General features: G+C 68.7%; 42 protein-coding genes, 3 pseudogenes and 1 riboswitch (1 of these 46 running past the window's edge). Of the genes and pseudogenes, 25 read left to right on the top strand and 20 right to left on the bottom strand.

The annotated features are described in order from the left end of the window. On the top strand, positions 1 to 273 hold the final stretch of the coding sequence (locus D456_RS0118660) for an HNH endonuclease (protein WP_026116010.1). 687 nt of this gene lie to the left of the window's left edge; only the last 273 of its 960 coding nucleotides appear in the window; its start codon lies beyond the left edge, outside the window; it ends in the stop codon at positions 271 to 273. Positions 274 to 471: 198 nt separating this feature from the next. On the opposite strand, the gene D456_RS0118655 is transcribed toward D456_RS0118660, so the two are convergent. From D456_RS0118655 to D456_RS24500, 8 genes are all read right to left on the bottom strand, one after another. Beyond that, entirely contained in the window at positions 472 to 660 is a 189-nt protein-coding gene (locus D456_RS0118655) for a helix-turn-helix domain-containing protein (protein WP_017577703.1), read from the bottom strand. Positions 661 to 1,111: 451 nt separating this feature from the next. After that, entirely contained in the window at positions 1,112 to 1,645 is a 534-nt protein-coding gene (locus tag D456_RS0118650) for a hypothetical protein (RefSeq protein WP_040699651.1), read from the bottom strand. Positions 1,646 to 1,818: 173 nt separating this feature from the next. Then, positions 1,819 to 2,505, bottom strand: a complete 687-nt coding sequence (locus D456_RS0118645; RefSeq protein WP_017577701.1) for a hypothetical protein — start codon at positions 2,503 to 2,505, stop codon at positions 1,819 to 1,821. Positions 2,506 to 3,094: 589 nt separating this feature from the next. Next, positions 3,095 to 5,557, bottom strand: a complete 2,463-nt coding sequence (locus D456_RS0118640) for a UvrD-helicase domain-containing protein (RefSeq protein WP_017577700.1) — start codon at positions 5,555 to 5,557, stop codon at positions 3,095 to 3,097. Next, positions 5,554 to 12,177, bottom strand: a complete 6,624-nt coding sequence (locus tag D456_RS0118635; RefSeq protein WP_017577699.1) for a DEAD/DEAH box helicase — start codon at positions 12,175 to 12,177, stop codon at positions 5,554 to 5,556. Before D456_RS0118635 ends, D456_RS0118640 begins: the two co-directional genes overlap by 4 nt. Further along, a complete protein-coding gene (locus D456_RS0118630; protein WP_017577698.1) occupies positions 12,174 to 17,186 on the bottom strand; it encodes an Eco57I restriction-modification methylase domain-containing protein in 5,013 nt (1,670 codons plus the stop codon). The genes D456_RS0118635 and D456_RS0118630 overlap by 4 nt, the downstream gene beginning before the upstream one ends. Next, a complete protein-coding gene (locus D456_RS0118625; RefSeq protein ID WP_017577697.1) occupies positions 17,183 to 20,041 on the bottom strand; it encodes a helicase-related protein in 2,859 nt (952 codons plus the stop codon). The genes D456_RS0118630 and D456_RS0118625 overlap by 4 nt, the downstream gene beginning before the upstream one ends. Positions 20,042 to 20,177: 136 nt before the next feature. Beyond that, a complete protein-coding gene (locus D456_RS24500; RefSeq protein WP_051049498.1) occupies positions 20,178 to 21,212 on the bottom strand; it encodes a serine/threonine-protein kinase in 1,035 nt (344 codons plus the stop codon). A gap of 434 nt (positions 21,213 to 21,646) precedes the next feature. Between D456_RS24500 and D456_RS0118615 the strand changes: the two genes are divergently transcribed. Next, positions 21,647 to 23,065 carry a hypothetical protein gene (locus tag D456_RS0118615; RefSeq protein WP_152442614.1) on the top strand — a complete coding sequence of 473 codons (1,419 nt, stop codon included), beginning with the start codon at positions 21,647 to 21,649 and terminating at the stop codon, positions 23,063 to 23,065. 89 nt (positions 23,066 to 23,154) lie between these two features. On the opposite strand, the gene D456_RS0118610 is transcribed toward D456_RS0118615, so the two are convergent. Both D456_RS0118610 and D456_RS0118605 read right to left on the bottom strand, forming a co-directional pair. Further along, positions 23,155 to 23,502 carry a hypothetical protein gene (locus tag D456_RS0118610; protein WP_026116009.1) on the bottom strand — a complete coding sequence of 116 codons (348 nt, stop codon included), beginning with the start codon at positions 23,500 to 23,502 and terminating at the stop codon, positions 23,155 to 23,157. 116 nt (positions 23,503 to 23,618) lie between these two features. Continuing rightward, on the bottom strand, positions 23,619 to 24,182 hold the full coding sequence (locus D456_RS0118605; protein WP_026116008.1) for an ATP-binding protein: 564 nt from the start codon (positions 24,180 to 24,182) through the stop codon (positions 23,619 to 23,621). 227 nt (positions 24,183 to 24,409) lie between these two features. Here D456_RS0118605 and D456_RS27940 point away from each other — a divergent pair, with 227 nt between their 5' ends. The 11 genes from D456_RS27940 (at position 24,410) to D456_RS0118550 (ending at position 35,183) form a co-directional block, all read left to right on the top strand. After that, positions 24,410 to 24,625, top strand: a complete 216-nt coding sequence (locus D456_RS27940) for a helix-turn-helix domain-containing protein (RefSeq protein WP_338036329.1) — start codon at positions 24,410 to 24,412, stop codon at positions 24,623 to 24,625. A 78-nt stretch (positions 24,626 to 24,703) separates the two neighbouring features. After that, positions 24,704 to 25,261, top strand: a complete 558-nt coding sequence (locus tag D456_RS24495; RefSeq protein ID WP_017577693.1) for a Scr1 family TA system antitoxin-like transcriptional regulator — start codon at positions 24,704 to 24,706, stop codon at positions 25,259 to 25,261. Between the two features lie 17 nt (positions 25,262 to 25,278). Continuing rightward, positions 25,279 to 25,518: a DUF397 domain-containing protein gene (locus D456_RS0118595; protein WP_373295699.1), complete on the top strand. Its 240-nt coding sequence runs from the start codon at positions 25,279 to 25,281 to the stop codon at positions 25,516 to 25,518. An 81-nt stretch (positions 25,519 to 25,599) separates the two neighbouring features. Next, entirely contained in the window at positions 25,600 to 25,899 is a 300-nt protein-coding gene (locus D456_RS0118590) for an NIPSNAP family protein (RefSeq protein WP_017577691.1), read from the top strand. 541 nt (positions 25,900 to 26,440) lie between these two features. Further along, positions 26,441 to 26,710, top strand: a complete 270-nt coding sequence (locus D456_RS0118585) for a hypothetical protein (protein ID WP_026116007.1) — start codon at positions 26,441 to 26,443, stop codon at positions 26,708 to 26,710. Further along, complete coding sequence (locus D456_RS0118580; protein WP_017577689.1) at positions 26,703 to 27,311, top strand: DUF6879 family protein; 609 nt, start codon at positions 26,703 to 26,705, stop codon at positions 27,309 to 27,311. The genes D456_RS0118585 and D456_RS0118580 overlap by 8 nt, the downstream gene beginning before the upstream one ends. Positions 27,312 to 27,372: 61 nt before the next feature. Continuing rightward, positions 27,373 to 29,760: an ATP-binding protein gene (locus D456_RS0118575; protein WP_026116006.1), complete on the top strand. Its 2,388-nt coding sequence runs from the start codon at positions 27,373 to 27,375 to the stop codon at positions 29,758 to 29,760. Positions 29,761 to 30,540: 780 nt separating this feature from the next. Further along, positions 30,541 to 31,956: a GntP family permease gene (locus D456_RS0118565; RefSeq protein ID WP_017577686.1), complete on the top strand. Its 1,416-nt coding sequence runs from the start codon at positions 30,541 to 30,543 to the stop codon at positions 31,954 to 31,956. Positions 31,957 to 32,012: 56 nt separating this feature from the next. Further along, a riboswitch (cobalamin riboswitch) is annotated at positions 32,013 to 32,194 on the top strand. Positions 32,195 to 32,299: 105 nt separating this feature from the next. Further along, the gene (locus D456_RS0118560) at positions 32,300 to 33,289 is read left to right on the top strand and encodes an ABC transporter substrate-binding protein (protein WP_230479907.1); all 990 of its coding nucleotides are present in this window, start codon (positions 32,300 to 32,302) and stop codon (positions 33,287 to 33,289) included. Further along, a complete protein-coding gene (locus D456_RS0118555; RefSeq protein ID WP_017577684.1) occupies positions 33,286 to 34,386 on the top strand; it encodes a FecCD family ABC transporter permease in 1,101 nt (366 codons plus the stop codon). The genes D456_RS0118560 and D456_RS0118555 overlap by 4 nt, the downstream gene beginning before the upstream one ends. Further along, positions 34,386 to 35,183 carry an ABC transporter ATP-binding protein gene (locus D456_RS0118550; RefSeq protein WP_017577683.1) on the top strand — a complete coding sequence of 266 codons (798 nt, stop codon included), beginning with the start codon at positions 34,386 to 34,388 and terminating at the stop codon, positions 35,181 to 35,183. The genes D456_RS0118555 and D456_RS0118550 overlap by 1 nt, the downstream gene beginning before the upstream one ends. A 164-nt stretch (positions 35,184 to 35,347) precedes the next feature. Here the strand turns inward: D456_RS0118550 and D456_RS0118545 are convergent, their stop codons facing one another. Together D456_RS0118545 and D456_RS0118540 are read right to left on the bottom strand one after the other, a co-directional pair. Next, entirely contained in the window at positions 35,348 to 36,058 is a 711-nt protein-coding gene (locus D456_RS0118545; protein ID WP_017577682.1) for a DUF5710 domain-containing protein, read from the bottom strand. 404 nt (positions 36,059 to 36,462) lie between these two features. Further along, entirely contained in the window at positions 36,463 to 36,693 is a 231-nt protein-coding gene (locus D456_RS0118540) for a hypothetical protein (protein ID WP_017577681.1), read from the bottom strand. A gap of 292 nt (positions 36,694 to 36,985) precedes the next feature. Between D456_RS0118540 and D456_RS0118535 the strand changes: the two genes are divergently transcribed. Continuing rightward, positions 36,986 to 38,632: an SWIM zinc finger family protein gene (locus D456_RS0118535; RefSeq protein WP_152442613.1), complete on the top strand. Its 1,647-nt coding sequence runs from the start codon at positions 36,986 to 36,988 to the stop codon at positions 38,630 to 38,632. A gap of 174 nt (positions 38,633 to 38,806) precedes the next feature. Here D456_RS0118535 and D456_RS0118530 read toward each other — a convergent pair whose 3' ends face one another. Then, the gene (locus tag D456_RS0118530; RefSeq protein WP_017577679.1) at positions 38,807 to 39,190 is read right to left on the bottom strand and encodes a VOC family protein; all 384 of its coding nucleotides are present in this window, start codon (positions 39,188 to 39,190) and stop codon (positions 38,807 to 38,809) included. A 287-nt stretch (positions 39,191 to 39,477) separates the two neighbouring features. On the opposite strand from D456_RS0118530, the gene D456_RS0118525 reads away from it, so the two are divergent. Then, positions 39,478 to 40,713 (top strand): AI-2E family transporter, encoded by a 1,236-nt coding sequence (locus D456_RS0118525; RefSeq protein WP_017577678.1) that lies wholly within the window; start codon positions 39,478 to 39,480, stop codon positions 40,711 to 40,713. A gap of 135 nt (positions 40,714 to 40,848) precedes the next feature. Next, positions 40,849 to 41,745: an NmrA family NAD(P)-binding protein gene (locus D456_RS0118520; protein WP_017577677.1), complete on the top strand. Its 897-nt coding sequence runs from the start codon at positions 40,849 to 40,851 to the stop codon at positions 41,743 to 41,745. Between the two features lie 187 nt (positions 41,746 to 41,932). On the opposite strand, the gene D456_RS0118515 is transcribed toward D456_RS0118520, so the two are convergent. Then, positions 41,933 to 43,027 (bottom strand): SEC-C domain-containing protein, encoded by a 1,095-nt coding sequence (locus tag D456_RS0118515; protein ID WP_017577676.1) that lies wholly within the window; start codon positions 43,025 to 43,027, stop codon positions 41,933 to 41,935. 368 nt (positions 43,028 to 43,395) lie between these two features. Next, a pseudogene (locus D456_RS27585) lies at positions 43,396 to 43,476 on the bottom strand (SWIM zinc finger family protein); the annotation flags it as partial. 47 nt (positions 43,477 to 43,523) lie between these two features. On the opposite strand from D456_RS27585, the pseudogene D456_RS28065 reads away from it, so the two are divergent. The 5 genes and pseudogenes from D456_RS28065 to D456_RS0118490 all read left to right on the top strand — a co-directional run. Continuing rightward, a pseudogene (locus D456_RS28065) lies at positions 43,524 to 43,775 on the top strand (TIGR02679 domain-containing protein); the annotation flags it as partial. 178 nt (positions 43,776 to 43,953) lie between these two features. Next, positions 43,954 to 44,368 (top strand): annotated as a pseudogene (locus D456_RS26920) (DUF2399 domain-containing protein). Positions 44,369 to 44,600: 232 nt separating this feature from the next. Next, positions 44,601 to 45,419 (top strand): metallophosphoesterase family protein, encoded by an 819-nt coding sequence (locus tag D456_RS0118500; RefSeq protein ID WP_017577674.1) that lies wholly within the window; start codon positions 44,601 to 44,603, stop codon positions 45,417 to 45,419. A gap of 283 nt (positions 45,420 to 45,702) precedes the next feature. Next, positions 45,703 to 47,163 carry an MFS transporter gene (locus D456_RS0118495; RefSeq protein ID WP_239643885.1) on the top strand — a complete coding sequence of 487 codons (1,461 nt, stop codon included), beginning with the start codon at positions 45,703 to 45,705 and terminating at the stop codon, positions 47,161 to 47,163. Beyond that, positions 47,160 to 47,732 (top strand): TetR/AcrR family transcriptional regulator, encoded by a 573-nt coding sequence (locus tag D456_RS0118490; protein WP_017577672.1) that lies wholly within the window; start codon positions 47,160 to 47,162, stop codon positions 47,730 to 47,732. Before D456_RS0118495 ends, D456_RS0118490 begins: the two co-directional genes overlap by 4 nt. A gap of 140 nt (positions 47,733 to 47,872) precedes the next feature. Here the strand turns inward: D456_RS0118490 and D456_RS0118485 are convergent, their stop codons facing one another. Beyond that, positions 47,873 to 48,883, bottom strand: a complete 1,011-nt coding sequence (locus D456_RS0118485) for an alpha/beta hydrolase (RefSeq protein ID WP_017577671.1) — start codon at positions 48,881 to 48,883, stop codon at positions 47,873 to 47,875. A gap of 410 nt (positions 48,884 to 49,293) precedes the next feature. On the opposite strand from D456_RS0118485, the gene D456_RS0118480 reads away from it, so the two are divergent. Next, positions 49,294 to 49,794, top strand: a complete 501-nt coding sequence (locus tag D456_RS0118480; protein WP_017577670.1) for a metallophosphoesterase family protein — start codon at positions 49,294 to 49,296, stop codon at positions 49,792 to 49,794. Between the two features lie 50 nt (positions 49,795 to 49,844). On the opposite strand, the gene D456_RS0118475 is transcribed toward D456_RS0118480, so the two are convergent. Then, a complete protein-coding gene (locus D456_RS0118475) occupies positions 49,845 to 50,558 on the bottom strand; it encodes a DUF2267 domain-containing protein (RefSeq protein WP_017577669.1) in 714 nt (237 codons plus the stop codon). A gap of 816 nt (positions 50,559 to 51,374) precedes the next feature. Continuing rightward, entirely contained in the window at positions 51,375 to 52,586 is a 1,212-nt protein-coding gene (locus tag D456_RS0118470) for a DUF5685 family protein (protein WP_017577668.1), read from the bottom strand. Positions 52,587 to 52,771: 185 nt separating this feature from the next. On the opposite strand from D456_RS0118470, the gene D456_RS26335 reads away from it, so the two are divergent. Then, positions 52,772 to 53,335, top strand: a complete 564-nt coding sequence (locus D456_RS26335; RefSeq protein WP_017577667.1) for a hypothetical protein — start codon at positions 52,772 to 52,774, stop codon at positions 53,333 to 53,335. A 67-nt stretch (positions 53,336 to 53,402) separates the two neighbouring features. On the opposite strand, the gene D456_RS0118460 is transcribed toward D456_RS26335, so the two are convergent. Next, complete coding sequence (locus D456_RS0118460) at positions 53,403 to 54,368, bottom strand: SEC-C domain-containing protein (protein ID WP_017577666.1); 966 nt, start codon at positions 54,366 to 54,368, stop codon at positions 53,403 to 53,405. Between the two features lie 157 nt (positions 54,369 to 54,525). On the opposite strand from D456_RS0118460, the gene D456_RS0118455 reads away from it, so the two are divergent. Then, positions 54,526 to 54,945, top strand: coding sequence for a Fur family transcriptional regulator (locus D456_RS0118455; protein WP_017577665.1), 420 nt, complete (start codon positions 54,526 to 54,528; stop codon positions 54,943 to 54,945). 57 nt (positions 54,946 to 55,002) lie between these two features. Beyond that, positions 55,003 to 56,472: a catalase gene (locus tag D456_RS0118450; protein ID WP_017577664.1), complete on the top strand. Its 1,470-nt coding sequence runs from the start codon at positions 55,003 to 55,005 to the stop codon at positions 56,470 to 56,472. Between the two features lie 150 nt (positions 56,473 to 56,622). Here D456_RS0118450 and D456_RS0118445 read toward each other — a convergent pair whose 3' ends face one another. Continuing rightward, positions 56,623 to 57,009, bottom strand: a complete 387-nt coding sequence (locus D456_RS0118445) for an ankyrin repeat domain-containing protein (RefSeq protein ID WP_017577663.1) — start codon at positions 57,007 to 57,009, stop codon at positions 56,623 to 56,625. Positions 57,010 to 57,671: the final 662 nt, after the last annotated feature.

Genomic DNA, 57,671 nt, shown 5'->3' with positions numbered 1-57,671 from the left:
CACATCCACCCGGTCTCCGAAGGCGGGCTGCACCGGCTCGACAACGGCCTCCTGCTGCGTTCGGACGTGCACAAGCTCTTCGACACGGGTTACCTGTCGAGCGCCCCGGACCTGGGGGTCCGGGTCAGTCCCCGCCTGCACAAGGACTTTCCCGACGCGCAGGAGTACGCCGCCCTGGAGAGCAGACCGGTGGCCCTCCCTCGGGAGAAGGCGAACCATCCTTCCCCGGAAGCTCTGGAGTGGCACATGAGCACGGTCTTCAAGACCGGGTGACGTGGGGCCCGCATGCACGGCAGCAGCCTTTCGTGCAGCGCCCATGGGCGGCACGGGCAGCCCTGTTCGGGGGTGAGGCCTGACCGCGACCACGTGCCTCACGGTGTCCCGGGTCCGCACCCGTAGAAGCCCACGGGCGCGCCGAGCGCAGTGCGGGCCTCTCGGTACCGCGACGCGCCACTGCACACGCTTGTGTCGCTACAGATGTTCTCGGGTTTCTCGGTAATCGGCCACCGCGCTGCGCCGGAGGACGTACTGGCGTCCGACCTGACGGGCGGGGAGACGGTCCGCGTGGATCAACTTCATCACACCCTGTTTGCTCATACCGACGAGTTCGCCGGCCTGTTCCGGTGTGAGCAGGTCGGGGATTTCGGGATCGTCGAGCATCGGTCCTTCTCAGGCTGGTCGTTACCGGTCCCGAACATCCTTCGGGGTCGGTAATGGTCGATCAAATCCGACTACGCTTGCGAGCGATCAGGTAGACACATGCGCCACCGATCGCGGCAATACCCCACAACGCCCACAGGGTCCACACGAGCGGAGTCGTCGGCCCACTCACCACAGCTACGATCAGTGCCGTGGCTGTCAGTGGCAAACCGGCCAAGAGCACCATCAAAGGGACACGGACCATATCGCCTCCGTTCTTCTCGGTCGATCGTCCTGCATGCTATGCCTCGTGGCGATCCCTGGAAAGTCCGGACCGAGGACACGTGATTCGTTCCCGCCCCTTTCCCCTGATCCCGCCAACCGCTTTCGCGGAACCCTCCGGATCGGCTTTCGCAGCGTAAGCTGCTTCGGATTCTCCTGGCGACAGTTCTCCCCCGGTTCCGCCCTCGACTCAGCGGGAAACCGCCGCTCGCACCTTCTCCACGTACTCCGGGACCAGCTCCGCCGGGTCGCCTGCCACCCGAGCGAGCTCGCCGGTCAGCAGCCACGCATCGGCCCGTCCCAGCTCCAGCAGCGGCCTGCGGATCCGGACCGCCCACGCGCCCGGGCGGGCGTCGGGGAAGGCCTCCAGCTCCGGTACGAGCGGGGACAGCTCCACCCCGGTGCGGTACGGGGTGACGTTGTCCAGGTGCAGGTCGCACCCGCGCGGGAAGTCCCTTCCTGCGATGGTCACCGGCTCCTCGTAGGTCCGCACCGGGGAGGACACCTCGGCCGTCCCGATGATGCGGGTGCGGTCCCGGGTCGGGTTGTGCCAGCACCCGCGCGTGGTGAGCAGGAGCAACCGGTCACCCACGGCGAGCCGTTCCACCTCCGCCCGCCGGGTCGAGGGGAAGGCCATTTGCTGGTGCCGGAGCACCCACGCCACGGCCTCGCGTTCGCTGAGGATCAGCAGGTACGTGCGAGTGGGATCGGGTTCTGCGCTCATCACGGGGTCAGGATCCCACAGCAGCGCCCCCTCGGGCCTCGTGGTGGCCGAGACCGACCGATCGGGGCGATGGCCGGCCGCACATGCTCAAGGCGGGTCGCTGCCTGCGGGCTGTTCCTGCTTCGTTGGCCGGGGCCGGCGTTCACTGGTTGCAGCAAGCCCCTGGTACTGCCTCAGCCACCGAGTAGTTGGGTGAACTCCAGGCGTCCCTCGGTCTCTTCGGAGAACACTTCACGTGCCAGGGGTCCCATGGAAGCCTCCGTCACCCGCTCGTGCGCGCCCGGGTCGGGGCAGATGAGGAGCGCGAGCAGCCGCAGTCCTCTGGCCAGGGTTCTCGGGTTCGAGGCGAGAGTCTCCTGCGCGATCTTCCAGAGTCCGTCCAATGCGGTATCTGCCAATGCGGTCCGCACCGGTCCCCATTCGGGTGCGTTCTCGCTCTCGAGCAGTACCGCTTTGACCTCCCCCGGTACTTGGTCGGAGACGTTACCGATCCTGTGCAGTGTGAGCGCGAGTTCGGAGAGCAGTTCACACCAGAAATGCCCAGCGGTGTGGCTTCCGTATTCTGCGAAGGCCGGGTCTTTCCTTTTTCGTTCCTGCGCTTCGGTGGCCATCTCACCACCGAAGACATCGCTGTGGATCCGATACCCGAACCCTTTGAGATCTTCACGTTCTCCGGGGTGCCGTACGAGCCAATCCACGGTGTCGGCAGCCGCCAGACCAGCTCCGGCACGGCGGAGGTACAGGGTCGGGGTACGCCACTTGTTGGCCACGAAGCGGCTTCGGCTACGCAGCCATTCCTGTTCGGCTGCGTCCCGGAAGCGCTCACGATCCTCTTCGTGTCCGGGTTCTGCCCGGCGCACATGCCCGGTCCACCTGTGGAGGCTTCCTCCGCAACCGGAACATGCGCACTTGAGTTGGGTCGCCTTTTCACACGGCACGCTGTGTTTCACATACTCTCCGGAGTGAAAGTGGGTGTCACCAGGAAACTCACCTCCACCACCGTGCCGGTACCGATTCGTTTTCGGTACTGCAGCAGAAGGGACTGTCACATCACCGGAGAGACAGGGCCCTCTGGCGGACAGCGCCACCGACAGCAACATGCCCTTCGCATCGCTCGCCCGCCTGCGGAGCTGCGACAGGGGTGAACCGCACAGCGGTACCGAGCGTCTCCAACAGGCCACATACGCAACGGAATGTCCCTACACTCGAACCGGGCAGCGCTGAACTCCCCCATGAATCGCGACCATAACAAGGCGCGGAAGAACACGGACATTCTTTCTCTTCGCGCACCATGGGTGGACACCGTTCCCCGGGGCAGGCCGACCGGTCCGGGCACAGGGAATCCACGCAGAGCTGTGCACCGGAGACCGGTCGGCTTCATTTTCGACAGTGCTCCGGGACCGGGCCGACGGTCGGTGGCCGCCCGGCCCGGTCACCACGGAAGCGGTCTCAGAACAACGTGCCGGCGGGTTGGAACAGGCCGCCGTCATCGACCCTGGCTTCTTCCTCGCCCGCTGCCGCCCGCACGGCCTTCTTCGGCAACAGTGGGCTGGGGTCTCCGTGCCAGGAAACCGTCAGCGAGTCGCGGGCACGGGTGGCCGCCACGAACACCAGCGACCGCGCCTTCTGGAGCTCGTGCCGGTAGCGCGTGGGGGCGGACTCGCGCAGGCGGTCCAGCCCGGCACGGGGTATCAGCCCTTCGCTCACCCCGGCGATGGCCATGTGCTGGTACTCCAACCCCTTGAACCGGTGCAGGGTGCCCACGTGCACGGCCTGCTCGAACCCGGCGGGCGGCCCTTCCTTACCCAGGGAGGCAGCACGTACCCCGGCCTTGCTGAGCGCGTACTGGACCGCGTCGACCTCCCTCTTGGTGGGGGCGGCCACCGCGATCGACGGCACGGTGTCGCGGGGAGCGTTCTGCAGCAGGTCCTGGGCCCAGGCCACGACGGCCTCGCACTCGGCCGCCCAGGTGGGTGAGCCGCGGAACGTGGGCCGGGGACCGCGCAGCACCGACCGGTACCCGGACAGGGTGTCGGCGCCGTCGTCCAGGTCGTCCCAGTCCTCCTCACCCAGCAGCCCCAGCGCCGAGCCCAGGATCTCCCGGGTGGTGCGGTAGCTGAGGGTGAGCCGGGAGGAACGGCCGCGGATCCGGATGCCGAGCGCGCCCAGGGAGACCCGGTTGTCGTAGATGCGCTGGTGGGTGTCGCCGACCAGGAAGATGTCGTTCTCGCGCTGGTCGACCATGGCACGCAGCAGACTCCAGTGTGCGGAGCTGAGGTCCTGGGCCTCGTCGACCACCACGTGTTCGTAGCGGAACCGCAGGTTGGTCATGGACTCGTCGGGCCGGTGCAGGAACTGTCCGCCCTCCTGGGCCTCGCGTTCACGGTTGGCCAGGATCTTGGCGGCCCGTTCCCCCTCGGCCTGGGCGGCGGCCTGCGCGACCTGGCGGTAGGTCCACCTGCCCTTTTCCTCCAGGCGCATGGTGAACCGTTCCACGAGCTGCCAGATCTCGGCGCGTTGACCGCGGCTGAGGCGCTGTCCGCGCCCGGCGCGGCGGGCCCGGAAGTACTCCGAACGGGAACGTACGCCCTGGCCGAGGATGACCTGGTTCCACTCGTCCTCGAGGAACTCGGCCGGCCAGTGCTGTTCTCCGAGTTCGGTGAGCATGCTTCGCCACTCGAGGGCGACCTGGTCGTCGGAGATGGGCCTGCGTCCGTGGCTTCCCTGGCCGCTCTCGTTGACGATGCGGAAGCTGAGCTTGTCGATGTTGACGATGTCGACCCGGTCCAGGACGTCCTGGCCGGCCAGGTCCAACAGGCGGTGGCGCAGGTCGGCGGCGAGGTTGGTGTTGTAGGTGGTGAGCAGGACCGCCTTGTTGCGTCCGCGCGGGAGCTGCTGCACCAGGTGTTTGACCCGGTGCAGGGCCACGATGGTCTTGCCGGTACCGGGACCGCCGCTGATCCGGGCGGGGCCGCGGTAGGTACGTTCGACCAGCTTCTCCTGGGTGGGGTGCAGGAAGACCTTCCAGGCGGAGAAGTCGTCCTCCAGGACCTCGCGCAGATCGGTGTCGGAGGTGGTGACCCGGGTGGCGGGCCGGGCCAGGGCCGCACTGAAGTCGGAGGTGTCGACCGGGCCTTCGGCGGTGACCGGGCCTGTGATGTTCTGGAGCACCTGGTCGAAACCGTTGCCGTCGGCGAGGGCGAGCAGCACCTCCTCGGTGTGGCTCGGCGCCCCGTAGACCATCTCCAGCAGGCCGTTCTCGGTGGTGAGGGCCAGGGCCGGACTGATCAGCCCTTCGGCGACCCCGAGTTCGCGCAGCTGTTCGGCGGTGTAATCGGCGAAGAGCGGGGGCGAGGCGGGTGTGGAGGGCGTTTCGGGGGCGGCCTCGTCGGTCGCAGCCTCCTCGAGGGCGGGGTCCGCGTCCGCGGTGGGCGCGCTCCGGGTTTCCGGGGCGGTGCCCGGAGCGGCCTGCCCGGCCTCCTCCGCTTCCTCGGGCTCTCCGGTCTCCTGGGCCGCACCCGGTTCCGAGGGTTCCCCGATCCCGGGGCTCTCCTCGACCACGTCGCGGGAGGCGACGATCCCGAAGATCTCCAGCGCACCGGTGACCTTGTTGACCTCGTACCGGAACCGGTCGAGGTTGTCGTAGACGTGCTGGCGCTTACGGACATCGACCAGGATGTAGTCGCCCTCGCCCACGTGGAACAGCAACGCCCGGTAGTCGGCGTTGACACGGGCCGAGTGCAGCTTGTCGTGCCCCTTGAGCTGCTTGAACCGCAGTCCCGTGGCAGTGGGGTTCTCCCTGAACTTGTACTGGAAGTCGTACAGGGCGCCCTTGACGTTCTGGGGGAGTTTGCGGATCTGCTTGTCGGCCTTGTCGAGCAGTCGCAGTGTCGTCTTTCCCGGCACGCTCATCCCTTCGTGTTCTCCTCTTCCCGGCCGGGGCCGTCTCCGGTCCCTGAGCCGGCTCCGGCCAGCATGGCCGACAGCTCCGACACATCCCAGTCGGCGGCCTCGCGCACGTGCCAGCCGGCGGCGTGGTAGGCGTCCACGCAGCGGTCCCGGTCGTCGGTGCTGCCGTGGAACTGCGCGGGAAGCACCACGGCCACCCCTCGGTCGGGCCAGGCCAGTTCGGCGACCCACATGCCGGGTCCTTCCAGTTCGTGGCCGACCTCGGGTGCGGCGGCCCCGCGCCGGGACAGTTCCTCGGCCAGTTCGAGCAGCGCCGGGTCCTCGGTTTCCATCCACTTCCGGGCCTGGTCCCAAGCCGGGTCGACGGTGGCGACGAAGGTGTGGTCGGGCTCGGACGTCTCCACGGCGGTCTGCGCGGGTTCGGGGGCACTGGTGAGAACGAGGGTGTCGCCGAGCAGTTCCTCGATCTCCTCGGTGGTCGGCGGGTGTGTGGCCAGGCTCGTGTCGAGGCTGTGCCCGCCGAAAGCGGACAGGGCCGCGGCGTCGAAGGTTCCCGACGTGCTCAGCGCCAGTTGGGCACCGTCGCCGTTCTGGCCGGGCAGGAACTGCAGCAGGTTGCCCCAGTACAGCCAGGCCTTCCAGCGGTTCTTGTGGGCTTCCTCGTCGGCGGTGACGGTCTCGTCACGGTCGTCCAGGACCACGAATCCGCTGTAGACCTTCTCCGGGAGCTTCCGTACGACCACGGTGCGCAGACCCGTGTCGTCGTGGCCGCGCACCACCTGGCAGTCGCCGCGCCGGACGGGATCGGGCAGCGGTTCGCCCTCCAGGACCGAGGTGAACCGGGGAGCGAGGTCGAGGCCCGGCAGCTGGGTCTGGTCCTTGCCCCGGGTCCCGGCGATCCCGGCGACCAGTCCGGCCGCGCGGCTCGCCCAGGCCTTGTCGTCGGGGTCGGTGAGGTAGGCGAACAGGGTCACCGCCGGGCTGACCCAGGTGAGCCGTTCCAACTCCTTGGGGTCGGCCCCGGAGAACATCTGCTGGGCGGCCATGCGTCCACGGGTCCCGTAGGGTTCCCAGACCGGGGAGCCCTTCCGGACCACTGCGGCGTCCTTGCCCTTCTCCAGGAACTCCACATCGTCCCAGGTGAGTTGGAAGACGGTGATGTCCTGGGAGCGCAGCCAGGCCCGTTTGGCGGCATCGCCGGCGATGCGGTTCTTGTCCGGGGCGGCGTGGTAGCGGTATCCGTCCAGGTACACGGCGACCTGTTGGCGGGCCGAGTCCCGGCGCCGGAAGACCACGTCGGGGCGGGTGCGTTCGATGGTGTTCTGCAGGATCACGTCCCAGCTCACCACCTCCTTCCCGGTGTCCAGCTGCAGGACGGCCTTCTTGCGTCCGGCGTCCTCGCCCTCGCGGCGGAAGGTACGGGCGGCCCCGCCCTCCTGGGCCCAGCGTTCCAGAGCACCGAGGAAGCGGCCCTCCAGTTCACTCTCGACCTGGTCCCACAGGGAGATCAGCCCGGTGTGGGCGACCGTGTCGGTGCGCCAGTCGTCGAGCAGGTCGGCGAGCATGCGCCGGGCCACGTCGCGGTCGGCGAAGGGGAACTCGGCGTCGTTGACGTGGGCGAGCAGGCAGCGGTGGCAGGCCTGGCGTCCGGTGATTTCGTCCCCGCAGGAGCAGTGCTCCAGTACCTCGCGGGCAGCGGTGAGGACCTCGCGGATGCCGTCGGCGCCCGAACGCGGGTTCAGGTAACCGCTGCCGCCGGGCAGGGTGTCGTACACGACGAGGTAGCGGCGCTGGTGGCCGGTGGACTCGTCGGGCATGGTGGCCACCACGGCGTCGAGGTGGTCCAGTGCCCCACCGTAGACGCGCGCGAACCCGGCCATGAGCGCGGCCTTGAAACTGACCATGCGTTCTTGGGTGTGCACGGTCGCCACGGGCAGCAGGATGCGCAGCGCCTCGGTCCGCAGGGTGTGGGCCAACAGCAGTGGCACGTGTTCGACCTGGTCGCCGCGCCGCTGCGGGCACCAGGGCCGGTGGTAGCCGCGCTGGTTGTCGTACTGGCTGACCAGGCCGCCGGGTGCGGCCTCGGTGGGCTCGCCCGCGGTGGCTCCGCCGCAGGAACGGCACACCTGGAAGGGGTTGACGGCGACCTGCTCGCCCGCGAAGGACACCTCCACCGAGCGTTTGGCGCCCTGGCGGCCCAGGTTGAAGCGGCGCACCGTGGCCTCGCGGGTGAACTCCACACCGAATGCGTGCCTGGCGTGGCGCCAGGCGCCCTCCTCGATGCGGTCCTGGGGGATGTCCACGGCCACTGCGGTCTGGTAGTACTCGCGGCGCCGGTCGTCGTGGTCGTCGCGGATGAGGGCGTCCTCGCGGCGGTCGCGTGCGTGCACCCGGGTGGGTTCCAGGACCAGGTGCAGGCTGCTGCGGTCGCCGATGAAGGCGTTGTTGCAGCGCGGGCAGGGCGAGGTGTCGCTCTCGGCGTTGTGGGTGCGCACGTGTCCGCAGCCCGGGCAGACCCGCCAGGGATGGTAGGCCTGCCGGGCGCGGGAGCCGATGTCGAGACCGTCGACGGTGTGCTGGAAACCGCGCGCGTAGTAGTGGTTGCCGGGTGCGAACTCGGTCAGGGCCATGCGGGCCGCGCGTTTGTACTCGCGTACCTCCGAGCGGAAGACGCGGTCGCCGTCGGCCCCTTCCTCGTCCCAGGTGAGGGTGGCTTCCATCTCGACGGCGCCGTCGATGAGCGAGTAGTTGGGCAGTACCCCGTACTCGACCAGGGCACCGTGGGCGCTGGTGCGGTTGATCTCGCCGATGCGCCGCTGCACGGCGGAGCGTTCGGCGTTCAGTGCGCGTTTGCGGCGTTTCTGCTCGGGGTCGGAGTCCAGGAGGCGGCCGCTCTCCTCCCTGAGGGTGCCCACGCGCCGGAGCAGCTCGTCCAGTCGTTCGCCCCATGCGCGTTCGGCCTCGGCCGTCTTGTCCTTGAGCCCCGCGGCGGCGAAGTCGCGCAACTGCGCGGCGGCCCCCGGGTCGACGTCGTGGCCGGCGCCGGTGAAGAGGTCGAGGAAACCTTCCACCAAGCGTGGTCCGGCTTCCAGCGCGGAGGTGGTGAAGCCGCGCAGCCAGCCCAGCTCGCCGAACAGTTCGTCCGCCTTTCCGGGTAGGGCCGGGACGCCGGGCAGGTGGCCGCGGGCGGCCAGGTCGGTCAGGTGGGCCAGGTACTGGCGGCGCAGGATCTCCACCGCGGAGGGGAAACTGCCCGGGGGTGCGATGCGCCCGGCGATCATGTCGCGGGGCTCTTGCAGGTAGTACTGCTCGCGGGCGCGCCTGCCGACCATGGTGAGCAGGAAGGCGTTGCCGCTGCGGCGCCCGGCGCGGCCGGCCCGTTGGACGTAGTTGGCGGGCCCGTGCGGCAGGGATCCGAGGATGACGGCGGACAGGTCGCCGATGTCGATGCCCAGTTCCAGGGTGGGGGTGGCCGACAGGACGTTGGGGTCGGTGTGGCGTTGTCCGTCCTTGAAGGCCCGTTCCACACGTTCGCGCTGGGCACGGGTGAGCTGTCCGGTGTGTTCGGCCGTGGTGACCCGGAAGGGGTCGGCGTTCCGGTACAGCTGCCGGTAGTAGTCGCCCCGGAAGCGCAGGTCCTCGTCGGGTTGGAGGGCGCCTGCGCAGCGGTAGCGGGGGCAGCGGGTACTGCGCCAGTCCTGCTGGTGGTCCAGGGGCACGGTCTGGCGCCAGTTGCACACCGGGCAGATCAGTCCGGCCCGGGAGACCGTGTCCGGATGGATGCTGGTGACGCTGATGTGTCCTGGGGTGAGCCCGTAGGCGCGGGTGGTGTTGTCGTCGGTGGTGAAGCGGCTGATGATCCCCTCGTCGTGCAACACCTCCAACAGGCGCCCCAGGTAGCGGGTGGCGGTGTCGGCGGGCACCCCCAGGCAGCGGGTGGTCCAGTCCTGGTACCAGGTGCCCTTGCCGGCGATGGAGTCGAACTCGCTGCCCTGTTTGCTGCGGTCGAGCAGGAAACGTGGCGCGGGCAGGGTGATGCCGCGTTTGGGCTTGGGGAAGGCCGGCATGCCGTCGGGACGCTCGCCCCAGATGGTGCCGTAGCGTTTGGTTCCCGCGTTGCGGATCCATCGGTCCAGCCAATGGTGGGCGATGCCTCCGCGGGTGCGGAGGCGTTCGAGCAGGCCACGTACGTAACCGCGGAAGACCTCGGGTTCGGGAAGGCCGGTGAGGGCCTCACCGCTGTGTTGGAGCACGTCGCGTGCCAGGGCGGCGATCTTGTCGGGCTCGTCCAGGCGCACGTGGGCGGTGGCGGTGCGGGTGAGTTCGATGGTGCGGCCCTGGCGGGAGCGCAGGCCGAACTCCATGACGGCGGTGAAGGCCAGACGCTCGGCCACCATCTCCCACTGGGTGTCGCTGCCGCTGCTCTCACCCGCCAGGAGTTCGTCCATGCCGGTCCGGTCGTGCAGGGCCGGGGGCACCACGCACGCCAGGAAGCTGGGTTCGCGGGCCTTCAGGACGGTGTCGGCGATGAGGTCGTTGAGGTCCTTGGGGGTGCCGTCCTTCTGCATCTGGGAGGTGAGCAGGGAACGCGCGGAGAAGGTGTAGGAGCGGTTGGCGACGAACCCGGCCCGGTGTGCGGCGTCCTGGACCGAGTCGTTGAACAGCAGGGTCTTGGGCACGTCGCCGCCGTGGGTGAGCTGGCCGCCGGTGAACAGTTCGGTGACCGCCACCGAGGCCAGGGCGGCCAGCCCGGAGCCGAGGAAGCGGGTGCCCTGGTCGGCGTCGCAGACCGGGCAGCGGTCGTTCTCCGCCTCCCGGAAGGCCTGCTTGTCGTGGCGCAGGTCGGTGAGCACGAAGACCCCGTCCAGTTCCCCGGCGTCGTAGGCGTCCACGTCGGCGCGGGTGGCCGGGCGCGCATGGGTTCCGGAGGAGGACAGCACCCGCACTGCCCGGTTGGCGTCGCTGCTCAGGGCCTCCTCGCGGGTGGCGTGCATGAGTGGGCGCAGGCCGCGTTTGGCGGTGATCGAGGTCCGGTAGATCTTCTCGGGTGCGGTGACCAGGTCCTGGGGGGTCGATTCCGGGGAGACGGCCGCCCATCCGGACCGGCCGCAGTGACGGCAGTAGACCGCGGGCAGGTGGGTGTGGCCGAGGGTGCCGGTGACGGTCTCGGCGGCCCGGCCGACGGGCCTCTCCCCGTGCCAGGTGAAGGAGGCCCGGTCGGAGACCGCGCGCAGGAGCCGGGCCACCGAGCGCACCCACAGGTGGGTCTCCACGGTCACCAGCGGACGGTCGGGCTCACCGTCGGGCACGTCGGGGTCCCGGGCCAGGGAGAGCAGGGCGAGGTAGCGGGCCAGGGCCTCGGTGGTCAGTTCGGGGGTGCTGCGCATGGCCTGGCCCCACATGTAGGCGCCGTTCTCCGGCAGGTGCGCGAGCACCTCGTCCAGGGAGCGCACGGTGCCGTCCAGGATGGCCAGGACCGCCTTGGTGAGGATGTGTTTGCGCAGGGTCGCGCCGAGCTGCTTGGGGGTGAGGTCGTCCCGGTCGGTGAAGGCTTGCATGATCGGCCCCATGCGGGCCGGGTCCCCGTGCGGTTCGGGCAGGTTGCCCACCTGCACCGGGTTGGGCAGGGGGAGTTCGTAGTCCAGGGTGTCCATGAACTCGTTCAGGGACAGCCGGTCCTCGCCCACCACGGAGTCCGGCCCGAAGTGGGTGCCGAAGACGGTCGCGGCCACCTCGCGCACGCTGCGGGCGGGGGTGCGGGCGTCCAGGGCCGTCTCGGCCGTGGTGCTGGGTGCGGCCTCGTCCTGGCCGAGGGTGGCCGAGGTGGCCACGGGGCAGATGTTGCCCAGCGGCCGACCGGGGCGGGCGTTGCCGGTGGCGGCGGCCAGGCGGCGCAGCAGCATCGCCACGTCGGTGCCCTGGGCGCCGTCGTAGGTGTGGAACTCGTCGACGACGACGTAGGACAGCTCGGAGCCGCGCCACAGGGGCAGGTCGTCGCCGCGCTGCAGGAGCAGGTCCAGCATCTTGTAGTTGGTGATCAGGATGTCCGGGCGCAGGCGCCGGATCTCACCGCGTGAGGTGGCCACACGCTCGTACCCGTCGGCGGGGGTGTCACCGATGTAGAGCCCCGCGGTCACCTCGGACAGGGCCGGGTCGGCCAGGTACTCGTCGAGCCGTTCGGCCTGGTCGGTGGCCAGGGCGTTCATCGGGTAGAGCAGGATCGCCTTGACCCCGGACGTGCCGGCGGCGCGGGCGCGGCGGCAGTGGTCCAGGACCGGCACGAGGAAGGACTCGGTCTTGCCGGATCCGGTACCGGTGGTGATGAGCGTGGGCTCGGGGGCCTTGTCCAGGGAGGAGAGCCGGTGGAAGGACTTGGCCTGGTGCAGGAAGGGCGTGAAGCCGGGCGGGTGCCATTCCAGGGCCGAGAGCCAGGAGTCGTCGGATTTACGGAAAGGCGTGCGTACCCGCAGGTAGGGGCCGCGGAAGATGCCCTGGGCCGGGTCGTTGAGGAAGGACTCCAGGCTCTCGCGGACCGGTTCGTCGGCGAGCGCGAAGGTGGTGGACAGGTACTGGGTGATGTTCCGGCGGACTTCGGCCGCGGCGAGGGTGGGCTGCACGGTCATGCCTCCCCGGGGGCGAGGGGTGTGGGGGCGGGGTCATCGCCGACGGAAGTGGCGGCCGGACCGGTCGGGCGCTCGGGTGCGGTCCAGGTGCCCTCGCGCTTGGCGCGCTCGACGATCCCGGTGAAGTAGGCGTGCGCCTCGCGGTACTCGGCCTCGCGGTCGGCCTTGTAGAACGGCGCGGAGTAGCCCTCGGGGATGTCGGCGGGGTTGCCGGAGTCCAGGTACTTCTGGAGGGCGAGGTAGTCCTCCTTGGTCTGGCCGTAGCCGAAGGTGTTGTGGCTCTTGGCGATCTTGCGGCCGTTGGCGTCGAACCACATCTGGGCCTCGTAGTCGGACAGGACCGGGAAGCGGGAGCGGTAGACGACGGCGAGCTGTTCGGCGGTGATGCCCAGCCAGACGGAGACGAGGGCATCGAGCTCGACCAGGGCGGCCCGGCGTTCGCGTTCGGTACGTAGAGGTGAGGCCCACTCCCACTCCGGGCCGACCTCGTTGAGCGGGGCCAGGCCTTCCCAGTCGACGGCCCAGGTCTGCCCGCGCCAGGTGTCGTCGTAGAGCTCCGACCAGAGCGGGGCGTAGGCGTCGGTGAGGCAGTTCAGTCGCATGGTGCGTACGAGAAGCGCGGTTTCCAGGGGGTGGCCGGGGGTCGGGGCGGGCATCTTGTTGGCTTCAGACACTCTCAGGTGAGAACGCCCTGTGATCCGCAGCAAATAATCCAGCGGAAGCGAAGACCAGAAGCCAGCGTTCAATACGGTGGTTCGATTGTTTCGCACCCACATGGTATTAACTGCATCAACATGAGCAGGGCCAGGTGGGATCAACGCTGCAAACAAGCTTCGCTCAGTATCAAACGGGATCATCACCCGCCAAGCAAGACGGAAGTACTCCGTGTAACGCTTTTCGCCCCACTTCACCTGGGCATCCTGGTATTCATCCAGGTCGCAAGCACGAACATAGTTCGTCACCGGAACCGCTTGACCCCCGAGAGAGGAAAGGTCAAACGCATCCCAGTCCCTGTTCGTATTACACGGGATCCTCGACTGCTTCGCAAAGGGGGTCGCCTGAGAAAAATGAGGCCCCTGAATGATAACCTCATTAAGTGAAGAGACTCGAGATCCACGCCATTGAATAATTCCCCCATTTTTAGCTTGGGCCTCATGATAGCCAGAAGAAATAAAAGGGTCACTATAGCCAAGCCTGAAACTATACTCAGCCAAATTAGCCACAGCACCTACTTCATCCTTGGTAACCGGATAAAGAAGAGGGATTCGACTTACCGAACTTTCCCCCGAAGAGGAAAGCTTTCCCCACTGACGCAACAACTCTGAGTTCACGTGGATCAGCCTAGAGGGGTGCGGCCTAGCATCCCACTTTCCATCCTTCTTGACCCCCGGAATCCCGGAAAAGCCACAACCCCTCAAGGAGTCCATCAAAGATGCTGGAGAAAATATCCAACTGGCGTTTATAAAGTCGATATCACTAGCAGCGCCGTAGACATTGACACCAAACTGCCTGGTTCCCTCAATCTCAAAAAGCTCCAGACGGTTCGAGAAATGCGCATGGAACCTGAGGCGCAAATAAGCAGCTTCCCTCATGGCACCCTCCCGCGCACCTCCAAAGTGAGAGTCTGGATGAATCAACCCAGAAAACCCTGAAATAGACGAACTCGCCCAAGTTCGAACAATAAAAGATCGATATAGGTCTGACTGGGTCCCCGCTAGCAACGGATAGGTCGACACATCAGACAAAAAATCACGCAATCCCGCTACCGAAGCGAGCTCTCCGAGGAAATGAATAACTACTCGAGTCGAACTGAGAACTACGCCTTTCCGGAGCTTTTTTGCATCGACAGCTGCCCGCCCGCTGAGTTCAAACCAAGGATCTTGCTCAGCAAGAACGCTATCCTCTTCCCAGTTCGGCCGCACCCACGGCGGGTTCCCGACCTGGATATCGAATCCACCACGCCCTTGGAAAAGATGAGCGAACTGCAACTCCCAGTGGAAGAAACCGTACTGTCTGGCCAGTTTCTCCGACTCGGACAACCAGGGGAACTTCTCACCGAACTTGTGCGGCTCGACCATGCCCATGAAGCCGGGCAGGTGCTCCTCCGCTTCGTCCAGTTCCCCCAGGCTCTCGATCTTGCCCTCGTACAGCGAGTCGTCCGGGATGTCGTGCGAGCCGAGCACGGCCTCGGCGAAGTCGAGCCATCCGTCCAGGTCGGCCAGGCTCTTGCTGTCCCGTTGCACGGTCTCGAACAGTGAGTCTCCCCCGCCGGCGCTCAATTCCAGGGACCGCTCCAGGCGCCCGTAGATCTCGTCGCTGCCGTCCAACAGTCCGGCCTGCTGCACCGGCCAGAACCAGAGCGCGCACCATGCGTCCATGACGGTCTTCAGGCGCCAGTACGGGCTGCCCTTGCGCTCCAGGCGGGCCTTGACCTCGTCACGGTCGAGCGGGTTCTCGGGCTGTTCGATCCAGTCGGCCCCGTACACGTCGATCCGGCGGCTGATCTCCGATTCCGACAGCTCCAGCCTGCGGATGACGAAGCCCCACAGGTACTCGGCTCTCCTGGACAGCCCTTGCAGCCGTTTGATCTGTGAGTTCTTGCCCGTGGCCTTGGGCCGTTTGCGCATGGCCTTACGCCAGGCGTTCAGCTTGGCCGTCTCTTCCGGGGCGAGGTTCTTGGCCTCCTTCTCACCGGCCACGCTCGCCCACCCCTGGGCGGGCAGCAACCAGTGGTGGATGTGGCCCTCGGGGATGTCCCCTTCACGGAAGGGCACCTCGTCGGGGGCGCTCTTGAGCCACTCGCCCTTCTTCACCGCCTCCGGGGAGTACAGTCGCCGACCCGCGCCCACCAGCGAGTTGCCGCGCCGCAGATGCAGCCCGAACCAGGGCGCCTGCAAGCCCGGGTACATTACGTTCAGCCAGAGCGAGACCTCGGCGAGCTCCACCGCGGTCTCGTTCAGGTCCACCCCGTAGGAGCGGTGCAGGGCGATGTAGGCCTTGACCTTCTGCAGCTCCTCGGCGTACTTCTCCGGGTCGAGTTCCTCGCCGCGTTCCTTCTGCGCCCGCTTCAGGTACTCGGTGGCGACCTGGTTGATCGCCTCGTTGAGGAAGGCCCCCGAGCCCAGCGCGGGCTCACAGATGGTCCACTCCAGGAGCTCGCGCGCCGAGGTGGTCTGTCCGTCCTGGTCCAGCCGCTCGCGCAGGGTCAGCTGCACCGTCAAGCGGGTCAGCGACTCGGGGGTGTAGTAGGAGGCGCTGGTCTCCCGGTCGCGTCCGGCCAGGCGGTAGACGAACTGTCCGGTCCGGTACTGCTTGCGTTCCGCGGTGGGTTTGCCGTCCTCGTCGGTGACGTACACCCACACGTTCTCGGGGTAGTCGTCGACCTTGGAGTGCGGCACCAGCCACGACCCACCAGAAGGGTCACCGTTCTTGGCCACCTCGTACAGGGGTTCCTCGGCGATGCGCCCGGTGTAGGACATCAGCCCCTCGTAGACCGCGCCGAGCTGGTTGATGCCCAGCTGCGCGTAGGAGATGAACCCGCCGCGCCCCTTCTTGCTGCCCCGGGAGAGCATGAGCAGCCTCAAGACCTTGTGCAGGGCGGCGTTGCGCAGCCGGGTGTCGAGCGCGGGCATCTCCGGCTCGTCCGGATCGTCGTCCGGGTGGACCAGGCTCGTCCCGATCAGGTGGGTGCGCGCGGGGTCGAACAGGTCGGCCCTGAGCGGTTCGAAACGCAGACCCTCGCCCTCGGACAGGCCCGCGGCCTCCTCCTCACCGAGCTGGTACCCGCGCTGGTTGTGGCCCTCGTTGACCATGCCGAACAGCAGGTCCAGCGACTCGTACAGGTGGATGCTGGTACGCGCCTCCTCGCCCTGCAGATCGTGTACGACCAGGTCCCCGAGGCGGGCCATGCTGTAGCCGCGCAGGTAGGCCTCGTCCTTGGCGGGCACCACTCCCAGCTCGGGGCGGGCCTCGGCGTAGAGCAGGAACAGGATCCGGTACAGGTAGCGCAGCGACTGTCGGGCCAGCTCCTCGGCGAAACCGCGCCCGGTACCGGTGTCGATGTGGTGCGGGTTCACCCCCTCCTCGCGCAGCCGGTCCAGGACCTCGTTGGCGATGATCTCCACCGAGCTCTGCAGGCCCTGGCGCAGGCTCTTGGACACGCCCACCGAGTGCTGGTGGGAGGACTCCACCAGTTCGGACAGGGCGTCCCCGCTGCCGTCCTCGGAGGGCAGCAGGGATTCGGCGCCCAGCAGGGCGGCGATGGTGCCGAGTTCGTCGGTGTCGTTGTTGCTGAGCGCCGCGTCGAGGTTGACCGCCAGGTAGCGGCCCTCGCCCCACACGGTGCGGTCGGCGAGCACGACCACACCCCCGACCAGGACCAGGACGTAGCGCAGCCCCTCCTCGCGGGCGAAGAGCCAGGAGACCAGCTTGGTGCCCAGGTCGATCCGGTCGCGTTCACTGCCGCCGAGCCGGACCGGATCCAGGAGCCATCCGGGGCCGTCGGGGTCCATGGCGGCATCCACGTCGGGGGCCCAACCGCACTCGACGGCGGCGACGGTGGGCTCGTGCAGGGCCAAGCGCACCTCGACGGTGTCGTCGCCGTGCTCGAAGTGTGCGGTGTAGGGCTCTTCCTTGGGGCTGTAACCCAGAGCGGTCAGGATCGCCCCGTGCAGCCCGTGCAGGCGTTCGGTGTGGGCCGCCACCCGTGTTCCGGTGACCGAGTCCGGGCTCTCACGCAGGCGTTCGGTGTACTCGGCCAAGGCGGGCCGGTCGTCGAAGTAGCGCGAGCGCAGCCGGCGCAGCTTCTCCCTGGGGGTGACCGGCCGGCGGCGCCGCTCGTCCCCGGCGGCCTGTTCGTTCTCCTTGGTCTGGGCCACCCGCCGGGTCTCGGCGCTCTCCCTCTCGGACCAGTCCTTGAAGACGCTCTTCTTGAGGGTCTTGGGCAGGACTTCGGCAAGATAGTGGTCGGAGAAGTACTCGCCACGGTTGATCACGGAGTCGTAGCTCATGCTCGGTTCGCACCCTTCACCACGGCCAGGACACGCAGGAGGGGCTCCCCGGCGGTCCGCATCTTCTCCAGCAGGCGGCGCTGTTCCTCGGCGGTCTCGCGCACCCGCGCGCGCTGGTCCTGCTTGCTCTCCTGCAGTCCGTCCAGGGCCAGCTGTTCCCAATCGGCGACCCGGCGTTCGGGTTCGGCCAGGTCCGCCTCGATCCGGGAGGCGTACTCATCACGGCGCTGCTCCAGGTGGGCGGTGGCCGCGCGGACCGCGTCCGGCACCAGAGCCTGCAGAGCGGCCAGGTCGCCGCCCTGGCCGGTGTTGACCATGCCCGGTCCCACACCGGCACGTTCCAGCGCCTCGAACATGTCCTCCACCCTGGCCCGGCCGGGCAGGCCGGTGACGGCCATCCACTCCACGACGGTGGGTTGGCCCAGAGCGTTGGAGTAGGTGCCCTGCACCAGGAAGACCGGTTCGTCCACCTCACCGACCAGGACGTGGGCGCGACCGCGTGAAGTGCGCACCTGCACCTTGTCGACCAGCCACTCCACGAGGGGATGCAGGTCGGTGACGTAGCCGGTGTCGGGCCAGGTGGTCTTGGTGGAGCGGGCCTCGTTCAGGCGGTCCTCGGCGTGCTCGCGGTCGAAGGTCACCCGGAGGCGCTCCTCGACCTTGTGGTCCTTCAGGTAGCCGGCGGGCAGGGCCTTGAGGCGCTGCTGGAGGTCGGCGGGCGGGGCGAAGGCGAGGATCGTCTCGTCCTGTCCCAGGTCGAGTTCGGGGGCGACGGTGTCCAAGGCGGTCAGGACGAACTGTTCCGTGTCGGCGAACAGGCCCGGGGAGGGGGCCACCTCAGGCGGTGCAGTGTCCTCGTCCACGCCGAAGTCGCCGAAGAAGGCGTCCGGTTCCCAGGGGTCGGTGTCCTCCTCGGCGCGGGAGGCCTCGAGGGACTCCTCCACCGTGCGGCCCTCCAACAGGTCCAGGACCAGGCGGTCCTCCTCCTTCTTGGCGCTGTACAGACCGGTCTCGGCTTCGGCTGTGCCCAGGCTCCGGTGGGCGTCGGCCTCCTTGCCCAGGAGTTTCTCGGCGACGGTGGTGTCGTCCTTGGCCCCGTCGACGGTCGAGGTGAGGATGAGCGCGCGGAACTGGGGCTGGTACTCCTGGCCGTAGCGGTCGATACGGCCGTTGCGCTGCTCGATGCGGATGAGCGACCACGGCAGGTCGTAGTGGACGATGTGGTGGCACTGGCGGTGCAGGTTCACGCCTTCGGAGGCCACGTCGCCGGTGACCAGGACCCGCACCTTGCTGTCGGAGAGGGCGAAGTCGGCGATGACCCGCTGCTGTTCGGTGTCGGACATGCCGCCGTGCATGAGGGCGACCTGGTCCTTCTTCAGGCCCAGAGCTGCGGGCAGCTCCTCGCGCAGCCACTCCAGGGTGGGCACGGATTCGGAGAAGACCACCGCGCGGGTGGGGCTCTTCTTGCCGATCCCGATGTCTGCGAGCTGTGTGAGCAGGCCCTGGAACTTGGCGGAGGAAGAGGTGTCGATCTTGTCCGCGAGCCTGCCGAGTTCGGTCAGGGCGGCGTGTTCGCGGTCCAGAGCCGGATCGGCGGCCGGGGCGGTTGCGTGTTTGCGCTCCAGCACTTTGAGCCGGTTGCCGACGGTGGCGGCCAGCGCCCGGTGGGAGGACAGGAACGCCTTGAGCAGGGTGTAGGGGAAGAGCCGGTTGTTCTTGGCCACCACCGGACCGCCCTCGCGGGCCTCCCCTGCCAGCCACACCTGGGTGAGTTCGGCCGAGACCGCCTCCTCGGCGGGGGTGGCGGCCACCCGCACCGGGACGGAGGGGCCGCGTTCGGGCCACTGGTCGCCGATGTCGGCGCGTACCTCCGGATGCACCTTGGTCCGTCGGATGTAGAGGTGCTCGATCTGCTGTGCGGTGTAGTTGCCCGGGTCGGCGATGGCGGCCGGGTCGAGCAGGTTGATCAGTTGGGCGAAGGAGCGGGCGTCGCCGTTGTGCGGGGTGGCCGAGGCCAGCAGCAGGGCGTCGGTGTGCTGGGCCAGCACCCGGGCGAGCTTGTTGCGCAGGTTGCCTTCGTTGATGAGGTTGTGGGACTCGTCGATGACCACCGCGTCCCAGTGCATGTTGCGTAGGTGTTGGCCGTACTTGCCCTGGTTCTTGAGGGTGTCGATGGAGATGATCGCCCGTTTGAAGAACAGGAACGGGTTGCGGCCGGCCGGGATCTCGCGCTGGATGCGTTCCAGGCCCACCGAGTCCAGGCGCACCAGCGGGATGGCGAAGCGGGTCCACAGCTCCTGCTGGAACTGCTCCAGGACCTGCTGCGGTGTGACCACGAGGATGCGTTCGCCCCGTCCGCGGCGGATGAGTTCGGCCAGGGTCAGCCCGATCTCCAGGGTCTTGCCCAGACCCACCACGTCGGCCAGGAGCACGCGCGGGCGCAGGGCCTTCAGGGCGAGCTCGGCCGGACGCCGCTGGTACACCTTGTCGTCCAGGAGGAAGCCGCCGGCGGTGGCCAGGCGGCGCTCGGACTGGGGCAGCGGAGTACGGCGCAGTACCGACTCCAGGTACAGGCGGCTCTCGGCGTACCCGGAGGAGGCATCGTGTACGAGCGTGGTCTCCTCCGGGAGCAGGGGCTCGATGTGCTCGATCCCGGTGAAGAAGTGCGCCTCTTCACCGCGGACGAACTCCGAGACCCCCACCACGCGCAGCAGGTACCCGTCGTTGTCGGTGCGGGTGCAGGTGCGCACCATCCATTCGGCGTCGCGCACCACCACGCGGGCGCCGGGGGCGAACTGTCCTGAGCTCGCCCGGTCCTCGTCCTCTGCCACGGCACGGCCCTCGCTCTTTGCCATCGGTCCTCTCACCGCTAACACGCGTTGCGGGGATCACCAGTTGACCCCTCCGCCCCTGCGAAAGGTGTCAGTTGTGTCCCGAATTGATTGTGGGGGTGGGTGCTCGGCTGCCAGGTGCAGGCGGCCTTCCCCGGGGTCAGGCCGCCACGGCCGGGCGCGCGTAGGCCTTGCGCAGCCGCTCGGCGGCCAGAGCGGCCTTCTGGGGTGCCGTCTCGTGCCGGGTCGGGGCGGCCCGGGTCGTGCGCACCCGGACCCGGGGGGTGGCGGGGACCGTGTCGGGGACCTCGGTCCCGGGGACGTGGGTGCTCCCGGCCACCAGCTCACGAGCCGAACCCGGGGTCAGGTCCAGCGCGGACAAACGTTCCAGGAGCAGCGCCCGTACCTCGGTCAGGGGCGGCCTCTCGTCCGGTTCGGCGGACAGCAGTGACCGCAACAACGGGAGCAGGGTCTCGGGGACGCCCTCCAGGTCCGGAGCGGTACGCGGGTCGAGGATCCTCTGCTGGACCGCGTAGTCCGTCGGCCCGTAGTAGGGGTAGCGGCCGGTCAGCGCGAAGGAGGAGACCGCGCCCAGGGCGTACACGTCCGCGGCCCGGGTGACCTGGTCGGCGGCTCCGAACTGTTCCGGGGCCATGAACAGGGCGGTGCCCATGTGGCTGCCCACCGCGGTCAGGTCCCCGCCGGCCCTGCCGATCGCCGCCAGCCCGAAGTCGACCACCTTGGGGCCGGTGGGGCCGAGCATGACGTTGGCGGGTTTGAGGTCGCGGTGCAGCAGCCCTGCCCGGTGCACAGAGGCCAGGGCGTCGGTCAGCAGCAGGAGCAGCCCGGTACCGACGGCCTCCTCGAGCGCACCGTCGCGTTTGACGTACTCGGCCAGGTCCAGGCCGGTGATGTACTCCATCGCCAGCCACGGGCGGTCCGCGTCGGGCTGGCTCGCCCCCATGAAGGCGGCCGTTCCGGGCCCCTGCACCAGGCCGAGGGCGGTGGCCTCACGCTGGAAACGTTCGCGCATATCGCTCTGGGCGGCGTACTCGCCGAGCATCGTCTTGACCGCGGCGTGGTCACCATCGGGCGCCAGCCCGAGATAGACCACGCCCATCCCGCCTTTGCCGAGTCTGCCCAGGAGCGTGATCTCGCCCAGGGTCCGGGGGTCTTCGTCTCGGAGGGGTTGCACTTGTGGCCTGCCTTCTCACAGCGTGGGGCCGCAGTCTGGGGGAGCGGGAACGGCCCGTACACACAGTATCCCCGAGGGGCGGGGCCCGAGTACCGTTCTGCGGGATAAAAGCGCCGTGTGTGCGGGCTTTCCGGAGGTCGGTCGTCCGAGAGTCGGGCAAGTGCGGAGCGTGACCGGCAGGTTCCTGTCCGGTCCGTGGCCGACTCTAGAATCTCCGTGCCCGGAACTCCCCGAGATCGAGGCAGGAAACTATAGCCACCCGTAGGAACACCGAAGTCACCGAGCCGACACGACGAGAGCTGTGGCGCCTGTGCAACGGCATGTGCCACCTCTGCCGCTGTGAATTGGATCCCACCACCCGTGGAAATCTTCCGACCGGTGTCGTCTCCCACATCGCCGCGCTCTCCGACGGAGGCCCACGGTTCGACCCCTCGATGACGAACGAACAGCGCAACACGGTCGAGAACTTGATGTTCCTCTGTCCCTCATGCCACAGCATGATCGACAAGAACTCCGGTCGAGGGTTCCCCACCGATGAGCTCGTCGAAGCCAAGGGCCGCCATGAGAGCTGGACCCGGAGCCTGCGCCAGGCCGGGAGCACTTGGAACGTGCACTTCCGCCACGTCGATTTCGTCAATCTGCCCCGTATGGCGGCCCTTTCCGGAGGCGAAAAGGTCCACGAGGCCGCACGGCGCATCGGCCTCGACCCGAACAAGGCGTTCCGGGAACAGGGCATGCTGGCCGGCACCTTCGTACGTCAGGTCAAGATGGTGTTCGAGAACTGGAGGGAACTCGCCGTCGATCTCGACCCGGACTCCCCGGTAGAGGTGAAGCCGGGGATGGTGGTCTCCTTCGATTCCCCGATGCGGGCTCGCAACATCGAACACGCTCGCGCTCTCATGCCCATCAGCGGGCTTATCGAACGGGATCCCCACTTGGGGTTCACCTACGGCACTCAGGAGATCTCCATCAGGTTCGACCCCGTGTGGCTCACCACCATGACCTCACTCACCACCCTGGGGACGGCCGAGACGGAAGAAGTGACCTACGCCGGGATCGGCACAGTCGCTTCGGTAACCGACAGCCGGGTCCAGGTGTCGGCTCTCGCTTTCGGGCAACCGGACAACGGCAACAGCACGCTCTTCGAAATGTTGTTGGATCCGTCTTCCTCCCCACGAAGCATGGAAATACCCACGACAGACTCGAAGAGCAGACGGGAAATGCGTATGCCCCGGCAGAAGTCCGCGCGCGAAAAGGTCGACGTGGCGTTCTACTTCGATGAGTTGGCCGAAGAACTCCTCGGACCGGAGTCGTTGCAGGGAGCGATGTTCAGGGCTCTCCTCAAGGCGGTGCCGGAGCATCGTCGCGACCTGTGTGTCGGGGACGCGTTGTTGGACACGCGCCCGGCCCGGGGCGAAGGCATGGGCTTGGCCTCGAGGCTGGTCCCTTCGGGCGGAGGCCATTGGAGCTCCTTGGACGTCCCGCGCCTCGGTCGCCTCATCCAACGGACGGAGCTCGCTTATATGCGCGTGTGGGGGGTCGAGCCCCAGTACCTGGATGACATAGACGAAATTCTCCGCGAGGAGTTCGACCCGTACCTCGGCGGCTACCAGATCGTGGCCGACAACTCAGCGCACACCGGCCTACACGACTGTTCCCCGCAGTTCCGGCTGCGTGGCGCCGAGCTCAGCGTCCTCTACAGCGCGGTCGACTGCTACAACGACGGCATGGACGAATCCATCCTCCACTGGTGGCAGAACAGCGGTCTCTTCTCCGCCGTGAGCTGGGAAGAGGACGAGGCGCAAAGCCAAGAGGACGAGAAGCGAGCCCGGGAGATCCTGGAAGGTCTCTGAGCTCGGGCCTTCGTCCCCGAGGCAATCCGCTCGGTGGCGGCCGCCCCCTTTGCGGGTACCGGCCGCCACCGGCAGGGGCACGAGGTCGGTCAGCCGTGCACGGGTTCAGGGGCCAGGAGGCGATCCAAGGTCACCGTGTCGGGCACCTCGGCCAGGCCGGTGGAGGAGGCCACCCAGTACGACCCGGTCTGCTCCCCGAACCACAAGATCAGGTGCGGGTTACGGCGCTGGAGGGTGGCGGCGAGTGCGTGTTCGCGCTGGTACTCGGCACGGTGGCCGCCCAAGCGGGGCAACCCCTGGGCCCGGCGCCGACGGCAGGAGGTGTGCGTGCACACCGGGCAGTAGGGCCCCACGAGCGGGCCGCGCCGGGGCAGCGTCGGGAACGAACGGTGCAGCGGGTCGCTGGAGGGGCGGGGCTGCGGGATAGGATTTGTCATCGATCCTGCTTTCTGTTCATACGCAAGTGACGGGATTTCGGGATTGAGGGCCCGGGAGGCGTTGGCGCGCTCTCCTGGGCCCGTTTCACGTCCGAGGGGCGTGATGCAGCCGCGCTCTACGCGGCGGTGTTCCAGAGGTTGCCGGTCAGGTCGTAGGCCAGGAAGAACCACACCTGGCGGCGCTCGGGGATGCCGTTGTCGCCCCAGGTGGTGGCCAGGGCATCGATCAGCGCCAGGCCGCGGCCGGACTCGGCCGCCAGACCCAGCCCGTTCAGGTGGGAACGCAGGTACGAACGGTGGTCGAACTCGATCCGCGTGCGGTCGCGTGCGCCCTGGTCGCGGCAAGTCAGCTTCAGCCCGCCGTCCAGCCGTTCGCACTTGAAGGTGTAGGTGCCGTAGGACTCCCCCGAGCGGGTGTGCTCGACGGCGTTGTTGGCGAGCTCGGACCCGAGCAGGGTGAACAGGTAGCGGTAGTCCTCGGACCGGGTGGCGGCGCAGGTGTTCAGGAAGGCGCGCACCAGCGGCATGTACTGGACGGACCCGCCGAAGGAGTAGCAGCGCGCCTTGTAGTTGCGGATGTCGGCCTGGCCAGTGAAGTAGTGCCGGCATCGGGGCGGCACCAGCTCTCCGAGCGGAACGGTCACCTCCGGCAGCAGAGGCATCGGGGCAGTTGCGGGCATGACGAACGAGCTCCTTCGCACGTGGGAGTTGAACGGGGGTCGGCGTGCCCGCAGAGGTACATCCTTCGCGTTTCCCGGTCGACGGGAGGGGCACGGCGTAGCCTGAGCGACAGAGACTCTGCGTGAACACTTGATCACTGACTACACAACTCATCTTCACACCGGAATCCGGGGGAGTCAATCAATCTCACCGGATTCCGGTGAAACTTTTCCGCTAGGCTCCACCCATGGCAACTCCCTACAGCCCGAGCATTCGTCGACGACGACTGTCATCTGAGCTCAAGCGCCTGCGCGCCCAAGCTGGCTTGACCATCGTCGAAGCTGCCAAGAAGGCAGGCTTAGGCAAGTCCAGCCTCGGAGCGATCGAGCAGGCGGAGTCAAAAGCTGTGCCCGCTGGGACTCTGAACAAGCTCTTGGACCTGTACGAGGTCACCCCGGAGTAACGCGCAACCCTCCACGAACTGGCCAAACTTGCAGGCAAGAAGGGATGGTGGTCGCAGTACAAGGACCTCATCCCGCAGATGCTGGCGGACTTTGAGGCCGAGGCGAGCACATTTCGGACATATGAATCTCAAGTGATTCCGGGCTTGCTACAGACGCCCCAGTACGCGGATGCCATCTTTCGAGCGAACCTTGTCCGTGACGACGATGAAATCGATCGACGAGTAGAAGCGCGCGTCAAGCGGCAAGGGGTCCTCAACCGAGTCGATCCGCCTACGTTCATGGCGCTGATCGATGAGGCGGCGCTGCGGCGCATGGTCGGTACAAGCGATGTGATGCAAGAGCAGTTGCGTCATCTGACGCAGATGGCCTCGCGCCACAACATCAATATCTACGTACTGCCTTTCTCTGCGGGAGCACATCCGTCAACCGAGGGAAGCTACGTGATCATGGACTTCACGGATCTCCGGGATGCCAGCATCGCCTACCTGGAGACCCCCGCAACTAGCATGTATCTGGAAGAGGAACACCAGGTCAGGCTATTCAACGACATGTTCGGCAGCACGCAGAGCTGCGCCATGGCCCCGGTGCAGTCGCTAGCCTTCATCAACCGCCTCCTCCAAGAGCTAGAAGAGTGACAACAGTGAGCGACCAGATGATGTGGTGTAAGAGCAGCTACAGCGACCAGGGGCAGAACTGCATAGAGGTCGCCCACATCCCCGCCAGCTTCCGCAAGAGCAGCTACAGCGGTGTCAACGGCAACTGCGTCGAGGTCGCCGACTTCCCCTGCGGCGCGGCCGTCCGCGACTCCAAGAACCCGGCCAAGGGCCACCTGCCCTTCCCCGCCGCCGAGTGGGACGCCTTCCTCACCCTCGCCCGTACCGCACGCCCGTAGCCCGTGAACCACCCCCACACCCCGGCGCCCGTCCGGGCCTCCGGTCCGGGCGCCGGGCCTCTGTCCGTGAGAGGCAGCGTCGTGACCGTCACCACTCAGGTACGCACCTACACCGTCCGGGATGGCCTGCTCGACGAGTGGGTCCGGCGCTGGAAAGAGGAGATCGTCCCCCTGCGCCTGGAGTTCGGGTTCTCCCTCGGCGGCGCATGGATCGACCGGGAGCGCCACCACTTCATCTGGGAGATCTCCTACGAGGGCCCCGAGACCTGCGCCGAGCGCAACAGCCAGTACTGGGGCTCCCCCAAACGTGAGGCGATGGCACTGGACCCCAAGGACTACCTGGTCTCCACCGACGTTCGTGAGGTCATCCGGGTCTACTGACCCCGGCTGCCCTCCTCCCCCATCCGCGACCACTTTTCCCGGCCTCCGTGACCACGGACGGGGGGAGCAGCGTCGCTCATCCCCGTCCTCTCCCCTGCCACCGCACCGCATCGAACGGGGCCCTGCCGGTCGCGCGGGCATCGCACGCCCGGGACCGGCGCTCAGCCGGACTGGAATGCCCGATTTTGCAGCGGAATGCACATGCATTTTCAGGTGCATTATTGATCCACCCTCAAGAACCGCACAAAATTCTTCCCACGAGTTCGACGGCCAGGATCTCCGAGCGCACCTTCGCACCGGGCACAACACACCTCAAAGAGCACGTACAGCAAGAGGGAACCCAGAAACCAAGCGCCACAGAACCCTCATGACCTGCCGTTTTCCGGACATAGCCAGATCCGCCTTCGACTCCATGCACTTCTCCGGCGCAGAGTACAGCAAACATGACCACGCGGGACATATTCCTCACTCGGACGGAGATGATTTCCGTGCTATTTTCGAAGAGCGCACTCCCCCGAACCGTGCGCGGAAGGGGCCCATGATGAAGCGTCCTTGGGAGGCAGACCCCGCAGCGACCATGGCACGCAGACTCGGCAGGTCACCGGAGGATCTGGGCAACACGGACCGGGTCAACGGATGCCCCGACATCTGGGAGCTCGACAACGGCGACATCGCCGTGATCGGGCGTGACCTGACCGATCTCCACAAACGGCAGCTCCCGCCGGACGCCGCCATTGCCGAGGACGAACGACTCGTCATCATCCCCCGCAACACTCTGATATCAGCGAAAGCAGACATCCCCGATGCTTGACACCATCGACGGTCTTTCCGGAGAACGTCTGGCGCTCGATCCCTACCAGGAGGATTTCGACGCTCGTTTGTCCTCGCTGGAGAACACCGATATCTGGAAGTTCGAACGGCAGCAGGACTTCCATCAGCCGGAAAGTGCCAGCTGGATGGCGTTCCGTGAGGGGCGAAGGGACGAATCGCTCCGGCTTCTGGAGAGCAACCGCTCCTCTCTACAGAAGGACTTCGCGGAACTCGCCCGATCGGGCTGCAGGATCAGGCGGGTCCGTGTCGCGGAGAAACCGATGACCATCTACCTGCTGTGGGAACTGCACTCCCTGCGTGTTCGGGCGCAGTGCGGCGAGGACGTGCGGGTCGTCTCTGCCGGCCCCATCGCCGCGCTCGAACGGGGCGGCCGGCTTCCGGAGGTCTTGAACGTGGGCGATCAAGTGACGTACAAGATCCTCTACGACCCCCAGGGTGTCCTCCAAGGAGGGGAACGCTTCACCGACCCCTCCATCACCACACGGTGCCGGGCCCAGATCGCCGCCCTGCACCAGGACGCCGAGCCTCTGGAGGAGTTCTTCGGGCGTGAGGTGGGTGGGGCGGAAGCCACCCGTGCCTGACAACAGACCCCACGAACCGGGTGGGGAACCCGACGAAGGCAGCCGCGGCGACCGGGCACGCATGGCGGAGGTGTCCGGCCGTGCAGTGCAGGCACGCGAGGTCCGGGGAGGGGTGCACTTCCACGGACACGAACCGGGCCTCTCCCCCGCCCCGGTCCCCAGGCAACTCCCCGGCGAGGTGCACGGGTTCATCAACCGCTTGGGGGAGACCGAGGTACTCAGCGCCCACCTGACCGGCGGGGGCTCCGAGCCCGGGCAGGCAGCGTCGATCCACGTCATCACCGGTACGGCCGGCGTGGGCAAGACCGCCTTGGCCCTGCACTGGGCGCACCGGGTCCGGGAGCACTTCACCGACGGGCAGCTCTACGTGGACCTGCGCGGCTACGGCCCTGGCCCGGCCCTGCCCCCGGAACAGGCCCTGGACCGGTTCCTGCGCTCACTCGGGGTCTCGGCCGACACGATGCCTGCCGACCTCGACAGCCGCGCAGCCCTCTACCGTTCCCTGCTCGCGGACCGGCGCGTGCTGATCCTGCTGGACAACGCCTCGACCGCAGCCCAGGTGCGGCCCCTGCTGTCCGGCTCCGCGGGCTGCGTGGTGCTGGTCACGAGCAGGGACCGGCTGTCCGGTCTGGTCGCCCGGGACGGGGCGCAGCGCCTCACCGTCCGGGCCCTGGACCCGGCCGAGGCCGTGGAACTGCTGGAACACGTCACCGTCCACCAACGTCCCAAGGACGATGCCCGCGAGGTCTCCGAGCTGGCCCGGCTGTGCGGGCAGCTGCCCCTGGCCCTGCGCATCGCCGCCGAGCGTGCGGCGAGCCGGCCCCACATGCCGTTGGGCGAACTCATCCAGGACCTGCGCGACGAATCGGGGCTCTGGGACGCCCTGGCCACCGATGACGAGGAGGAGGCCGACGCGGTCCACTCCGTTTTCGCCTGGTCCTACCGGGCTCTGCCGGAGGAAACCGCGCGCCAGTTCCGCTTGCTGGGGCTGCATCCGGGCCATGACTTCGATGCGGGGGCCGCGGCTGCCCTGGCCGATCTGCCCGTCCGGCGCGCACGCCGCATCCTGGACTCACTCGTGGGCGCGCACCTGGTGGAGCAGTCCGGCCCCGACCGGTACCGCTTCCACGACCTGCTCCGCTCCTACGCCCTGGACCAAGCCCGCCGCGAGGAGGAACCGGAGCATCGCCAGGAAGCCTTGAGACGCCTGCTGTCCTGGTACCTGCAGATCGCGGACTCCGCGGCCAGGGCGGTGCACTCACCACTGCGACACCTCGAACCGGGCCCGGAGCCGCACGAGGGCGCACTTCGAGGCGTCCACGCATTCACCGAACACACGGAAGCGGTCCGGTGGTTCGAGACCGAGAGCAAGAACCTTCTCGCCGCGACCGAAGCCGCCGTCTCGTCCGGGATGGACGGGCTCGCCTGGCGTCTGCCCGTGGTGCTCAGGCACGACCACATCTACCGGGCCCCCATGGCCGAATGGATCACCGCCGGCCTCCTCGGTCTGGGTGCGGCCCGGCGCGAGCACGAGCGTGCGGCCGAGGCCGACCTGGCGGAGAGCCTGGGGATGGCCTATGTGCAGTCCCACCGACGGGAGGAGGCGCTCGCCCACCATCGACGCGCTCTTGAACTGCGCCGGGAGTCGGGGGACGAGCTCGGGGAGGCCATGTCACTGAACGCCTTGGGGCTGGCCCACTTGCGCGAGCACCGGCCCGCCGAGGCGCGCGAGTTTTTCGAACGGTCGTTGGCCACGGTCAGGCGCCTGGGTGAGCGGGGTTGGGAGGGGATCGCGCTCGGCAACCTGGCCGATGCACTGCTCGATTCGGGGCGTCCCCAGGAATCGGTGGACCTGGCCGAGGAGGCGGTCGGGATCCTCCAGGAGAGCGGCAACAAGATGGGCGAGTTCGCCTGTCTGGCCTGTTCGGGCGCGGCATGGCGGGAACTGGGCCGGACCGATCGCGCACTGTCCTGCACACAGCGCGGGCTCGAGGTCGCCCGCGAGTTGGACAACTCCCCCAGGGAGGGTTTCGCGCTCCTGGAACTCGGCCGGATCCATCTGCTGCTCGAACACCCGGAGGAGGCCCTCACCTGCTTCCACGAAGCGGCGAATCTGCACCGCCGGATCGGCGACCAGGTGCGCGAGGCCGAAGCTTTCGAGGGCGTGGGCGAGGTCCACGAAACGCTCGAACGTCCGGGAGAGGCCGCGAAGTTCTACCGGCAGGCGGCCCACAGTTACCGCAGGCACCAGGACCGGTGGAAGCTCGCGGTCTGCCTGGACCGGTCGGCCTCAGCGGTGGCCGCCACCGGAGACCAGGAGGCAGCGCGCGGGCACTGGCACGAGGCGCTGGAGGCTCTGGAAGGCTTCACCGATCCCCGGGCCGCGCGCCTGCGCGAAGAGATCACGGCGGCCTCGGCGCGCTCAGGTGATGGGGCGGGTAGCGGCTGAGGCCCCGTGCCTGGAACTCGGCAGGCGCATCGAAACCTACGTGCGCCCCGGGGAACAGGCATTCGAGGCCACCCGCACGGAGCTACATCTCTTTGAGCCCATCAACGACTTCAGCGCGAGCTTCGCCATCGGGCTGCACATGCCCACCATCCTGAATCCGGGTCGAGTTCGCCGATGGTGAGGAACAGCGGTTCACGGTCTACCTGGTCGGCCCGGAGAGCGGCTCGTGGGCGTCCTGACACATCGACGTCCGACCAGATGTCCACTGTCAAAAATTCGCTCACACGGGGTAAAACGCCCGGTTGCAGGCGGCCGTTCCATGCCTACGCTCGCACCTGCCCCAGATGTGTTGATGGGTGTGAAGGGAGTCTTGTGGTGCCGGGGGGCACGTGTGTGCGTGGTGCTCGGGGCCCGGCCGTGTCGGCCCGGGTGGTTGTCAGTGCTCTTGTGGGCACTGACAACGTTTTCTGGCGCCCGTAGGAGCACTATCAACGGTGTTTCCCCCACCAAAGACCCGATACCACGAGCACCCCGCCGCTTCAACCCCCTTGCACCCCACAACATCGCGGTGATGTGCCCCACTATTCACTATTTCCTCCGTCACCACACCGGCGCGAAAATCACCCCGGGATGCCCGCCCGCCCGGCGGCGATCCCACTGGATGCAGCACACACTCACAGCACTCCCCCGTGCTGCTGGACGCCCGCGCCGGCCCCGGGACGACGCCGTCCCCGGCGAAAGATCCGGCACACGTTGCCCCGACCCCCGAGGAGAGCCCCCATGGCACTGGGAATCATAGGCATCGTCACGTCCTTGTTCCTGCTCATCACCCTCGCCTACCGCGGTGTCCCCGTCCTTCTCGCTGCTCCTCTGGCCTCGGTGGTCGCGGTGCTCTTCTCCGGGGCCCCGATCCTGGCCTCCTACACCGAGGTCTTCATGCCGGCGATGGCCGATTTCGTCGGCAGCTGGTTCCCCGTGTTCCTGTTCGGTGCGATCTTCGGCGTGCTCATGACCGTCACCGGCTACGCGGAGAGCATCGCCCGCACGGTGACGAAGCTGGTGGGCTCGCGGAGCGCGATCGCGGCGACGATCGTCACCTCGGCCCTGATGACCTACGGCGGCATCAGCCTCTTCGTCGTGGCCTTCGTCATGTATCCGCTGGCACGCGAGCTGTTCCGGGTCGCCGACATCCCCCGCCGCCTCATCCCCGCGACCATCGCGCTGGGCATCTTCACCTTCACGATGACCGCACTGCCGGGCAGCCCACAGGTGCAGAACATCATCCCGGGTCAGTTCTTCGGCACCGGGTCGTTCGCCGGGGCCGGCATCGGGCTGGTGGGCGGTGCCCTCATCTTCGGTCTCGGTCTGCTGTGGCTGGAGTACCGGCGCAGCGCGCTGGTCCGCAAGGGTGAGAGCTTCGACAGTCCGCAGAGCGAGTATGTGGCCGGCGGGTCCTCCGAGGAGGGTGCCGAGAACCAGGTCACCACGCTCGAACCGGCCAGCCGCCTCGTGCCCTTCCTTCCGCTGCTCACGGTCTTCGCCGTGAACTTCGCGTGCACCCTGCTCATCTTCCCGGCGCTCGACTGGTCCTACCTGGAGCAGGAGCGGTTCGGCGGGGCCACCATCGACGAACGCGCCGGACTGTGGGCGGTGATGCTGGGCATCGCCGCGGCGATCCTCCTCCTGGCCGCCCTCAACGTCCGCAACTCCGCGACGTTGTGGACCGGGTTCGTCGACGGCGCCAAGCGGTCCATGCTCCCGATCTTCAGCACCGCCTCCGAGGTGGGCTACGGCGCGGTCGTCGCTTCGGTCGCCGCCTTCGCCGTCGTCCGCGACTCGGTCTTCGGCATCGGCGCCGGCGCCCTGTGGACCTCGGTCCTGTCCGTCTCCGTCACCGCCGGCCTCACCGGCTCCTCCTCGGGCGGTATGACGATCGCGCTCAACGCTCTCGGCGAGGACCTGCAGGCCATGGCCGAGCAGGAGGGCGTCAGTATGGAAGCGATGCACCGGCTCACGGCGATGACCGCGGGCGGTCTCGACACGTTGCCGCACTCCGGTGCCGTCGTCACCCTGCTCATCGTCTGCGGGCTCACCCACCGGCAGTCCTACAAGGACCTCGGTGTCGTGACCCTGGCCATCCCGGTCCTGGTGGTCGTCGCGCTCGTGAGCCTCGTCTCCGTCGTCGGCTCGTTCTGAGCCGTCCCGACGAACAACGGGCCACCCCGGCGACGGTGCGCCCGCACCGCCCCGTGTAGGGTCCCTGACGCCGTGGTGCTCGGGAAACCGGTGCAAGACCGGAGCGGCCCTCGCCACTGTGATCGGGAAGGTCACGCGCTCCCGCAAGGGGTCACTGGACCAGAGTGTGGTCCGGGAAGACGCCGCGTGATCCGTTCGACCCGTCAGCCAGGAGACCGGCCACGGCACGCTCGATCCGTCCACGAGGTGTGGAAAGGCGGCCTTGGTCGTGCTCATGCTGTGTCCTGTCCGAGCCCTTGCCGTGCGAGGCGCCGGACCCCGATCACCGGGCCGTGTGTCCGCGGTGGCGACGACTGCGGCGGTCTCGGCCGCCCTCCTGCTGCTGTCGGGCTGCGCGGGCGCCGACCCCTCCGACCCCTCCCCTGCAGCGGCCGACGGCAACAGCGTCGACAACTGCGGTATGGAAGTGGCCTTCGAGTCCCCGCCGGAGCGCATCTTCGCCATGAACCCGGGCGCGATCGAGAACCTGGTCGCGTTGGGTGTGCAGGACCGCATCATCGGCGCCGTCGGCGACCTGGAGCGCATGCCCGAGGATGTGCGGCGGGAGGCCGAGGACCTCAACATCGTCCACCCCGGCGGGGAGGACTATCCGAGCTCCGAGACGATCCTGGGGACCGAACCGGACTTCATCTACTCGGTCTATCCGAGCGCGTTCCGCCAGGACGGGGGCGTGGCCTCCCGCGAGGAGCTTCAGGATCTGGGCGTGCAGAGCTACCTCGCGCCCGACCGCTGCCCCGACCGCGACGACGAGCAGCCGTTGGAGTTCGACGAGATCTGGACCGGGCTGGGCGAGGTCGCCGCGCTGGTGGGCGCCGAGGAGCGGGCCGAGGAGGTCGTCGCCGAGCAGCAGGAGACCCTGGAGGCGGTCCGCGCCGAGCTGCCGGAAGATGTCGGTGACCTGGACGTCTTCTGGTGGGACATGGGTACCGGCGACGGGCCCACCGCCGGGGGATGTTGCGGCGGCCCCGGCATGATCCTGCGCGAACTCGGTGTGGGCAACGCCTTCGACGACCTTCCCGGCCACTGGTCCGACACCAGCTGGGAGCAGGTCGTGGAGCGCGACCCCGACCTGGTGGTCGTCGCCGACTTCGGTGGGCAGGACATCGACGACAAGCTCTCCTTCATCGAGAACGATGCGACGCTGCGGGAGTTGCGGGCCTTCCGTGAGGACGCGGTCGTGGAACTGCCGTTCGCGCAGACCACCCCCGGGCTGCAGAACGCCGCCGCCATCGAGACGATCGGCGCCCACCTGGCCGAGGCGGGCACGGAATGAGTCTGCCCTCCGTCTCGCGGGCCGAGCGGCGCACGGACGCGCCGGCGGGCACGGGCGGGCCGCTGGGTCTGGTGTTCCTGCTCGCCCTGGCCCTTCTGGCGGGCTCGGTCGTCGTTTCGGTCGCCCTCGGCCAGAGCGACCTGTCGGTGCGCGAGGTGTGGACCGTGGCCACCGAACGGCTCGGCCTGGGCTGGTTGCGTATCGACCTGTTCGGGCTGCACGGTGCCGAAGGCCTCACCGAACTGCGCGCGAACCTCGTGTGGGAGATGCGCCTGCCGCGTGTGCTCACGGCCGCGCTGGTGGGCGGCGGCCTGGCAGTGGTCGGTGCCGTGATGCAGACCCTGACCCGCAACCCCATGGCCGACCCCTACCTGCTCGGGATCTCCTCGGGTGCCTCGCTCGGGGCGGTCGCGGTGATCGTCGCCGGTCTGAGCCTGGGCAGCCTCGGCGTGGCCGGGGGCGCGTTCCTGGGTGCGCTGGGCGCGTTCGTGCTCGTGCTGGCCCTGGGGCAGCGGTCCGGCCGACTCACGCCCACACGCATGATCCTGGCCGGGGTCGCTGTGGGTGCTTTCGCCTCCGCCGTGACCTCCTTCCTGATCATCTGGGTCGCCGACCCGCACGCCACCCAGGAGGCCCAGTTCTGGTTGTCCGGTTCCCTGGCGTCCGCGCGGCTGCCGACCGTGTACACCATGGCCGCGGCCGTGCTGGTGGGACTGTTGGTCTGCGGTTTCGCCGCCCGGGGGCTGAACGCGTTCGCGTTCGGCGAGGACACCGCCGCCAGCCTGGGTATCGACGTCCAGCGGGTCCGGTGGGTGCTGTTGGTGGTGTGTGCACTCGTGACCGGTGTGCTGGTCGCCGGCTCCGGGACCATCGGGTTCGTGGGGCTGCTGATCCCGCACGCGGTGCGTGCGCTGGTCGGCCCGGACCACCGGCGGGTCCTGCCGCTGTCGGCGCTGGTCGGCGCGGTGTTCCTCATCTGGGTCGATGTGGTCGCCCGTATCGCGTTCGAGCCGCGGGACCTGCCCGTGGGCATCATGACGGCGATGCTGGGCGTGCCGGTTTTCCTGTGGATCCTCAGACGCAAGGTTGATCGCTGATGACGCACCTCGCCGAAGGCGAATCACTCACGGCCGCCGACGTCTCCTGGTCGGTCGACGGGCAGCACATCCTCGCGGGTGTGGACGTGCAGGTGCCCACCGGGAGTTTCACCGGTCTGCTCGGGCCGAACGGGTCGGGCAAGTCGACTCTGCTGCGCGGGCTCGCGCGTCTGGGCAAGCTCGACGAGGGGGTCGTCCACATCGGCTCCGACAACGTGCACAGGCTGCCGCGCCGCGCGCTGGCCCGGCGCCTGGCGCTCGTGGAGCAGAATTCGGCCACCGACATCGATCTGCGGGTGCTGGATGTGGTCCTGCTCGGCCGTACCCCCCACCGGGCCGCCCTGCAGGCGGACTCGGCCACGGACAGGGCCATCGCGGTGCACCAGCTCGAACGGGTCGACCTCGCCCACCTCGCGCACCGCCGTTGGAGCACGCTCTCCGGCGGTGAGCAGCAGCGCGTCCATCTCGCGCGGGCCATGACGCAGGAGCCGTCCCTGCTGGTGCTCGACGAGCCGACCAACCATCTCGACGTCGGCCATGCCCTCCAGCTGTTGGCGATGGTGCAGCACTCCGGGCTGACCGTGCTGGCGGCGCTGCACGACCTCAACCTCGCCGCGGCTTTCTGCGACCATCTGGTCGTCCTGCACCAGGGGCGGGTCGCGGCTTCGGGGCCCCCTGAACAGGTGTTCACCGCGGACCTGTTGGCCGAGGTCTACGGTGTCGAAGCGGACGTGGACCTGCACCCGCGCACCGGGCGCCCGCACCTGTGGTTCCATCCGCCGATGGTTCCGCACTGAAGGCGTGCCGGTGCGGCCGACCGCCGTTGTCGGACCCGCTGCCGGCCGCCACTGCGCCGTTGGTCCCCCGCCCGCGGCCGTTTTCCCGGGGCGGGGGTGGCCACGCACGGGGGCAACACCCCCGGCCGGGTACCGCTCGCGCGGTACCCGGCCGGGGTGCTCTGTCATCCCCGCGAGCCCTGGCGTTGGAGTTCGGCCCGGGCCTCCCCCGCGCGCTGCAACGCCTCGGGCGGGGGTTCGACGGTGATCCCCGCACCCGTGAGCATGCCCAGGTCCAGCTCCCACACCAGTCGTGAGCGCTGCTCCCACAGCGCGAACGCCTCTTCCACGTGGCGCTGGGCTGCTGCGGCGGAGGCGCCGGTCACCGCGATCAGGTGGTCCATCGCCTGACCGGCGATCCCCTTCACCTGTGCGAGGCCGAAGTGGGTGACGGTGTGGCAGGGCGTGCAGACACAGATCAGGCGCCGCAGGGTCTGGACCCGGGCCTGCTCGTCGAAGGTCCACCTCTCGTGGACCTCCAGCCACCGCCGCTCCGCACGGTCGGCGGGGGCGCCGCAGACCTCGCAGAGCTGTCCTGCCCTGTTGACGACCATGCGGCGCAGCCGTTCCCAGTCCTGCTGTGACACACACGAACGCACGTTGGTGAACCAGCAGGTGGTGGGCACCAGGTCGACGAAGAGCCCGGAGCCGAGCGAGCGGTCCTCGCCCGGAAGCAGATCGGGCACGTCGGGGCGGGCCGACCAGCGTTCCAGTCCCGTGATGCCCGGCCGGGGCGCGTACCAGCGGCGTGCCCGGGGGTCCCACCTGGCCCCTTCCGCCTTCGCCAGGTCCTTCTCCGCGTACGGGACGTCGAGCCAGATCCGCTCGGCAGGCACGGCACTCCTTCACATCAGCCGGGTCGGTGGAGTTCAAGCAGTGGCTCCAGTAATACCTACGGTCCGGGGTACGTGGTCCCGAGTGGCCACAAGCGGCCAACTTCCGGGGGCGCGCCCCACCGCAGCGGCCCGGTGTTCGGAGCCGAGGGCAGGAACCTTTCCAAAGCGACCGAAACCGCCCTCTCCTCCGGGACGGGCGCGATTGTCGTCTGCCTGCCGTACTCGGCCACGGCCACGTGCACCGAACCCTTCTGACCGAGTGGATCATCGGCGGTTTCCTCGGGCCGGGTGCGGCCCGGGACCGGTGAACCCCCATGGCCTCCGAGGGCTTCCGTCAGTTGACCGCTGTCACCGGTGATGCCCCCGGGGACGCGCTCATCGCCCCCCGGGGGGCCGGTCGGGGATCACTCGACCACGCCGATGACAAAGGTCGCCATGGCGGTGAACGCCGTGAACATGGTCAGAAGAGTGGTCCCGGCCGACTTGAGCACGGTGGGCCAGGGCTTGTCCGATTCGCGGCCGATCAGTGCCGTTCCCAGAGCGGAGGCGAGGGCCAGCAGCTGCTCGCAGGGTTGGCTGAGGTATTGCCGTGGGCCGATCGTGTCGGTGTGGGCATCGGTCCCAAGCACCCGCATGGTGATCTTCCGTGGCTGCGTGCCAAATTCGAGGAGTTCCTCGAAACGCTGAGCCTCACCGAAGAAGCCGTGGTGTCCTGGACGCCGTCGCCACCACGACAAGGCCGACCGCCGAAGCGAGGGAACGGTTCATAGTGGGACTTTCCCAGGCCGTGGGGGCTGAGCGACATCTCCTACCGACAACCTCGGGCCCACAGGAGCCGAGCGCACCTGAGCCGGAACAGATCGTCTCTCGATGAAACGAACCCTGCGCTCACAGCCCTCACACTCCCCCATCCGGTTCAATGGCCCCATGCCCTCCTACACACGCGAAGACCTCCTCGAGTTGGCCGGTGCGAAGTCCTACGACCGGGGCGTGCACTACGTCGCCCAGGTCGAAGAGGTCGTCCTCGACGGGAGGACGGTGCGCGGCACCGTCCACGGCACCGACGCCTACCAGGTCGAACTCACCCCATTGCGCAACGGCATGGAATGGGACTGCGACTGCCCCTGGGCCGAGGACGGCAATTTCTGCAAGCACTGCGTCGCCCTCGGACTCGTGCACCTGTACAACGCCGATCACGGGGTGGAGACGCCCCGTGCCCCCGACCTGCAGGCCTATCTGCGCTCGCTCAGCACCACCGATCTGGTCGAGCTGGTGTTGGAGGCGACCGATGCTTCGCCCGAGTTGCGCGGCCGGTTGGAGCTGCGAGCCTCCGCGGCCGGGTACGGCAGCAATGACAGCGGCGCGGACAACGCTGACAGTGCGGGGCGGTCACTGGTCGAGGCTGCCCTGCGCGTCACCGGGTTCGTGGAGTACACAGAGGCACGGGTCTACGCCGATCGGGTGCACGAAGTGGCACGCCTGGTGGAGATGAAGACGGAACAGGGGATGGCGACCATGGCCGAGGAGCTGGCTCGCCACGCTGCGACCCTCCTGGACCAGCAGGCAGGGGTCGTCGACGACTCAGGCGGCCACATCGGTGAAGCAGGAGCCCGGCTTCTCGACGCGCACGTACAGGCGTGCGAAATCGCGGCACCGGAATCGCGCGCGCTCGCGGAGTGGCTGCTGGACCTGCAGCTCGACGGCACCGGCCTGACCGATCCCCAGATGGGTGACTACGCGGGTGTACTGGGCGAGGAGGGCCTGGAGCACTACCGCCGCGAGCTGTTCGAGGGCGATACGGGTGAGACCGCCAACAGTTGGAGCACGGGTTTCTTGAAGAGCGAGTACGCCCGTGAGGTCGGTGACACCGATCTACTCGTGCAGACCTTGGCATCCCAGGGGTCGGGGGCCTACCCCGGGATCGTCTCCGTGCTCGACGACGCGGGGCGCGGGGCCGAGGCCCTGGAGTGGGCGGAGAAGGGCTTGTCGGAGGGGTCCAGGCATGTGAGCGGACGCCTGGTGGAATACGCGGTCCAGGCCCATCGTGCCGCCGGACGTGCGGAGGAGGCTCAGCGGCTGCGGTGGGAGGCCTTCGAACGCAATCCCATGGTGTACACCTACCGTGCGCTACACCGAGACTTCCCGGACGACCAATGGCCGACGGTGCGTGGGCAGGCCCTGACCGTGCTCTCCCGTTCAGCGGCGCGGCGCCAGGCCAGGCACTTCCCGTGCTCCCTGGTCGAAGTGCTCGTCGACGAGGGGTGCGCCGGTGAGGCCTGGGTTGCCGCCACCGAGCACGGCTGCGACCCTCACCAGTGGCTCCGGGTCGCGGCGCTGCGCGAAAAGGACCGTCCCGAGGACGCGGCCGCGGTGTACGTGCATGCGGCCCAGGAGCGGGTCGTACGGGTCGACACCAGCCTGTACCCGGAGGCCGCCGACCTCGCGCGGCGGGGACGCGACCTGTACGAACGGGCGGGGCAGCCTGAGGAAGCGCGCTCGTTCGTGGAGCGGATACGCAGCGAACATCACCGCAAGCGGCGTTTCCTGGCCGAGCTCGACCGCGTGGGACTGTGACGCGTTCCTGGAGGAGACCGAGGTCAGTATGGGGGCCGCCCGTCCGTGCGGAGTCCGCGCGTTGGCCGCCCGCTGCGACGAGTCCGCCGCCGACCGGGCAGCCTTTCCCCGTCGCGGCCGCCCACGAGTGCCCGAGAAACCGTCCCGGGCGACCGGCCGGGACGGTGCGTGGTGTCAGTGTCCTGTGGCGGCCCGGTCGGACTCGCTGCGCAGCACACAGAACTCGTTGCCTTCGGGGTCGGCGAGGACGACCCAACCAAAGCCATCGGGTTCCCGGTGGTCGGCGACGAAGGCGGCTCCGAGGCCCATCAGCCGCTGCACCTCCTGTTCACGTGAGGTCTCGGGACGCAGACACAGGTGGAGCCGGTTCTTGATCGCCTTGGTGTCGGGAACCTGGTTGAAGTGCAGCACGGGACCCTCGGCCGGCATGACCTGGGTCTCCACCTCGCCCGGTCCGTCCTCCGGGTGCAGAGGGCGGCCGGTCACTCTGCTCCAGAACCGGGCCGAATCGTAGGCGTCCGTGCAATCGATCGCTATGTTCTGCACTGTCGAGACCATGCGTGTGAGCTTTCCACTCCCCCATGCCGAGTGCCACCGGTTTACGCCCCTTCTTCGCGTGCACAGGGCGAGCTCCTGGTGGTTCGGGCCCGGCCGAGAGCGTCTGCTCGGCGCCGAGCAGGCGCGAGGACCTGCCGACCCTCGAAAACCGTAGAAAGTACCGGAGACAGTGCGGCGGTGGTGGAAGGACAGGTGTGGAGGGGAGCACCATCGTCCGGGAGGGCGGAAGCCGCCCCGGGACGGAGGAAAGTCCCCTCACACTCCACGCACGGTGAGGAAGAGCCTGCTTGTCCACGAGCATCACCTCGTCCGGTCCCTCGCACCACGACCGCGGCAGCAGTATGCCGCCCTGGCTGCCCCGCGCCATGATGCTGGCCCTGTGGCTGATCACGGCCTTCGGCCTGGCTCTGTGGTTGTTCGTGCAGTTGCAGGCCCTACTCGTGTTGCTGTTGATCTCGTTGTTCCTGGCGCTGGCGATGGAACCTGCGGTCAACTGGCTCCACCGGCACCGTTGGCCGCGCGGACCCGCCACCGGGGTGGTGATGCTCCTGTTGTTCGCACTGACCGCGGCCTTCCTCAGCCTGCTCGGGTCCATGCTGATCAGTCAGGTCGTGGCCTTCGTCTCCGAGGTGCCCGCGATGGCCCGCACCGCGCTGGACTGGGTCAACGCCACCTTCGACGCCTCCTACTCCCCCACCGCCCTGCTCAGTGAGATCTCCAGTGCCAGCGGGCTGATCGAGCAGTACGCCTCCGGTGTGGCCGACAACGTCTGGGGCGCCGGGACGACCGTCCTGGCTCTGCTCTTCAACGCGCTGACGATCGCCCTGTTCACCTTCTACCTGTGTGCCGACGGTCCGCGTTTTCGGCGTGTGCTCTGTTCGGTCCTGCCACCGCGTACCCAGCGCGAGGTACTGCGCGCCTGGGAGATCGCCATCACCAAGACGGGCGGTTTCCTCTACTCCCGTGCGCTGCTGGCCGTGGTCTGCGCGGTGACGCACTACGTGGTGCTCCTCGTGCTGGACGTGCCCTTCGCGTTCGCCCTGGCTCTGTGGATGGGTGTGCTGTCGCAGTTCATCCCCACCATCGGTACCTACATCGGTGGTGCCGCTCCTGTGCTGGTGGCGCTGGTGGAAGGTGTGTGGCCGGCCGTGTGGGTGCTGGTGTTCGTCACCGTCTACCAGCAGTTCGAGAACTATGTGCTCCAACCCCGGATCACTGCCAGGACCCTGGACATGCATCCTGCGTTGGCCTTCGGGTCGGTCATCGCGGGCGTGGCCGTCCTGGGTGCGCCCGGAGCGCTGCTCGCCCTACCGATGGGCGCGAGCCTGCAGGCATTCCTGGGTACCTACATCCGCCGGTACGAGGTCGCCGACCATCCCCTGCTGCCCGCCGACAGGGGCGGTGGGAAAGAAACCCAGCATTCCCGCAGGAAAGGAGAGGCCGTGGCGCCGGACGGGGCCGGGGAAGCCGGGAACGATCCCCTTTCCGGTCTGCAGGGACGGGACGGACCGCAGGGCGTGTGAATTGCTCGTACGGCGCTCGGGCAGCGCTTTCCCGGCGTGCGAAGAAGCGCGGAGGGCGGTTTGGTTTTTCCGCGCGACCGGCCGTGCCGGCCGCACCGGCCGGAATCTGTCGGTGCTCGGCTGTAGCGTCCGGCCATGGCACACGAAAACACACTCGGGAAGATCGTCGTCACCACACCCACCGGGAACGTGGGATCCCGGGTCGTGCGGCTGCTGCTGCAGGCGGGGATGCGCCCGACTCTGTTGCTGCGCGATCCCGACAGAATCGACGCCCACACGCGGGCACGGGTCGACCTCGTACAGGGCGACCAGGGAGACGTTGATGCCGTCCTGCGCGCGACCCGGGGCGCCGACCGCCTCTTCTGGGTGGACCCGCCCACGCCGGACGACGACCCGGTCGCCGGCCACGCCCGCATGGGAGCCAACGCGGCACGCGCGGTCAGTGAGAACGGCATCGGGCACACCGTGTTCCTCAGCAGTGTGGGCGCGGAGAAGCGGCACGGGGCCGGCGAGATCGACGGGTTGGCCCGCACCGAGCAGGCGTTGGACGCCACCGGCGCCAATGTGCTGCACCTGCGCTGCGGCTACTTCTTCACCAACCTGTTCATGGACATCAGCGCTCTGCGCGAGGGCGTCCTGCCCACCCCGTGGCCGCTCGAGTCCGCGATGCCCTGGGTCGATCCGCGCGACATCGGTGACGTCGCGGCCGCCAGGCTCCTGTCCGCCAACTGGTCGGGCAGCCGGGTGCAGGCGGTGCACGGGCCCGAGGACCTGTCCTTCTCCGGTGTGGCCGACATCCTGGCCCAGGCCCTGGGCCGGCCGGTGCGCGCCGAGCGGGTCTCCGATGAGGAGGTGCGCGCCGGGCTCGGCTCCGTCGGTCTGAGCACCGGGCAGATCGAAGGCGTGGTGGGTATGGCGGCCGGCCTGCGTGAGGGTTTCACCCCCGAGCAGGAACGCGGGGCACTCACCACCACACCGACCACGCTCGCGGCCTGGGCCCACGCCCACCTGCGGCCCGCGCTGTCAACTTGACCCGGCCCTGAGGGGCCGGGCTCGGAGGTAGCGCCCGACTGGCTGCCGGGTGGCCCCTCCGTCCAGCCACCGCTGCTATGGGGTGGCAGGGGCACGTGACTCACGCCCCGCGTTCCACACGCTCCGGCCGCGGTCGGCGAACCAGGCCGGGCCCGCCGAGGTCGGCGAACCAATCGGTCTCCGTGGCTCAGCGCAGCGCCGGGGATCCGCAGCACTTCTTGTACTTGCGCGCGCTCCCGCACCAGCACGGCCGGTTGCGTTCGGGAGGCCAGATATGGAGCCGTGGGTCCTCGGGGTCGACCCCAATCCGTTCCCAGGTGTGGCGGGTGTGCTCGTCCGCGGGGTCCGTGCCGTGGGTTTCGGCGAAGGCGAGGAGCTCATCGACGCCGCACAACAGGACGGAGACGGCGGTCTCGGGGTACTGCCGGGCGTGCTCGCGCAGTTCCCGTTCCGCGTCGCGATAATGGGCGTCGGGTCCCTGGTCTGCGGCCCGGTCGGTGAGGAGACCTCGGGCACGGGCAGTGTCGAAGTCCTGCCGGGAGTAGAACACCCGGATCCGGCGCTCGGGCCCAGTGCGGGAGAAGGCGGGTTCCTCGTCCCGGCCGAGCGCACCCGCCGCTGGGTCGAACAGATGCTGCTCCCAGTCGGTCCCAGCCCGGTCGAAGGGGTCCTCGTCCGTGCCCTCGGCGGCCGCCTCCTCCATCAGGCGTTGGGAGAGCCCCTGGGCGAGCAGGTCGTGGTCATCGGGGACGAGCCCCAGATCTGCCCGTACACGGGCGCGGCCGATCAGCGGGTGCAGCATCCGGGCGGGCAGCCCGGCCAGCTCGTCGACGGAGTCGAGGAGCAGCTCACGGGAGGCGATGTTGTGGCACAGCAGCGCCTCCTTGCGGTGCCCGGTCTCCTCGAGGTCCTCGGCGAGCATACCGGCGGGCCCCTCGCCCAGGCGGCCCGGACGCAGCAGGTCCTCGATGACACGCTCTGCCCTGGCCCGGCCGTCGGCCTCCTCGCTCTCCCGCAGGTGCCATGCCAGTTCGATGGAGGCGTACTGCTCGTCCTCGGGGGCAGGGGGATTCTCCCGCAACGCTTCCAACAACCGCAGGGACAGGTCCGGACGCTCGGCCATACGAAGGTGGTACACGGCGTCCAGGAGGATGTTGCCGGCTTCCTCGGGTTGCTCCGCCAATTCCCGCAGGACCTGATCGGGCAGACCGATCCGGTGAACGGTGCTCATGAGCGCGGCGGGAAGCGTCCCGGCCCCGGAGGGGTGTGCTTGGTCGGTCATGCCCCAAAGATATCCCGGGCCGTCTTCCGTGCCGGGGCACTCGGTGAAGTTCCGCCCTCAGGGCTCGGGGCGTTCCAGCAGCGCGTACATGGGCTCCAGACGCGAGGCCACAGCGGGGGTGGACCCCTCCCAGTGCGCCACCGGGTCGAAGGGGCGCGGCGGGGCCATGGGCACCGGCTCCGCGGGGCCCAGAAGTTCTCGATGCGCTCTGCGAGCGGCGTGAGGTCCACGTCCAGTTCACTCGCCGGTCCACTCTCGCTCTCCCCCGGAATGCCCAACGCTTCCAGGGTCTCCTCCTCCGTACGGCCCAACCAGGTCAGCAGGGCCGCGGGGTCGTCGTCGAAGATCCGGGCCACCGGGTACAGGACGGCTGCGGCGTGCTTGCAGGGGCGGCCCCGGTCCGGGCAGGTGCACCACAGGTCCAGGTCGTCGAGGGGGTCGGGGAACATCGCCGCCCCGTGCCGGGCGAAGACCTCTTCCATGCGGTGCCGAGTACGTGCGTGCCGACGGTGTTCCCGTCGGTGGTCCAGAGGCTCTGCGCCACCGCCTGGAGCAGGCGCTGGCGGTGGTGGCGGCGCTCCCGCTCGCCGACGGCCGCCCTCTTCCGGATCTGGCCGCCGAGGTGACCGGGGACCCGCTCTCCCTGGACGGGACGAAGGCCTTGCCCGGCCTGGTCCTACAGGCGCTGGCGGCTCTGCGCAACGAACCGGTCCCCCGGAACGCGCAGGAACGGCGGGCGCTGTGGGCCGCGTGCGGGGTGGACTGCGACGCCCATTCCTCGACCGTGCTCGTCCTGGGGTTGCGCCCACGGGGGACGGATCCGCTGGCGCAGACCCTGCGTATATGGGCCGAGGCCGGACAGGCGGCCGTGGTCACCCTGGACCAGATCTCCCCGGACCGCGCCGGCGTCCAGGCCCGCTCCGGTCGTGTACGTGGTGGAGAACCCCTCGGTGTTGGCGTTGGCGCAGCAACGTTCGGGGAGTGGATGTCCTCCTCTGGTGTGTGTCGGGTCGGCCCGGCAGTGCGGCCGTGGCCCTGTTGCAACAGTTGGCCTCGGAGGGGGCTGAGCTGCGTTACCACGGGGATTTCGACGGCGAAGGGCTGCGTATCCGCCGCCCACGCGATGGCCCGTACGGGCGCTCTGCCCTGGCGTATGGGGCCCAGGACTACCGGGAGGCCCTCTCCCGGGTGGCCACGGCTCCCCCGCCCGGCAGGACGACCCCGGTGCCGTGGGACGGCGAACTGCACGAGGTGATCGCCGAGCGCGGTGTGGCCGTACACGAGGAAAGGGTGACGGAGACACTCCTGTCCGATCTGCGGGCCGGCGCGGACGCCCGGTAAGGCGGGCCCGCATCGAAACGGCAAGGACGAGAGCACCCTCTCGATCCCTCACGGCACGCTCGAGACCTTCACCGTCCCCGGCGGCCCGGGGCGTACGTGTGGACACCGGTGCCGCACGGGACGGTCGGCCGGGGCCTTCGATCCCCGCACCGTCGGCGTTCCGCACGAGAACAACGCGTAGTCTGGCCGTGCTCCGGAGGTGGAGACGAACCGAGGCGAAGGGGCTGTCCGGATGAGCCTGCTGGCCATCAGCGACCTGCACGTGCGGCACGAGGACAACCGTGCCTTCACCGAATCGCTCCGGCCCCGCGCCGACGACGACTGGCTCCTGGTGGCCGGCGACGTCGCCGAAACCACCACCGACGTCCTCTGGGCGATGGAGCTGCTGAGCAAGCGCTTCAGCACCGTCGTGTGGGTTCCGGGCAACCACGATCTGTGGACCACGCCCAACGATCCCGTGCAGCTGCGCGGCCGGGAACGCTACCTGTACCTGGTCGACTCCCTGCGTGCTCTCGGCGTGCACACCCCCGAGGACCCTTACCCGGTCTGGCACGGTCCGGAGGGGCCCGTTGCCGTGGCTCCGCTCTTCGTGCTCTACGACCACACGTTCCGTCCCGAGGGCACCCGTACCAAGAAGGAAGCCCTGGACGTGGCCTACGAGGCGGGTGTGGTCTGCACCGACGAGTACCTGCTCCACCCCGACCCCTATCCCGGTCGGGACGCCTGGTGCCGGTCCCGGTTGGAGTACACCCGCCGGAGGTTGGACGCGCTGGATCCGGAGGTGCCCACCGTGCTGGTCAACCACTATCCGCTCGTGCGCGAACCCACCCGGGTGCTGCACTACCCGGAGTTCGCGCAGTGGTGCGGGACCGAGGCCACCGCCGACTGGCATCTGCGCTACCGCGCTCGGGCCGTGGTCTACGGGCACCTGCACATCCCCCGCACGATCACCGTCGACGGGGTCCCCCACATCGAGGTCTCGTTGGGTTATCCCCGTGAGTGGGGCCCGCGTCCCCACCCGCCCGAAGGGCCCCGGCGCATCCTGCCGTGAGCTCGGCGTCCCCGCCCGCGACTCTTCATACCAGCGGCCCGGGTCGAGGTGCCCTGCTGCCCCGGGGTGCCTGCGCCGGACTGCGTGGCCTGGCCCGGGGCAGGGGTGTGCCCCTACCGGTGACACGGGTCCCATCCGGTGGCGAATGTTTGACGCACCGGGGTGAACGGATGTTCACTCTCTAGGGGTGAACACCCGTTCACCCTCTTTTCGTGTGCCCCTGCCCGGCGCGCACCCGCACCGCATTCCTCACCCTGGAGCCCGGAGTATCTCCGTCCTGCGTGTGCCCTCATGGCTCACCATGGGGGTGCTCACCCTCTGCGGCATGGTCGTCTCACTGCAACAGACGCTCGTCATCCCCCTGCTGCCGGAACTGCCCTCGATCCTCGGCGTCTCCACCGGCGACGCCTCGTGGCTGGTCACCGCGACACTGCTGACCGGGGCCGTGGCCACACCGATCGTCGCCCGCACGGCCGACATGTACGGCAAGCGCAGGATGCTGCTCGTGGCCCTGTCGGCCATGACCGTGGGCTCACTCGTCGCGGCACTGGGCGGGACCTTCCTGTCGATGCTGATCGGCCGCGCCATGCAGGGGTTCGGTGCCTCCCTGATCCCCGTGGGCATGAGCATCATGCGCGACCAGCTCCCCAAGGAGAAGCTCGCCGGGGGCATCGCCCTGATGAGCGCCACTCTCGGTATCGGCTCGGCCCTGGGCCTGCCCTTGTCCGGTGTGCTCTACAGCGCGTTCGGGTGGACCTCTCTGTTCTGGTCCAGCGCGCTGGCCGGCGCGGTCCTCATCCTCACCCTCCTGCTGGTGCTCGATGAGTCCTCGCAGCGTTTCCCCGGACGTTTCGACGTCCCCGGCGCACTCGTACTCACGATCATTCTCGTCAGTGTCCTGCTCCCGCTGTCCAAGGGCGCCTCGTGGGGATGGGCCAGTGGCCAGGTCATCGGCTCGCTCGCGCTCGCGGCCGTGTCGCTGGCGGTCTGGATCCCGCTGCAGCTGCGCACACGCGAGCCCATGGTGAACCTGCGCACGGCCGTCCGGCGCCCGGTCCTGCTCACCAACGTCTCCTCCTACTTCGTCGGCTTCGCGATGTTCCTGAACAGCCTGGTCACCACCCAACAGCTGCAGGTGCCCACCGACACCGGGTACGGCCTGGCCCTGCCCGTGGCCGTCGCCGGCCTGGCGATGGTGCCGGGCGGCCTGATGATGCTCGTCCTCTCACCGGTCTCCGGCCGTATGATCAACCGGTGGGGCGGGAAACCGACACTGTTGAACGGCGGGGCCGTCATGGGCCTGACCTACCTGTGGCGGATGTTCAACCACGATGCCGTCCGGGAAGTCGTGCTGGGCAACATGGCCGTCAGTATGGGCAGCGCGATCGCGTTCGCGGCCATGCCCACGCTGATCATGGCGTCCGCTCCTCGGAGCGAGACCGCCTCGGCGAACGGGCTCAACACCCTGATCCGTTCGCTGGGCACCTCCAGCAGCAGCGCCGTGACCGCGTTGGTCTTCGCGTCGCTGACCGTGACCGTCGACGGTGCGGTCTTCCCCTCCGGCAGGGCCATGGCTCTGGCGCTCCTGCTGGGCGTGGCCGTGTGCACCGCCAGTGTGCTGTTCACCGTCTTCGTCCCGGGCCGCGAGCGTGCCGGGAAGGAGGACGAGGCGACCGGGGCCGGGGCCTCCGGCTCCGCCCGGGCCCGTGGTTCCGGGGACGAGGATGAGAAGGTGGAGTCGTGAGCGCTTCCGACAGTCGAGGCACGATCCTCAGCACCGCACGGGAACTCTTCTCCGAGCACGGTTACACGGCGGTGACCATCCGGGACATCGCCGCCGCCGCGGGGGTCTCCCCCTCGCTGGTGATGAAGCACTACCGGAGCAAGGCCGAGCTGTTCAACGAGCTGGGCCCCAACGACATCCCGTTGGCCGAACTGGACCTGCCCCGTTCCGAGCTGGGCCGTGCACTGGTACAGAAGGTTCTCAACCGGCGGGAACACGGTCTTTCCGACCCTCTGTTGGTGGCCGTCTCCCATGCCCGTGAGTCCCCCGAACCCGAACGCACCCGTGCAGAGTTTCGGGAGCGGCTCCTGTACCGCTTCGGTGAGCTGATCGGGGACACCACCCCCGACCGCCGCCACGCGAGCGCCGTGGCCTCCCAGATACTCGGTCTGGCCGAGGGGGTCCGGGTTCTGGGCCTGTTTCCCGCCGAGGAGATCTCCCGCGAGGAACTCCTGGACCTGTACGGGCCGCTCGTGCAACAGCAGATCGACGCCTGCACGGAGACTCAAGGGCCGGGCCCCGACTCCTGAGGGGCGGCCCCTCGGCCGGTTCCCCGGGCCCGGGGTCGGCCGCACCCGGCAGGAACCCGGTGGACGCCGGTCGGGGCACAGGAGCAGACCCCGACCGGCGGGCTTCACGGAAACCGTCGGGTATTCCCCGCAGGCGCCCCTTATCCCGCGGCGCGCAGGCGGCCGACGATGCCGTCCAGGTCCGCGGCGACCAGGTCACCGCGGATGAAGTGACCGCCTGCGGCCTCGTGCGATTCGTGCGCGATCCCGGCCGCGTCGAGACCGGCGCGGAACTCCCGCTGCCCGGCGAGCACCTCTCCTTCGGTGATCCGGTCGAACCAGTTGATCGGGTCGGGGCTGTCACCGGCGACCATGAAGACGCGCTTGCCGCGGTAACGGCCGATGTTCTCCACCGCGTTGTCGGCGCTCACCCGGGCCTCGTCCCACGGCACCCCGTAGACGGTGCCGCCGGCCAGTTCGGCGGCCGCGGAAGTCACGTTCGCCCAGTGGGTGACCGCGCCGGCGTCACGGCGCATGCTGGCCGGCCCGGAGTAGGAGCTGACCGAGGCGAAGTGGCCGTAGTACTTGGCTGCGTACTTGAGTGCGCCGAAGCCGCCCATGGAGAAGCCCGCCACGGCACGGCCGTCGAACTCGGCGTGGGTGCGGAAGTTCGCGTCGATCCAGGGGACGAGCTGGCTCATGTGGAAGGTCTCCCAGTTGCGGGGACCGGTGTTGGAGGTGACCGGATTGCTGTACCAGCCGGCCGGGCCGCCGTCGGGCATGACGATGATGAGCTGGTGCTCCGCGGCGAGTTCGCGGATACCCGAGTTGTCCCAGCTCCGGAAGTCCTGGTTCAGGCCGCCGCCGTGGAGCAGGTAGAGGACGGGGTAGGTGCGCCCGTCGTTCCGGTAGCCCTCGGGGACCATGACGTTGACCGCGGGGTCCCACCCGATCGCGTCGGTCCGGAAGCGGTAGTACCACATCCGTGCGTCGTTCTCGTTCTGTTCGACGATGTCGAGGCCGGCATGGGGCCTGACCGTGCTGGTGGCCGTGTCGGCATGAGCGGAGGATGCCGACGCGAGGAGGCCACCGGAGGTGGCTGCCATACCGACGGTGAGTCCGCCGATGCTCTTGAGGAGGTTCCTCCGGCTGGGGGGTTGGTAGCTCAACATGACTCCTGGGGGTTCGGGGGAAGGGGGCCTCACTCACCGGGGTCCGGGTTTCTCCCACCTTGTTCCGGAATGCAGGGGAAGCGCGCGGCTTCTGGCGAGGGTGGCCGCCGCACCAGTGGAACAGAAACGCCGACCCGATGCCGCATATCACGAATAACGAAATAATGAACATTCTGTGAGTTGGTCGGGCGCCTCCACCGAAAGGCATGCGAACTGCAGGTATTCACCCACCGAGCCCGCACACCGCCCCCAGAGGGGACGATGTACTCCCAGGCAGAGCGTCTCTCAGGAAATCCGGTCTCACAATTTGCCCGAAAGATCTACTCTTCCCACGGCCCCCGGAGCACAGAAAACAGCCGGCCCCTTCAGCCGCCACGGCCTCGGCCGACGCAACAGCTAACCTGCGTGCCATGCGTTTGCTGATCATCTCCGACACCCACCTGCCACGGCGCGCCCGCGACCTTCCCGCCCAGATCTGGGAAGAGGTCGAACGCGCCGACGCCGTCGTCCACGCGGGCGACTGGTGCGACCTCGAGTCGCTGCTCTCGCTCCAGGCACGAGCGGAGCGGCTCATCGGCGTGTACGGCAACAACGACGGCCCCGAGCTGCGAGAGCGCCTCCCCGAGGTGGCCCGTGCGGAACTGGGCGGTGTGCGCTTCGCCGTCGTCCACGAGACAGGACAGGCCAAGGGGCGGGAGAAGCGGTGCGCGAAACTCTTCCCGGACGTGGACGTGCTGGTCTTCGGCCACTCGCACATCCCCTGGGACACTCGCGCAGAGACCGGGCTGCGGTTGGTCAACCCGGGTTCGCCCACCGATCGGCGCAGACAGCCCCACCACACGTACATGACCGCCGAGGTCGACGGCGGCGGGACGGACCTGCGGTTGCACCGCGTGGGGACCGGCCTCTGAACGGGGCGGGCCACGCGGAAACGCGCCCCGGCGACCGGGCCGGGACTGCCTCAGCCGCCCGAACCGATGGTCGCCACGGCCGCGTCGATCCGCTCGGCCATCTCGATGTCGCGCGTGGTCACGGCAGCGATCGATTCGGTCCGCACCGTGAAGGTGACCCCGCTGTCGGTGGTGTAGTGCTCGAAGGAGTGCCCGAGCCGCCTCGCGGCCTTCTCCGCCTGGTTCAGCAGTGGTGTGACCCGGTCGCCGGGCAGATCCACGTCCCTGGTCAGGCCGCCGGTGTCGCCCCGCCAGGCGGGAAGGCGTTCCATCGCCCGCTCCAACGTCGACTCGTCGAGCCGGCTCGGGGACCCGGACACCCCGGTGTCGGCGCGCCCGCGAGCGCCCTCGGGGTCGTGGGCCCACTGGGCGAGCTCGTCGGGAAGCTGGGATGCCAGGTCATCGGCGAGCCGGGGGTCGCTCCAGCGGATCCCGGTCAGGACCGCCCCCACCAGACGCACCCCTTTCTCCTCGGGGCAGCCGACCTCCTGTGCGACCTCCTCCGAGAGCGCTCCTGTCGTCTCCAACGCGGGGGCGCTCGGCTGCGCCGGGATGTGGTCCCGCAGCGCGGCGGGGAACTCTGCGCGCAGGCGCTTGCGTGTGTCCGGTGTGGTGTGCCGGGCCAGGGCGCCCGTCACCGCTTCCAGCGCCCGGCGCCCCTCGTCGTTGTCGGTCGCGTTCCCCTCGCGGACCACGTGCTCCATGAGTTCCTGGTAAGCGATCATTCGTCCCCCTCGAGTCGCATGGACCCGGCGTATTCGCCTTCCGGCCCCTGTTCGTGGTCCTGACCTGGGGCGGCGTCACCAAACATCGGGGGCGGACGCCGGTGCGGTCCGTGGCCGGCGCCGGCGGTCACCGGTCAGTTGGTCCTGGTGCGGTCCAATGAGCACACACGTGGGGAGCCCGAGCCGCGGGGGTCCGGTTCGGGCCGGGCCTGCACGGGCGCCCGGTGGCCCGGTGCGCGGGACAGGTACCCACCGGAGGGGCCGACCCGGGCCGTGTCCGGGAACGGAGGCCCGCGAACCCGTCCTGCGGACAACCTTCTTCCGGCCCCGGAGGTCGCGCGATACCCGTGCCATCTGCTCTTCGCTCGCCCCCGTCCTGCTGACAGCGCTCTTCTCGGGCCTGCCCCACGAGAACCACGTTCCGCCCCTGAACACCGGAGGGGTACGGTCCACGCCCGTCCAACGCCGGGGAGGGCGGCTTCGAGGTCGCGCTCCCAGCAGTGCCCGCAAGGCTGGGCACCGCTCTGGCCCGTGGTGATCTCGCGTCGGTGGTGTCGCGCAGCTTCACCGACGAGATCGCGTACACACGCCCGGACGAGCACAAGATTCCCTGGCGCTGGTGCGCGGGTGGTTGGTCTCCGATCAGGCCCTGCCCCCGCTCGACGAAGGCGATGTTCGACGCCCACTGCATGGACGCGGCGTCGGGAGAGCCCCTCCGCCCGAGGAGGGGGTGCGGTGCACGAGCGCGCCCGAGATCGACCTCGCTGTTTTCCACGGGAGCTGAGCACGCCGCACGGGCAGAACGCGCAGTTGGGTTCAGTCGCAGCAGGAGCAGCATTCCGCCCAGCAGCTACAGGCCTCGCACCAGGACCCCCTCGGTTTACCGGACCAGGGTCCGGGGTGGGGATCCCGGCAGCAGAACTGGCAGGTGCAGCACATGAACAGGGCCGCCGCGCAGCCGGCCGGCAGACCCCGGCTGCGGCGTGGCTCCAATGCGGGGGTCCGGCAGCCGCAGTCGCAACGGTCCGAGCCCTGCCCACCGCCCCCGCCGGAGCGGTGTTCCCCGCCGCTGTGGGGGCCTCCTGCATGTGCCGGGCCGTGGGAACCGCCGTGGCGCTCCGAGTGCCCCGGGTGGTTCCCGTGCACCGAGTGCCGGTACTGGCCCGGATGTCCCGGGTGTCCTGCGTGGGCGAAGGTGCGTTCGACGGCGCGGCCCAGTTCCAAGACCAGTAGTGCGTGCACGAGGCAGCCGTCGTCGAAGTCGGCCTCGTCCACGGCGAGGGAGACGCCCAGGACGGCGTCGTCGCACAGGTCACGGGCGCGCCGGATCGGGGTTCCGGTGTTGGTGAGGGGGTTCCAAGAGCCCTGGGCGAGATCCTGGTTCCGGTCCTCGACCGCGTCCAGCAGGTGGGCGATCCGGCCGAAGAGGCGACCTGCCTCGTGCAGTGGTTCGGCGTTGGCGGGCCGTCCTGCCAGGAACGCCGTGTGCGCGAACGCCTCGGCGGTGGCTTCCTCGGTGGGCGCGGTGACACCGAGGACATCGGTCCCCTCCCCCGCTGCCTTCTCCACCGCGCGTTGGCGGTCGACGACGGCGGTCAGCGCGGTCCCGTCGAACCCGAGCCCGGCCCCGGACGCGCGGGCACCCCGCTGCCACCGCTCGGCCGTCCGCCCGGCCAGCTCGCGCACACCTGTTCGGGCGAGGCGGCCGTCGCCGTCCTCGATGTGGTCGTTGATCCTGGCCGAGGCCAGGAGGAGCGAGACCACCGCGGCCAGTTCCGCGCCCGCCCCCTCGGCGACGGTGGCCGTACGCATGCCGCGTAGCAGGCAGGGCCCGGCTGTGCGGGTCCCGGTCCGGGTCTGGGCCGCGGTGAGGGCCGAGACCACCAATCCGTCGTGGTTGGTGGCCAGGCGTGCGGCCTGGCCGTGGCCGTCCCGTAGGGCCAGGCACAACCCGCACAGGTGTGACATCCACTCGCCGGCCAGTTCTGCGGACAGAGTGTGTCGGCAGGGCCGCAGGATTCCGAACATGTTCGCCTTCTCGTCGCCAGGGTCCGCCCTCAGGCACGCGGACACGTGTTCCGATCCCTGCGGCGTCTGTTCGGTTCGGCCTCTCGGCCCCCGGTTCGGTCCGCGATTGTCCACAGGCCCCGAGCGGGATCGTCGGCACTGGTACACGATGGCCTGCAAAGCCCTTCGACCCTGGTGAGGTCTCTGTGACTCCTCTGTTCCCCGAGTCCGACGACCGTGCACGACTGGAACGGCTCGCGCGTGAGCACGCCGAGCGCAGCGCCGGCCCGGACGGGCGGGCTCCCTCATGCGCGCCGATCGAACGCCTGGTCGTGGACTACCTGCGCCATCTGTGTTCCGACGGCGGCACCGATCAGGGACCGGAGCCGCACCGACAGGTGTGCGAGGCGATCGCGGCGCGGTACCCGTGGCTGGCCGCGGAGTGCCGTCGCCAAGTGGTCGTGCGGGCCGCCGAGGAGGCCCGGGACCGGTTCCACCAACGGTCCGAGTCGTGGGAGCGGGGTGATCGGCGCAGGGAGCACCGGGAGCTGGTGGCCCGTTCCCGGGAGGTGATCGGCCGGTTGCGGGTCGGTCAGCGGGTGGGGTTCCGGTACCGGAGGTTCTGGTACACGGGGGTGATCGTCGGTTTGGGGCGTACACGCGCGAGGGTGGCCCACCGGGTCTTCACCGGCCCGGAACGGGTCCGGATGTTGCACGCGGCCAAGCTCGTCCCGTTCGACGAGCGTACGTTCGGCGACGGGCCCCGGTGAGCTCGCCGGCGGGTCCGGCCGCGTACGTGGATCCGGCCCGTGCGCCCGCCGGGGCTCTTTTCCGGTGTCAGCGCACGACCGGGGATCCGCAGCACTTCTTGTACTTGCGTCCGGACCTGCACCAGCAGGCCTGGTTGCGCTCGGGCGGCCAGGGGCGCAGCGCCTCGGGGTCCAGGGCCTGGGCCCAACGTTCGCGGGTGGCCGGCTCGGCCGGGTCGAGCTCTGCGGTCGCGGCGAAGGCGGTGATCTGGCCGGGCGTGGCCGTGGCGGTGTGCAACGGCACGGCGGGGGTTTTCCGGGCGTCGGCGCGCAGCGCACGTTCGACGTCGTGGTGGTGGGTGTCCGTTCCGGTGATCAGACCGTGTTCGCGGGCCTCGTCGAGGTGTTCGCGGGCGTAGGCCACGTGCACGACAGGGGCGTCGTCCTTCTGTGCCTCCGAAGCACCGTGCAGCGCCCGGTCGAGCAGGCCGGTCTCGGTGTCGGACCCGTCTGCGGCGCGGGCCTGCTCGTCGTGGGCGTCGGGGGCGAGTCCGAGGCGCTCGCGCACGCGGGCACGCCCGGTGAGCAGGGCGAGTCCGAGAGGTTCGAGCCGGTCGACGATCTGCGCGGGCTGGGCCAGGACGCTACGGCAGGCCACGTTGTAGCAGTACAGGGCGGTCTCGGGTGCGGTATCGGCGTACTCCTCGGCGAGGACGGCCGCCATGCCGCGTCCGAGTACACCGGGGCGCAGGAGGTCGGCGATGAGCCGGTCGGCCTCCTCGTTCCATGCCTCGGAACGCAGGATCTGCGAGAGCATGTGCGCAGCGTACTGGCGGTGGTCGTCCTGCGGGGCGTGTTCCCGCAGGATCTGCAGGAGGGCCTTGGCGTGGGCGGGGTCGTGCTCGCGCTGTTGCCCGGCGGCTTCCAGGAGGACGTCTGCAGCCGAGTCCGGGTCGGCAGCCATGGCGTCCAGGTGGTGCTGGGGCAGGTCGAGGTCCAGGACGGCTGCCACCAGTTCGGGCGGGAGCGGGGCCGGGGTCGCGCTTTCGGTCATGGGTCCAGGTTAGGAGCGCCGGGGAGCGGTTCGGTGCGTACGGGTTCACCGGGAACGGCCACGGTCTCATCCCTCGTATGGTGTACATCGTCGCTGTGACTAAAACAGCATGACCCCAAGATTGGATCTACTCAAGAAAAGCTGCTTTACTGGGGCCATGCACCAGACCGACACCGAAACTGTCCTGCGGGCAGCTTCGCTACGTGTGACCGGGCCCCGAGTCGCGGTACTGGAGGCTGTCGAGGCCCACCCGCACTCCGACGCCTCCGCCGTGCTCCAGGTGGCCCGCGCTCGCCTCGGTGCGGTGTCCAACCAAGCGGTGTACGACGTCCTCAATGCCCTGACCGGCGCTGGACTCCTACGGCGTATCGAACCCGAGGGGTCGCCCGCACGCTACGAGCGCCGTGTGGGCGACAACCACCACCACGTGATCTGCCGTCGGTGCGGCGCGATCTCGGACGTGGACTGCGCCACGGGAGCAACACCCTGTCTCGAGGGCTCGGACGACCACGGCTTCGTCGTCGACGAGGTCGAGGTCACCTATTGGGGCATGTGCCCCGCGTGTCAAGAAGCCTGACCCCTCCGACTCTTGTCGCACAGCATCGCAGGTTTTCACTCAAGGAAGCAGGAGTCCATGTCGCAAGACAACACCAACCCGATCACCACAGCCAATGGCGCACCGGTCGCCAACAACCAGGACAGCCTCACGGCCGGCCCGCGCGGCCCGATGCTGCTCCAAGACCTGTGGTTCCTCGAGAAGCTGGCGCACTTCGACCGCGAGGTCATCCCCGAGCGCCGCATGCACGCCAAGGGTTCGGGTGCCTGGGGTACTTTCACCGTCACCCAGGACATCACCCAGTACACCAAGGCCGCGCTCTTCTCCGAGGTCGGCAAGCAGACCGAGATGTTCGCCCGCTTCTCCACCGTCGCCGGTGAGCGCGGCGCTGCCGACGCCGAGCGCGACATCCGCGGCTTCTCACTGCGCTTCTACACCGAAGAGGGCAACTGGGACGTCGTCGGCAACAACACCCCGGTCTTCTTCTTCCGTGACCCGCTGAAGTTCCCCGACCTCAACCGCGCCGTCAAGCGCGATCCGCGCACCAACATGCGCTCGGCCGACAACAACTGGGACTTCTGGACCAACCTGCCCGAGTCCTTGCACCAGGTCACCATCGTCATGTCGGACCGCGGCATCCCCGTGGGTTACCGCAACATGCACGGTTTCGGTTCGCACACCTTCTCGTTCGTCAATGCCGACAACGAGCGCTACTGGGTCAAGTTCCACTTCCGTACCCAGCAGGGCATCGAGAACCTCACCGACGAGGAAGCGGCCAAGGTCATCGCCGACGACCGCGAGTCCTCCCAGAGGGACCTGTTCGACGCCATCGAGCGCGGCGACTACCCCAAGTGGACCTTCTACGTCCAGATCATGCCGGAGGCGGACGCGGAGAACTACCGCTTCCATCCCTTCGACCTGACCAAGGTCTGGTCCAAGAAGGACTACCCGCTCATCGAGGTCGGCGAGTTCGAGCTCAACCGCAACCCGGAGAACTACTTCGCTGACGTGGAGCAGGCCGCCTTCACCCCGGCGAACCTGGTCCCGGGCATCGGTGTCTCCCCGGACCGTATGCTGCAGGGCCGCCTGTTCTCCTACGGTGACGCCGCCCGTTACCGCGTGGGCGTCAACCACCACCAGATCCCGGTGAACTACCCGCGTGGCGCCAAGCAGGTCAACACCTACCACCGTGACGGTGCCATGCGTGTGGACGGCAACCAGGGCGGCGTGCCCGGCATCGAGCCCAACTCCTACGGCCGTTGGCCCGAGCAGCCGGCCTACGCCGAGCCCGCGCTGGGGGTGGGATCCACCGCCGACCGGTTCAACTACCGCGAGGACGACGACAACTACTTCGAGCAGCCCGGTGACCTGTTCCGCCAGATGAGCGCCGAGGAGCAGCAGCGGCTGTTCGCCAACACCGCTCGCGCCATCGACGGTGCTTCCGAGGTCGTCGTCGAGCGCCACATCAGCAACTGCACCAAGGCCGACCCGGCCTACGGTGAGGGTGTGCGCAAGGCCATCGAGGCCCTCAAGGCCGGCAACCTCTGAGCATGAATGTGCGACGTGAGGTGTCCTGAGCGGCGTCCACGCACATGAGGGGCCGACGTGGTCTTCAGCGACCACGCCGGCCCCTTTTTCTGTCTCCGATGCGGTTTCTGCCGGTCCCGTCGGCCGGCTGTGCCGTGCGGGACCCGTCTGTCAGTCCGAGCCCGGCAGGAGGTCCTTGCGCCCGAACATCTCGGCGGTGGCCTTGGCAGTGGGGGTACCCGCGTCCAGGTCGGCACCGGCCTCGACCAGTGCCGCCACGACCGCGTCCTCACCCTTGAACAGCGCCCCGGCCACGGGCGCCTGATCGTTGTTGTTGCGCAGGTCGACGTCGGCACCTCGCCCGATGAGGGCGGTGACGGTGCCCGCGTGGCCGTGGTAGGCGGCCAGCATCAACAGAGTGTTGCCGTCGTCGTCACTCACGTCGACCGGAAGGCCGTGGTCGAAGAACTCCATCAGTTCCTCGGTCTGCCCTGCACGGGCCAGGTCCATGGCCAGTTCGATGACACGTCTGGTCTGCTCCTCGGAAAGTCCGCTCATCGCTCCAGGCTAGAGCGTGTGGGGGTCCTTCCGGACACCTGGAACGCTTGTCATGCGTGAGCACGGCTCTGAGCGTGTGCGGCCGCCAGGACAGGGTGGGTGAGAACCCGGTTTCGGCTGCGGTGGGGCTCATGGACTGTGGAGGGGCCCGTGGGCCGTTGGTAGGTGGCACAGGTCCCGGTGGGTCGGTGGACCGGTGAGTGGTGGGTGGGCCTGGTGGTGCGGTAGCAGGTGGGAAGGCCCGGTGGGGGCGGTAGCAGGTGGGTGTGGGCCCGGTGGGCTGGTAACTGATAGGGCAGGGGCCATGGACTGGTGGCAGGTGGGTGGTGTTCGTCGGAGCGTCGAGCGTAGCCCGGCCGGGGCTTCCCGCAACCCGCTTCGGCGCCCCGCCACGCCCCTTTCATCGCGGTGAATGTGGCGGGTGTGTGATGGGTTCTCGCGGCGCCTCGGGGTGTGCGGCCCGCCCCTTCCCCGGGCCGGCCCGCTCTCGCCGCCGAACACCCCACGGCCGCAGCCAACCGTCCGCCCGAAGAAGTGGGGGCCAACCGCCAACCCCCTCGGGCGGGCCATTGCGACCACCGCTTGCGGCGTGGGCACGGTGGCTCGCTCCTGCGACAGCAACGGCCCCCTACGGGAGCAACTACGGCCCCGCGCACTCCCGG

The sequence above is a fragment of the Nocardiopsis kunsanensis DSM 44524 genome, from assembly GCF_000340965.1.
Lineage (GTDB): Bacteria > Actinomycetota > Actinomycetes > Streptosporangiales > Streptosporangiaceae > Nocardiopsis > Nocardiopsis kunsanensis.
Note: the sequence above shows the minus strand (reverse complement) of the source record. Positions and strands in the feature narration are given on the sequence as shown.

Excerpts from the sequence above, each read along its gene's own strand:
- D456_RS0118655 (WP_017577703.1), bottom strand. The coding sequence starts at position 660 with ATGCTCGACGATCCCGAAATCCCCGACCTGCTCACACCGGAACAGGCC.
- D456_RS0118650 (WP_040699651.1), bottom strand. The coding sequence starts at position 1,645 with ATGAGCGCAGAACCCGATCCCACTCGCACGTACCTGCTGATCCTCAGC.
- D456_RS0118640 (WP_017577700.1), bottom strand. The coding sequence starts at position 5,557 with ATGAGCGTGCCGGGAAAGACGACACTGCGACTGCTCGACAAGGCCGAC.
- D456_RS0118635 (WP_017577699.1), bottom strand. The coding sequence starts at position 12,177 with ATGACCGTGCAGCCCACCCTCGCCGCGGCCGAAGTCCGCCGGAACATC.
- D456_RS0118630 (WP_017577698.1), bottom strand. The coding sequence starts at position 17,186 with ATGAGCTACGACTCCGTGATCAACCGTGGCGAGTACTTCTCCGACCAC.
- D456_RS0118625 (WP_017577697.1), bottom strand. The coding sequence starts at position 20,041 with ATGGCAAAGAGCGAGGGCCGTGCCGTGGCAGAGGACGAGGACCGGGCG.
- D456_RS0118615 (WP_152442614.1), top strand. The coding sequence starts at position 21,647 with ATGACGAACGAACAGCGCAACACGGTCGAGAACTTGATGTTCCTCTGT.
- D456_RS0118610 (WP_026116009.1), bottom strand. The coding sequence starts at position 23,502 with ATGACAAATCCTATCCCGCAGCCCCGCCCCTCCAGCGACCCGCTGCAC.
- D456_RS0118605 (WP_026116008.1), bottom strand. The coding sequence starts at position 24,182 with ATGCCCGCAACTGCCCCGATGCCTCTGCTGCCGGAGGTGACCGTTCCG.
- D456_RS27940 (WP_338036329.1), top strand. The coding sequence starts at position 24,410 with ATGGCAACTCCCTACAGCCCGAGCATTCGTCGACGACGACTGTCATCT.
- D456_RS24495 (WP_017577693.1), top strand. The coding sequence starts at position 24,704 with ATGCTGGCGGACTTTGAGGCCGAGGCGAGCACATTTCGGACATATGAA.
- D456_RS0118595 (WP_373295699.1), top strand. The coding sequence starts at position 25,279 with ATGATGTGGTGTAAGAGCAGCTACAGCGACCAGGGGCAGAACTGCATA.
- D456_RS0118585 (WP_026116007.1), top strand. The coding sequence starts at position 26,441 with ATGAAGCGTCCTTGGGAGGCAGACCCCGCAGCGACCATGGCACGCAGA.
- D456_RS0118580 (WP_017577689.1), top strand. The coding sequence starts at position 26,703 with ATGCTTGACACCATCGACGGTCTTTCCGGAGAACGTCTGGCGCTCGAT.
- D456_RS0118575 (WP_026116006.1), top strand. The coding sequence starts at position 27,373 with ATGGCGGAGGTGTCCGGCCGTGCAGTGCAGGCACGCGAGGTCCGGGGA.
- D456_RS0118565 (WP_017577686.1), top strand. The coding sequence starts at position 30,541 with ATGGCACTGGGAATCATAGGCATCGTCACGTCCTTGTTCCTGCTCATC.
- D456_RS0118555 (WP_017577684.1), top strand. The coding sequence starts at position 33,286 with ATGAGTCTGCCCTCCGTCTCGCGGGCCGAGCGGCGCACGGACGCGCCG.
- D456_RS0118550 (WP_017577683.1), top strand. The coding sequence starts at position 34,386 with ATGACGCACCTCGCCGAAGGCGAATCACTCACGGCCGCCGACGTCTCC.
- D456_RS0118540 (WP_017577681.1), bottom strand. The coding sequence starts at position 36,693 with ATGCGGGTGCTTGGGACCGATGCCCACACCGACACGATCGGCCCACGG.
- D456_RS0118535 (WP_152442613.1), top strand. The coding sequence starts at position 36,986 with ATGCCCTCCTACACACGCGAAGACCTCCTCGAGTTGGCCGGTGCGAAG.
- D456_RS0118530 (WP_017577679.1), bottom strand. The coding sequence starts at position 39,190 with ATGGTCTCGACAGTGCAGAACATAGCGATCGATTGCACGGACGCCTAC.
- D456_RS0118520 (WP_017577677.1), top strand. The coding sequence starts at position 40,849 with ATGGCACACGAAAACACACTCGGGAAGATCGTCGTCACCACACCCACC.
- D456_RS0118515 (WP_017577676.1), bottom strand. The coding sequence starts at position 43,027 with ATGACCGACCAAGCACACCCCTCCGGGGCCGGGACGCTTCCCGCCGCG.
- D456_RS0118500 (WP_017577674.1), top strand. The coding sequence starts at position 44,601 with ATGAGCCTGCTGGCCATCAGCGACCTGCACGTGCGGCACGAGGACAAC.
- D456_RS0118485 (WP_017577671.1), bottom strand. The coding sequence starts at position 48,883 with ATGTTGAGCTACCAACCCCCCAGCCGGAGGAACCTCCTCAAGAGCATC.
- D456_RS0118480 (WP_017577670.1), top strand. The coding sequence starts at position 49,294 with ATGCGTTTGCTGATCATCTCCGACACCCACCTGCCACGGCGCGCCCGC.
- D456_RS0118475 (WP_017577669.1), bottom strand. The coding sequence starts at position 50,558 with ATGATCGCTTACCAGGAACTCATGGAGCACGTGGTCCGCGAGGGGAAC.
- D456_RS0118470 (WP_017577668.1), bottom strand. The coding sequence starts at position 52,586 with ATGTTCGGAATCCTGCGGCCCTGCCGACACACTCTGTCCGCAGAACTG.
- D456_RS0118460 (WP_017577666.1), bottom strand. The coding sequence starts at position 54,368 with ATGACCGAAAGCGCGACCCCGGCCCCGCTCCCGCCCGAACTGGTGGCA.
- D456_RS0118455 (WP_017577665.1), top strand. The coding sequence starts at position 54,526 with ATGCACCAGACCGACACCGAAACTGTCCTGCGGGCAGCTTCGCTACGT.
- D456_RS0118450 (WP_017577664.1), top strand. The coding sequence starts at position 55,003 with ATGTCGCAAGACAACACCAACCCGATCACCACAGCCAATGGCGCACCG.
- D456_RS0118445 (WP_017577663.1), bottom strand. The coding sequence starts at position 57,009 with ATGAGCGGACTTTCCGAGGAGCAGACCAGACGTGTCATCGAACTGGCC.